The sequence below is a fragment of the Mesorhizobium sp. ESP7-2 genome (assembly GCF_020164715.1).
GTDB lineage: Bacteria > Pseudomonadota > Alphaproteobacteria > Rhizobiales > Rhizobiaceae > Mesorhizobium.
In genome coordinates, this window is record NZ_JAIUGQ010000045.1 from 1 (window position 1) to 50,139 (window position 50,139).

At 63.4% G+C, this 50,139-nt stretch carries 53 protein-coding genes; 31 read left to right on the forward strand and 22 right to left on the reverse strand.

Going from position 1 to position 50,139, the window contains the following annotated elements; all coding sequences use genetic code 11:
- On the reverse strand, window positions 1-531 hold a 531-nt coding region (locus LB543_RS28905; protein WP_224616583.1), incomplete at its 3' end, for a winged helix-turn-helix domain-containing protein.
- 156 nt (window positions 532-687) lie between these two features.
- Between LB543_RS28905 and LB543_RS28910 the strand changes: the two genes are divergently transcribed.
- The gene (locus LB543_RS28910) at window positions 688-1,482 is read left to right on the forward strand and encodes a GNAT family N-acetyltransferase (protein ID WP_224616584.1); all 795 of its coding nucleotides are present in this window, start codon (window positions 688-690) and stop codon (window positions 1,480-1,482) included.
- Between the two features lie 70 nt (window positions 1,483-1,552).
- On the opposite strand, the gene LB543_RS28915 is transcribed toward LB543_RS28910, so the two are convergent.
- Entirely contained in the window at window positions 1,553-2,536 is a 984-nt protein-coding gene (locus LB543_RS28915) for a murein L,D-transpeptidase catalytic domain family protein (protein ID WP_224596196.1), read from the reverse strand.
- A gap of 216 nt (window positions 2,537-2,752) precedes the next feature.
- Here LB543_RS28915 and LB543_RS28920 point away from each other — a divergent pair, with 216 nt between their 5' ends.
- The gene (locus tag LB543_RS28920; RefSeq protein WP_224616585.1) at window positions 2,753-3,310 is read left to right on the forward strand and encodes a GNAT family N-acetyltransferase; all 558 of its coding nucleotides are present in this window, start codon (window positions 2,753-2,755) and stop codon (window positions 3,308-3,310) included.
- Between the two features lie 2 nt (window positions 3,311-3,312).
- Here the strand turns inward: LB543_RS28920 and LB543_RS28925 are convergent, their stop codons facing one another.
- The 4 genes from LB543_RS28925 to LB543_RS28940 all read right to left on the reverse strand — a co-directional run bounded on the left by LB543_RS28925 (window position 3,313) and on the right by LB543_RS28940 (window position 7,659).
- Window positions 3,313-4,350, reverse strand: a complete 1,038-nt coding sequence (locus LB543_RS28925) for a P1 family peptidase (protein WP_224616586.1) — start codon at window positions 4,348-4,350, stop codon at window positions 3,313-3,315.
- Window position 4,351: 1 nt separating this feature from the next.
- The gene (locus tag LB543_RS28930; RefSeq protein ID WP_224616587.1) at window positions 4,352-5,536 is read right to left on the reverse strand and encodes an MFS transporter; all 1,185 of its coding nucleotides are present in this window, start codon (window positions 5,534-5,536) and stop codon (window positions 4,352-4,354) included.
- A gap of 116 nt (window positions 5,537-5,652) precedes the next feature.
- Window positions 5,653-5,862, reverse strand: coding sequence for a DUF2061 domain-containing protein (locus LB543_RS28935; RefSeq protein ID WP_140761175.1), 210 nt, complete (start codon window positions 5,860-5,862; stop codon window positions 5,653-5,655).
- A gap of 132 nt (window positions 5,863-5,994) precedes the next feature.
- Entirely contained in the window at window positions 5,995-7,659 is a 1,665-nt protein-coding gene (locus LB543_RS28940; RefSeq protein WP_224616588.1) for a Na/Pi cotransporter family protein, read from the reverse strand.
- Between the two features lie 379 nt (window positions 7,660-8,038).
- Here LB543_RS28940 and LB543_RS28945 point away from each other — a divergent pair, with 379 nt between their 5' ends.
- The 5 genes from LB543_RS28945 to rpoD all read left to right on the forward strand — a co-directional run bounded on the left by LB543_RS28945 (window position 8,039) and on the right by rpoD (window position 13,663).
- Window positions 8,039-8,401, forward strand: a complete 363-nt coding sequence (locus LB543_RS28945; protein WP_224616589.1) for an RcnB family protein — start codon at window positions 8,039-8,041, stop codon at window positions 8,399-8,401.
- Window positions 8,402-8,537: 136 nt separating this feature from the next.
- Complete coding sequence (locus tag LB543_RS28950) at window positions 8,538-8,786, forward strand: type II toxin-antitoxin system RelE family toxin (RefSeq protein ID WP_224596190.1); 249 nt, start codon at window positions 8,538-8,540, stop codon at window positions 8,784-8,786.
- A 12-nt stretch (window positions 8,787-8,798) separates the two neighbouring features.
- Window positions 8,799-9,164, forward strand: coding sequence for a helix-turn-helix transcriptional regulator (locus LB543_RS28955; RefSeq protein ID WP_224616590.1), 366 nt, complete (start codon window positions 8,799-8,801; stop codon window positions 9,162-9,164).
- A 108-nt stretch (window positions 9,165-9,272) separates the two neighbouring features.
- Window positions 9,273-11,213: a DNA primase gene (dnaG, locus tag LB543_RS28960; RefSeq protein WP_224616591.1), complete on the forward strand. Its 1,941-nt coding sequence runs from the start codon at window positions 9,273-9,275 to the stop codon at window positions 11,211-11,213.
- A 425-nt stretch (window positions 11,214-11,638) separates the two neighbouring features.
- Complete coding sequence (gene rpoD, locus LB543_RS28965; protein ID WP_027145766.1) at window positions 11,639-13,663, forward strand: RNA polymerase sigma factor RpoD; 2,025 nt, start codon at window positions 11,639-11,641, stop codon at window positions 13,661-13,663.
- A 62-nt stretch (window positions 13,664-13,725) separates the two neighbouring features.
- On the opposite strand, the gene LB543_RS28970 is transcribed toward rpoD, so the two are convergent.
- The gene (locus tag LB543_RS28970; RefSeq protein ID WP_224616592.1) at window positions 13,726-14,784 is read right to left on the reverse strand and encodes a TauD/TfdA family dioxygenase; all 1,059 of its coding nucleotides are present in this window, start codon (window positions 14,782-14,784) and stop codon (window positions 13,726-13,728) included.
- A 277-nt stretch (window positions 14,785-15,061) separates the two neighbouring features.
- On the opposite strand from LB543_RS28970, the gene LB543_RS28975 reads away from it, so the two are divergent.
- The 7 genes from LB543_RS28975 to LB543_RS29005 all read left to right on the forward strand — a co-directional run bounded on the left by LB543_RS28975 (window position 15,062) and on the right by LB543_RS29005 (window position 20,079).
- Window positions 15,062-15,355 (forward strand): GYD domain-containing protein, encoded by a 294-nt coding sequence (locus LB543_RS28975; protein ID WP_140761191.1) that lies wholly within the window; start codon window positions 15,062-15,064, stop codon window positions 15,353-15,355.
- A 133-nt stretch (window positions 15,356-15,488) separates the two neighbouring features.
- Window positions 15,489-15,758 (forward strand): DUF333 domain-containing protein, encoded by a 270-nt coding sequence (locus LB543_RS28980; protein WP_140761194.1) that lies wholly within the window; start codon window positions 15,489-15,491, stop codon window positions 15,756-15,758.
- A 20-nt stretch (window positions 15,759-15,778) separates the two neighbouring features.
- A complete protein-coding gene (locus LB543_RS28985) occupies window positions 15,779-16,147 on the forward strand; it encodes a thiol-disulfide oxidoreductase DCC family protein (protein ID WP_224616593.1) in 369 nt (122 codons plus the stop codon).
- A gap of 200 nt (window positions 16,148-16,347) precedes the next feature.
- Window positions 16,348-17,439 carry a sugar ABC transporter substrate-binding protein gene (locus tag LB543_RS28990; protein ID WP_140761201.1) on the forward strand — a complete coding sequence of 364 codons (1,092 nt, stop codon included), beginning with the start codon at window positions 16,348-16,350 and terminating at the stop codon, window positions 17,437-17,439.
- 10 nt (window positions 17,440-17,449) lie between these two features.
- The gene (locus LB543_RS28995; RefSeq protein WP_224616594.1) at window positions 17,450-18,499 is read left to right on the forward strand and encodes an ABC transporter permease; all 1,050 of its coding nucleotides are present in this window, start codon (window positions 17,450-17,452) and stop codon (window positions 18,497-18,499) included.
- Window positions 18,499-19,284: an ATP-binding cassette domain-containing protein gene (locus tag LB543_RS29000; protein WP_140810265.1), complete on the forward strand. Its 786-nt coding sequence runs from the start codon at window positions 18,499-18,501 to the stop codon at window positions 19,282-19,284. Before LB543_RS28995 ends, LB543_RS29000 begins: the two co-directional genes overlap by 1 nt.
- Window positions 19,285-19,392: 108 nt before the next feature.
- The gene (locus LB543_RS29005; protein WP_140761210.1) at window positions 19,393-20,079 is read left to right on the forward strand and encodes a PadR family transcriptional regulator; all 687 of its coding nucleotides are present in this window, start codon (window positions 19,393-19,395) and stop codon (window positions 20,077-20,079) included.
- Between the two features lie 76 nt (window positions 20,080-20,155).
- Here LB543_RS29005 and LB543_RS29010 read toward each other — a convergent pair whose 3' ends face one another.
- Window positions 20,156-20,416 (reverse strand): YiaA/YiaB family inner membrane protein, encoded by a 261-nt coding sequence (locus LB543_RS29010; protein WP_027145771.1) that lies wholly within the window; start codon window positions 20,414-20,416, stop codon window positions 20,156-20,158.
- 55 nt (window positions 20,417-20,471) lie between these two features.
- On the reverse strand, window positions 20,472-21,149 hold the full coding sequence (locus tag LB543_RS29015) for a PspA/IM30 family protein (protein ID WP_140810263.1): 678 nt from the start codon (window positions 21,147-21,149) through the stop codon (window positions 20,472-20,474).
- A 178-nt stretch (window positions 21,150-21,327) separates the two neighbouring features.
- Here LB543_RS29015 and LB543_RS29020 point away from each other — a divergent pair, with 178 nt between their 5' ends.
- A complete protein-coding gene (locus tag LB543_RS29020) occupies window positions 21,328-21,969 on the forward strand; it encodes a TetR/AcrR family transcriptional regulator (protein WP_140761216.1) in 642 nt (213 codons plus the stop codon).
- Between the two features lie 44 nt (window positions 21,970-22,013).
- Window positions 22,014-22,304 (forward strand): HlyU family transcriptional regulator, encoded by a 291-nt coding sequence (locus LB543_RS29025; protein WP_224616595.1) that lies wholly within the window; start codon window positions 22,014-22,016, stop codon window positions 22,302-22,304.
- A 20-nt stretch (window positions 22,305-22,324) separates the two neighbouring features.
- Here the strand turns inward: LB543_RS29025 and LB543_RS29030 are convergent, their stop codons facing one another.
- Entirely contained in the window at window positions 22,325-23,230 is a 906-nt protein-coding gene (locus tag LB543_RS29030) for a hypothetical protein (RefSeq protein WP_224616596.1), read from the reverse strand.
- Between LB543_RS29030 and LB543_RS29035 the strand changes: the two genes are divergently transcribed.
- Window positions 23,229-23,549, forward strand: a complete 321-nt coding sequence (locus LB543_RS29035) for an HlyU family transcriptional regulator (protein ID WP_224616597.1) — start codon at window positions 23,229-23,231, stop codon at window positions 23,547-23,549. The two genes, LB543_RS29030 and LB543_RS29035, sit on opposite strands and share 2 nt — an antisense overlap.
- A gap of 88 nt (window positions 23,550-23,637) precedes the next feature.
- Here LB543_RS29035 and LB543_RS29040 read toward each other — a convergent pair whose 3' ends face one another.
- Window positions 23,638-24,672, reverse strand: coding sequence for a class I SAM-dependent methyltransferase (locus LB543_RS29040; protein ID WP_224616598.1), 1,035 nt, complete (start codon window positions 24,670-24,672; stop codon window positions 23,638-23,640).
- 199 nt (window positions 24,673-24,871) lie between these two features.
- On the opposite strand from LB543_RS29040, the gene LB543_RS29045 reads away from it, so the two are divergent.
- Window positions 24,872-26,965 carry a putative bifunctional diguanylate cyclase/phosphodiesterase gene (locus tag LB543_RS29045; protein WP_224616599.1) on the forward strand — a complete coding sequence of 698 codons (2,094 nt, stop codon included), beginning with the start codon at window positions 24,872-24,874 and terminating at the stop codon, window positions 26,963-26,965.
- Window positions 26,966-27,152: 187 nt separating this feature from the next.
- Here the strand turns inward: LB543_RS29045 and LB543_RS29050 are convergent, their stop codons facing one another.
- Both LB543_RS29050 and LB543_RS29055 read right to left on the reverse strand, forming a co-directional pair.
- A complete protein-coding gene (locus LB543_RS29050) occupies window positions 27,153-28,355 on the reverse strand; it encodes an MFS transporter (RefSeq protein ID WP_224616600.1) in 1,203 nt (400 codons plus the stop codon).
- A gap of 185 nt (window positions 28,356-28,540) precedes the next feature.
- Window positions 28,541-28,999: an Lrp/AsnC family transcriptional regulator gene (locus LB543_RS29055; RefSeq protein WP_224596232.1), complete on the reverse strand. Its 459-nt coding sequence runs from the start codon at window positions 28,997-28,999 to the stop codon at window positions 28,541-28,543.
- 169 nt (window positions 29,000-29,168) lie between these two features.
- Between LB543_RS29055 and LB543_RS29060 the strand changes: the two genes are divergently transcribed.
- Window positions 29,169-29,903, forward strand: coding sequence for an AzlC family ABC transporter permease (locus LB543_RS29060; protein ID WP_224616601.1), 735 nt, complete (start codon window positions 29,169-29,171; stop codon window positions 29,901-29,903).
- A complete protein-coding gene (locus tag LB543_RS29065) occupies window positions 29,900-30,199 on the forward strand; it encodes an AzlD family protein (protein ID WP_224596178.1) in 300 nt (99 codons plus the stop codon). Before LB543_RS29060 ends, LB543_RS29065 begins: the two co-directional genes overlap by 4 nt.
- Before the next feature lie 54 nt (window positions 30,200-30,253).
- Here the strand turns inward: LB543_RS29065 and LB543_RS29070 are convergent, their stop codons facing one another.
- Window positions 30,254-30,889, reverse strand: coding sequence for an FMN-dependent NADH-azoreductase (locus LB543_RS29070; RefSeq protein WP_140761240.1), 636 nt, complete (start codon window positions 30,887-30,889; stop codon window positions 30,254-30,256).
- Window positions 30,890-30,997: 108 nt separating this feature from the next.
- Between LB543_RS29070 and LB543_RS29075 the strand changes: the two genes are divergently transcribed.
- Entirely contained in the window at window positions 30,998-31,960 is a 963-nt protein-coding gene (locus LB543_RS29075) for a LysR family transcriptional regulator (protein ID WP_224616602.1), read from the forward strand.
- Between the two features lie 54 nt (window positions 31,961-32,014).
- On the opposite strand, the gene LB543_RS29080 is transcribed toward LB543_RS29075, so the two are convergent.
- The 4 genes from LB543_RS29080 to LB543_RS29095 form a co-directional block, all read right to left on the reverse strand.
- Window positions 32,015-32,113 (reverse strand): putative RiPP precursor, encoded by a 99-nt coding sequence (locus LB543_RS29080; protein WP_210241180.1) that lies wholly within the window; start codon window positions 32,111-32,113, stop codon window positions 32,015-32,017.
- Window positions 32,114-32,365: 252 nt separating this feature from the next.
- Window positions 32,366-32,980, reverse strand: coding sequence for a TetR/AcrR family transcriptional regulator (locus tag LB543_RS29085; RefSeq protein ID WP_224616603.1), 615 nt, complete (start codon window positions 32,978-32,980; stop codon window positions 32,366-32,368).
- 145 nt (window positions 32,981-33,125) lie between these two features.
- Window positions 33,126-36,239: an efflux RND transporter permease subunit gene (locus tag LB543_RS29090; protein ID WP_224616604.1), complete on the reverse strand. Its 3,114-nt coding sequence runs from the start codon at window positions 36,237-36,239 to the stop codon at window positions 33,126-33,128.
- The gene (locus LB543_RS29095; protein WP_224616605.1) at window positions 36,239-37,351 is read right to left on the reverse strand and encodes an efflux RND transporter periplasmic adaptor subunit; all 1,113 of its coding nucleotides are present in this window, start codon (window positions 37,349-37,351) and stop codon (window positions 36,239-36,241) included. The genes LB543_RS29090 and LB543_RS29095 overlap by 1 nt, the downstream gene beginning before the upstream one ends.
- An 85-nt stretch (window positions 37,352-37,436) precedes the next feature.
- Between LB543_RS29095 and LB543_RS29100 the strand changes: the two genes are divergently transcribed.
- From LB543_RS29100 to LB543_RS29115, 4 genes are all read left to right on the forward strand, one after another.
- Entirely contained in the window at window positions 37,437-38,018 is a 582-nt protein-coding gene (locus tag LB543_RS29100; RefSeq protein WP_140761313.1) for a TetR family transcriptional regulator, read from the forward strand.
- Between the two features lie 71 nt (window positions 38,019-38,089).
- Window positions 38,090-39,394: a beta-ketoacyl-ACP synthase II gene (gene fabF, locus LB543_RS29105; protein WP_224616613.1), complete on the forward strand. Its 1,305-nt coding sequence runs from the start codon at window positions 38,090-38,092 to the stop codon at window positions 39,392-39,394.
- 74 nt (window positions 39,395-39,468) lie between these two features.
- Window positions 39,469-40,284 (forward strand): oxidoreductase, encoded by an 816-nt coding sequence (locus LB543_RS29110; protein ID WP_224616606.1) that lies wholly within the window; start codon window positions 39,469-39,471, stop codon window positions 40,282-40,284.
- Window positions 40,285-40,317: 33 nt separating this feature from the next.
- Complete coding sequence (locus LB543_RS29115) at window positions 40,318-41,052, forward strand: NADPH-dependent F420 reductase (RefSeq protein WP_224616607.1); 735 nt, start codon at window positions 40,318-40,320, stop codon at window positions 41,050-41,052.
- Between the two features lie 31 nt (window positions 41,053-41,083).
- On the opposite strand, the gene LB543_RS29120 is transcribed toward LB543_RS29115, so the two are convergent.
- Window positions 41,084-41,677, reverse strand: coding sequence for a TetR/AcrR family transcriptional regulator (locus LB543_RS29120; protein WP_224616608.1), 594 nt, complete (start codon window positions 41,675-41,677; stop codon window positions 41,084-41,086).
- A gap of 66 nt (window positions 41,678-41,743) precedes the next feature.
- Here LB543_RS29120 and LB543_RS29125 point away from each other — a divergent pair, with 66 nt between their 5' ends.
- On the forward strand, window positions 41,744-42,169 hold the full coding sequence (locus tag LB543_RS29125; protein WP_224596155.1) for a VOC family protein: 426 nt from the start codon (window positions 41,744-41,746) through the stop codon (window positions 42,167-42,169).
- A 9-nt stretch (window positions 42,170-42,178) separates the two neighbouring features.
- On the opposite strand, the gene LB543_RS29130 is transcribed toward LB543_RS29125, so the two are convergent.
- The gene (locus tag LB543_RS29130; protein ID WP_224616609.1) at window positions 42,179-43,144 is read right to left on the reverse strand and encodes a S1C family serine protease; all 966 of its coding nucleotides are present in this window, start codon (window positions 43,142-43,144) and stop codon (window positions 42,179-42,181) included.
- 226 nt (window positions 43,145-43,370) lie between these two features.
- Here LB543_RS29130 and LB543_RS29135 point away from each other — a divergent pair, with 226 nt between their 5' ends.
- Together LB543_RS29135 and LB543_RS29140 are read left to right on the forward strand one after the other, a co-directional pair.
- On the forward strand, window positions 43,371-44,243 hold the full coding sequence (locus LB543_RS29135; RefSeq protein ID WP_224616610.1) for a S1C family serine protease: 873 nt from the start codon (window positions 43,371-43,373) through the stop codon (window positions 44,241-44,243).
- An 8-nt stretch (window positions 44,244-44,251) separates the two neighbouring features.
- Entirely contained in the window at window positions 44,252-44,893 is a 642-nt protein-coding gene (locus LB543_RS29140) for a helix-turn-helix transcriptional regulator (RefSeq protein ID WP_224616614.1), read from the forward strand.
- Window positions 44,894-44,994: 101 nt separating this feature from the next.
- Here the strand turns inward: LB543_RS29140 and LB543_RS29145 are convergent, their stop codons facing one another.
- Window positions 44,995-45,210, reverse strand: a complete 216-nt coding sequence (locus tag LB543_RS29145; protein ID WP_224616611.1) for a type II toxin-antitoxin system VapB family antitoxin — start codon at window positions 45,208-45,210, stop codon at window positions 44,995-44,997.
- Between the two features lie 180 nt (window positions 45,211-45,390).
- Between LB543_RS29145 and LB543_RS29150 the strand changes: the two genes are divergently transcribed.
- A complete protein-coding gene (locus LB543_RS29150) occupies window positions 45,391-46,257 on the forward strand; it encodes an SDR family oxidoreductase (RefSeq protein ID WP_224616612.1) in 867 nt (288 codons plus the stop codon).
- A 264-nt stretch (window positions 46,258-46,521) separates the two neighbouring features.
- Here the strand turns inward: LB543_RS29150 and LB543_RS29155 are convergent, their stop codons facing one another.
- The gene (locus LB543_RS29155) at window positions 46,522-48,756 is read right to left on the reverse strand and encodes an OmpA family protein (protein WP_224616615.1); all 2,235 of its coding nucleotides are present in this window, start codon (window positions 48,754-48,756) and stop codon (window positions 46,522-46,524) included.
- 197 nt (window positions 48,757-48,953) lie between these two features.
- Between LB543_RS29155 and LB543_RS29160 the strand changes: the two genes are divergently transcribed.
- Both LB543_RS29160 and LB543_RS29165 read left to right on the forward strand, forming a co-directional pair.
- Window positions 48,954-49,400: a YcgN family cysteine cluster protein gene (locus tag LB543_RS29160; protein WP_224616616.1), complete on the forward strand. Its 447-nt coding sequence runs from the start codon at window positions 48,954-48,956 to the stop codon at window positions 49,398-49,400.
- A gap of 269 nt (window positions 49,401-49,669) precedes the next feature.
- Window positions 49,670-50,026 carry a hypothetical protein gene (locus tag LB543_RS29165; protein ID WP_140761277.1) on the forward strand — a complete coding sequence of 119 codons (357 nt, stop codon included), beginning with the start codon at window positions 49,670-49,672 and terminating at the stop codon, window positions 50,024-50,026.
- Window positions 50,027-50,139 lie beyond the last annotated feature (113 nt).

The following is a 50,139-nucleotide window of genomic DNA, read 5'->3' on the forward strand; positions in this document are numbered from 1 at the left end:
AAAAGGCCGGATGGAGCCCCGACTACCTCGCCTCAATCCTCGGTCAACTTCCCCGTTAACCTGGATTCGCAGCCCTGGGGCCGCGATGATGTCTTCGGCGATGCCGTCCGCGAAGTAGGCGTCTTCGTCGTCGCCGAGGTTCTCGAAGGGCAGCACCGCGATGGATGGCCGTTGATCCGTGGCGGTTGGCCGCCCATGGTCGGCGGCGGGTGCAAGGAGGCACCTGCCGCCAGCATCGCCGATCCATCCGCACAGCATATAGCCGCGACCGGAAACGGTCCGCAGCGTTCGACGCAGTTCCGGCCCGAGGGCGGAACGGATGTCGGACACACAGCGCGCCAGCGAATCGTCGGTCACGGCGAGGCCGGGCCAGTTCGCGTCTGCCAATTCCTGCTTGGAGACGACATGACCGGCATTCCTGGCGAGGTGAATCAACAGGCCGAGCGAGCGGCGGCGCAGGACAACTTGCCGACCGGAGCGGTCGACAAGCTCGTTGCAGTCCAGATCGATCGATAGCTGGTCGGTTGCCAAGCCTGCGCCCCCTGCCGTGAAGACATGGAAGGCAAGCTCATTTCCACCCACCGCGCAAGACCTGCGAATTCAGGAAAATTTCAGCTTCGTTTCCTGACGGGGCGCTCGGCACGACCTATCGTACCACCCGGATAGGCACCCCTGGGCGAGCCCGACATGGCCGGTTACTTCGGAACAGATCATCAGCAGGCGCTGCAACGGCGCACGCACGAGAAGCGCCATTGGATCGCCGCGACGCCCGGCATCTACAACGCCGGACGCTTCATGGGGGTCGATGATCCCGACAGGCTGCCATGGAGCGCGCTGGAGACGATGCTCGGCCGCGATGGCCTGCTCGGGTTGCGGATGATTTCGCCGCAGCAGGCGGTCCGCTGCTTCCCCAGGCTCGAGGCGATGGGATGCCGGATCGACACCTGGGACATTCTCACGGGCGAGCCGCACGATGCCGGCGGGCAGGCGCAAGCCATCATCGCGCGGGGAATGCCGAGCGGCATCGCGATGCGATTGCCGCTGACAAATGCGAAAAGCGCCGACACCCGCTCGGTCCAGCAGTTCCTTGCCGCGCACGGCCTCGCACCATTTCCTGGAACGATGCTGGCGGACCGGCCGCCGCGCGCGATGACAATCGTGCTTGGCGATGACCGCGGCCGCATCGCCGCGACAGGGCACACTTATTTCCCGCACAACACGCACAGCCTTTTTTGCGACCACGCCTGGCTGGGCCTGGTTGCCGTCGCCGAGCCATGGCGAGGCAAGGGGCTTGGCCGTCTCATCAACGCGCTGCTCGTCGATTGCGCCTTCAGCGAACTTGGAGCGCGGTACGTCTACGAGATGGTCGCACCCTCGAACCAGGTGTCGCGGCGCATGGCCGAGGGCTGCGGACTGCGGCACGCTGCCGATCTCCGCTGCGGTGTCGCCATGCCAGCCGGCACGGCGATGTTCACACGCTGAGGTCAGCCGAGGGATCAGTCGCGGCGTTCATCCAGGTGGGGATCAAGCTCGGCGCCCGCCAGGGTGGGTCTCACGGCTCCTTGCAGATCGGCAGTGGCTGCGCGGGTGGTGCCGGATGATCCTTCTTGTACTGGGCGATGACAGGCTCGAGGGTTTTTCGCGGCCAGAATTTCGGCGTCCCGATTTCCTTGAGGCAGGATGCGTTCCAGTAGGTGCCTGAAGCGGCATGGCCGCTCGCAACGGCGGCGATGTCGCGCGATTCCGGATAGATGTAGAGGGTCGTCGGGTTGTCTTTCACCATCGAGATGAGCTGCTTGGCATCGGCTGGGGACCAGCTGGTGCAGCCATTGCTGCGGCCGCCGGCATAGTCCACCAGCTTGCCGAACGGCACCATGCCATCGTGGTCGGCATAGGCGCTGTTCGGGGTCTTGCGCATGCACATGGTGCGCAGCACTTGCGCCGCATGGCCGCCGATCACGCGCTGCCTTGCGTTGGCGGCTTCGCCTTCACCGTCGAACTGGATGAAGGTGCGCTGGAAAGCCACGTCCTGTTTCGCGCCGGTGCGATAAAAGCCCTTGAACGAGGTTTTCGCTTCCTGGGTCATGTAGGCACCGCCGGCGGTCAGTTCCGAATCCATGGCATTGCCGAAGTTCTTGGCGCAGCGCCTGCCATTCGAAAAGTCCACGGTGCCTTTCAGGTTCCGGCCGCCGCCGTGACCCGACGAAATCGCACTGAACGACTGGCTGGCTTCGCACACGACATAATAGCGGCGCCCGAGCACGCCATTGCCCAAATCGCCGGGACGGGTGGCGTCCATGGCGAAGTAGCAGGGGTTCCGGACGGCGCCCTGCGCCACCTTCTTCAGGTAAAGCGCGCGCGCCCGCTCCAGCACCACTTGTGAGATCTGGCCATCGCCATTGCCGACATGGGCCTCAAGCCAGGCCGGAATGGCCGATGGCGCGGCAAAGGACCGGGCCGATGCCATCAAGGCCATGACGATGACGAGGAGGCCGAGGAGCGCAACGACACCCAAGGGGACAGATCTCAACCGCACCAGACCCATTCTCCTGTCGAAGCCGTTTGTGATCCCCGCGGAATCACCCGAGGACGATCATAAAACGCTACGCGCCATCAGGCGAAACACATCTTGTTTAGCGCGCCGGCAAGTCTGCGCGAGAAGCCCGGGCCGAAGCGCAACCGTCCAGGCGGCGAGCCCTTGAGGCGGATGCTTGCCTCGGTTATGCCGCCGTGGTGGCAAGGAGCGCGGATCATGATCGAAATCGTCAAACCGGCGCTTGAACATCTGCCGTCCTACAAGGCGGCGCTCGAACGCGGGTGGTCGCCGGACAATGTGCGGCTCCTGGAGGCGACGCGCGAACAGCTCGCGGCCATAGAAGAAAATCCCACGGCGTTCCTCGCCGACCTCGATGATCCCGAGGCCAAGGGCGCGCCCATCACCTTGCCAGACGGCACACAAGTACCACGCCTGCCGGGCTTCCGTCGCTGGATCTGGGACGGCGAAGCGTCGGGCTCGATCGGCTTCCGCTGGCAAAAGGGCACGGCGGAACTGCCGCCGCACGTGCTTGGCCATATCGGCTACGCGGTGGTGCCATGGAAGCGGCGGCGCGGCTATGCCACGCAGGCCTTGCGGCTGATGCTGGACGAGGCGAGGGCGGTGGGCTTGCCCTATGTCGAGATTACCGCCAAGCCGGGCAATCCGGCCTCGCACAAGGTGATCCTGGCCAATGGCGGCAAACTCGTCGAGCGCTTCTTCGAGGACGCCGCCTATGGCGGGGTGGAAAGCCTGCGGTTCCGGATTGAGCTGTAGCCCTATCGCCTTTTTGCCTGGTCGCGCAGCCAGTCGGCGAGCGATGCGCGATGCGCGCCGGACCTGCCGGTGAAAGCCTCGGCGGACAGCATGGAGTTCAGCACCGCCTCCTGCGTCGCTTCCGCCGCCGCCCTGAAAAGAATGTCGATGCGTGCTTCGTTGAGCGCGAGCAGCGGCACCAGGTCGCGGGTTTCATCGTGATCGATAGGATTGCCGGTGCTGAAGGCGATGGCGATGTCGCCGCTGCCATTGCACCAGAAGGAGCCAAGCCTGGCGATGCCGGCGCCCGCGCGGCGCGCCACGCGCTCGAGCTGCCGGTGTTCAAGCGGCACGTCCGTCGCCAGAACGATCATGATCGAACCGCGTTCGGCCTCGGCCTGCCGCCTGGGGTCGGGCCGGCGCCCATCGGGCAGGACGAGGTCGCCGGGCCTGCCGAAATTCGACAGGACGAGGACGCCAAGATGATGTCCGCCGCCAAGCGCGATCGTCCTGGACGCGGAGCCGATGCCGCCCTTGAAGCCGAAGCAGCTCATTCCCGTTCCGGCGCCGACATTGCCCTGTTCGACCGCGCCTTCATGGGCTTCAGCCAGCGCGGCAACCGCATGCTCCTCCGATATCGCCAGGGCCTGGATGTCGTTCAGCGGACCGTCATTGCACTCACCGACCACCGGATTGACGGTTCCGGTGGTGCGGCCGATACCGGGGTTCTGGCGGATGGCGTCACGGATCAGCGCCGTGGCGCAGGTGCCGACTGAGAGCGTGTTGGTCAAAAGGATAGGCGTCTCGATGGTGCCGAGTTCCCGCACCTGCATCAGCCCGACGGTCTTGCCGAAGCCGTTGATGACATGGCTTGCCGCCATCACCTTCTTGCGGAAAAGGTTTCCGCCATGCGGCAGGATCGCGGTCACGCCGGTGTTGATGTCGCCGTCGCGCAGCGTGCAGTGACCGACGCTCACGCCGGGCACATCGGTGATCGCGTTGTGCGTGCCCGCGGGCAAGGTGCCGCAGGTCAGCCCGAAATCAGCGACAGTCCCTGCCATGTTATTCGGCGGCCGCCGGTACCGGCGGGCTGATGTCGCTGCGCCGTTCCCAGAGATGGGAGATGACAGCCACGATGACGGCAACCGCCATCGCGAAGGCGCCAACAACCGGCAGGCTGCGATAGCCGTAGCCGGCATTGAGCATGGCGGCGCCCAGCGACGCGGCCAATGCGATGCCGATATTGAAGCCGGACGGGATAAGCGAGGCGGCGAGACCGGAGGCGTCGGCCGTCCAGGACAGGATGCGGGTCTGGATCGGGGTGCCGATGGCGAAGTTGAGGCCGCCCCAGACGATGACCGCAATAACCATCGGCACGGGGTAGGGGCTGACGGCATAGATGATGGCCAGCGTTACCGCCTGCAGGGCGAGCATGGTGATCAGCGACGGCATCAGTTTCCAGTCCGACAGTTTGCCGCCGAGAAAGACGCCAAGCGTGGCGCCGACGCCGTTGAGCAGCAGCACCCAGGGCACCAGATTTTCGTCGAGCCCTGTCACTTCCAGCAGCGTCGGGGTGATGTAGGTGAACAGGCAGAACTGGCCGAGCATCAGCATCAGCATCAGGATCAGCGAGGTCCAGACCTGCTGGCGCGCCAGCACGCGGACTTCGCTGGCAAGGCTCGCCGCCTTGGCCTGATATCCGGTGGTGCGCGGCAACAGGGCCGCCATGGCCAGAGTTGCCGCCACGCCCAGTGCGCCCATCACCCAGAAGGTCGCGCGCCAGCCCCAGATGTTGCCTATGGCAGTGCCGGCCGGCACGCCGATGACGTTGGAGACGGTGAGGCCCGACAGGATGACGGCGACCGCCATGCCGCGCTGGTCCTCGCGCACCAGGCCGACCGCGACCACCATGGCGACGCCGAAATAGGCGCCATGCGCGACAGCCACGGCAATGCGCAGCAACAGCATGGAAGTGAAATCGGGCGCCAGCGCGCAGGCCGCCTGGCCGATGGTGAAAGCGACGGCGAGTCCGAGCAGCAAGATCTTGCGCGGCAAGGACTTGGTGGCGAGCGCCAGCAGCGGCCCGCCGATGGCGATGCCGCAGGCATAGCCGGAGACAAGGTAGCCGGCGGAGGGAACCGAGACGCTAAGCCCTTGCGCCACCTGCGGCAGCACGCCGGCGATGACGAATTCGGTGGTGCCGAAAGCGAAGGCGGCGATGAACAGGGCGACGAGCGGCAGCGACATGAAAAAGAAACCCTCGAAATACAGGGCTCAAACCATGGATAGCCGTGGCAGGCAATCCAGAAATTGTCGACGTCGCTTTAGCTTTTCTTGACCAGGTCCGTTGGTCACCGGTCCCGTCAGGTCGCGGACTTACGTCCGTAAGGAATCTTCAGCCACGCCCGCTCATGAAAATAATAGAGCAGCGACTTGGTGACGACTTCGGTCATGCCGATGGCTGCCGCCAGCTTGATGCTTCCGGTCACCACCAGCGAGATGATCATCGTATCGATAGTGCCGGTCACACGCCAGGAAAGCGCCTTGGCGAAACTGCGCGAATGGGTGTCCATCGATTTCCTCCGGGTGGCATTAGATGCTTAGCCGACGGACGTGAGGATGAGCAAAGACTAATTTTGCCGTTGAAGCCGGAATACCGGAATCGTGTTCCCAAGTTGATGTCGATGCGGCAAATCCTTGCCGCCTCAGCTCGCCTTCAGCCTCGATCCCGTGAGCAGGCCGCGCTCTTCGAGCACGGGGTAGGCCATCGACGCCAGCAGCGAGTTGATCTGCTTCAGGTCGCGGATGGTGTCGAGGTGGATCGAGCTGGTTTCGATGCTTTTGGCGGTGCCTTCGCGCAGGCGCTGGAAATGGCTGGCGCTGGTTTCCTTCTCGCGGTCGCGCAACTGGTCCTTCTCCAGCACCAGCTGGCGGGCGGTCTCGGCATCGCGCGAGACCAGCACGTTGAAGGCGAGCCGGGCATTGGCCAGCACCGAGCCATGGAAGGCGCACAGTTCGCTCCAGCCTTCGTCGGTGAATTCCAGCCCGCGGGCGAATTTCTTCTTCACATGCACCAGCATGTTGCGCACGACGATGTCGCCGACCTGCTCGAGCTTGACGCAGGCGCCGATCAGTTCCTGGCATCGCAACGCCTCGTCTTGGGTCATCGGGTTCCTGGTGACCTTGGCGAGGTAGAGCTTTATGGCCGCGTGCCTGCGGTCGACACGGTCGTCGAGGGCCGCCAGCGCCTTGATCTTGTCCGAGTCGGCGTCCTCGTAGAGTTCGATGATGCGCTTGAGCATGATCTCGACCGTCTCGCAGACCCGCACCACTTCGCGCGTGGCGTTGGCCAGAGCCTGGCTCGGCACATCGAGCGCGCCTTCGTTGAGCGCCGACAGTTCGACGACGTCGAGCGTCGCGGCCGGCGCCGGCTTGGCGCCGAGCGCCACGATTCTCTCGGAGGCTCGGTAGACCAACCCGGCCAGCGGCAGGCCGGCAAGCAGGATGATCACGTTGAACAGAATATGAGCGTTGACGATCTGATCGGCCGCCGTCGTGCCGAGCAAGGCGACATGCGGCCGGAAGATCATGAACAGGATCAGTATGACCAGCGAGCCCAGTCCGCGCATCAGGAGGTTGCCGACCGGCACGACACGCACTTCGGGACTCGCCGAGCGTGTCAGCATCGGCGCGATCAGCGACGAACCGAGATTGACCCCGAGGATGAGGACGAGGCCGAGTTCGGGACTGATCAGGCCGCGGCCGGCCAGCGTCGCCATCAACAGCACCGCCGCGATGCTCGACTGGAACAGCCAGGTGATCATTGCCGCCAGCAGATAGGCGGTGATGGAATCGCTGGAGAAATAATTGAGGATGACCGGCAGCAGCTGGCTGTTGCGCAGCGGCTCGGACGCCTGCCCGATCATTTCCAGTGACGAGATCAGGAGGCCGATGCCGACCAGGATGCGGCCGGTCTGTCGCCAGTCGCGCCGCTCGGTGGCCATGAACATCACCGTGCCTGATATCAGGCAGAGCGGCACCAGCAACGTGAGATCGAAGGTCAGCAGCTTGACCACCAGAGCCGAGCCGATCTCGGCGCCACGCACGGCCAACTGGCCGGCGGCGCCCGAGACGATGCCGGAACCGGCGAAGGAGCCGACCAGCAAGGTGACCGCGGTCGAGCTTTGCAGCGCGATCGCAAGGCCGGTGCCGGCCAGCACCGCCATGATCGGGTTGCGCATGGTGGCGCGCAGACGATGGCGCAGCACGTCGCCATAGGCGCGCTCGACGCCGGTCTTGACCATGCGCGTGGCAAACAGCATCAGCGCCACGGCGCCGGCCAGATGCAGAAGGACGACCGAGCCGCTCATCGCGGCGCCTGGATGCGGGCGTGGCGCGCGCCGCGGGCAGCATGGCGGCCGGTGGCGAAGGCGAGGGTAAGAATCATGGTCATGACAGCCCTGGAATATAGCCCGGAACATTTTAGCCGGATAATAAAAATTTGTCGATTTCAAGGGCCGCCGCGAGGCGACGGCCGGTGTCGGAAAATGGACGGACCCGCAAATGGTTGCACGGGCTGGAGCGGTGGATCGGCGGGATCTGCGGCACTGTTGGCGCCGGTCTTTGCGACGATGTTCAAATCTTTGGAATAAGCGGCGGAATTTATTACACAATTGTAATGGTGGCGTTCAGTTTCGGTTCATCCCCTGGCCGTTATTCCTCTGGCATCGACAACCAAGGAGACTTCCGATGAAACGCATTGTCCTTTCCGCTCTCGCTTTCTCGATGCTGGCCGCCACCTCGCTCACCGGCCAGGCAGCGCCGATGAACGCGCTGGTGGCGCCGCAGTCGAACTACACGAAAGTCGATTGGCAGAAGCCCGGCAGGCATGTCGAGAAGCGCGTGGTGAAGAAGAAGGTCGTCGTGAAGCGCAATCACTGGCGCAATGGCCAGAAATATTCCGGCTGGAGGCAGCACCAGCCGATCCGCGACTATGGCCGCTATGGCCTGCACCGTCCCGGCCGCGGCCAGGAATGGATCCGCGTCGGCAATGACTATGTGCTGGTCGGCATCGTCTCCGGCGTCATCTTCGGCGCGCTTGCCGCGCAGTAATCGTTGGCGAAAGCCGGCATCTCGCCGGCCTTTCGATGCGAGGCGGCCTCGCGAGAGTCGCCTTCTTTGGTTCGCCCTGCCCAGTCTCATGCCGACCCGCCTTGCCGGAAATATCACAATATGCGATATTTAAACGGTGAAGCGGGTCGTACTTCTGCCTTTGGCGGCAAAAGCATTGCGAAAGCATCGGGTCGATGCCGAGAGGATTTTATCGAAGATCGAAACCTATGCCAGGGACGCGAGTACGCTTGCAAACAGCGTCAAGGCCTTGCAGGGATCTTCGGCCCTGCGCCTGAGGGTCGGCGACTATCGCGTGATCTTCGAAGAGACGGATCAAGAGATCATCGTGACCAAGATCGGACCGCGTGGATCGGTATATGACTGAAGGAATGCCGGGATGAACAACATCGCCTATGTCACGACGCCAGGCGGCGAGGAACTGGCCATCCTGCCTCGCAGCGAACTGGAAGCCCTTCGTGAATCGCTGGAGCATGCGCAGGCGCTTGGCGGGTTTCGTGCCGGGCAGATTCCCGGCCTTACGCCCGATGAAGCACGAGCACTTGTCGGCGCGGTCTCTCCACTCGCTTTTTGGCGCAGATACCGCAAGCAGACCCAGGCCGTTCTCGCTGCCTCCGTGGGCGTGACCCAGAACTATCTTTCGGGTATCGAGAACGGAAAGCGCGGTGGGGACGTCACGCTTTGGCTGCGGATTGCCCGCGCTCTCGAATTGCCCATCGAGAGTTTGGTCGACGACGGCGCCTGATCGGCGGCACCGGAGGGTCGCGTTGCCCTGTGGAAACCGGGCATCGTCCGCATTAGGGGTCGTCTGAAATCGCGGGCATGATTATATGGTGGCGAAACGAGTTCCCCGATGCGCTTTCCGCCCGCCTTCCTCGACGAGATACGCGACCGCGTGCCGATTTCCTCTGTTATCGGCCAGCGCGTGGCGTGGGATCGCAAGAAGACCAACCCGTCGCGCGGCGACTATTGGGCGTGCTGTCCGTTCCATGGCGAGAAGAGCCCGTCCTTCCACTGCGAGGACAAGAAGGGCCGCTATCACTGTTTCGGCTGCTCGGTCTCGGGTGACCATTTCAAGTTCCTGACCGAACTCGAAGGACTGAGTTTTCCCGAGGCGGTCGAGAAGATCGCCGACATGGCCGGCGTGCCGATGCCCGTCCGCGACGAGCAGGAGGAGCGGCGCGAGAAGGAACGCGCCAGCCTGACCGACGTCATGGAGATGGCGACGGCCTTCTTCCAGGAGCGCCTGCAAGGACCTGAAGGCGCCAAGGCCCGCGCCTACCTGCGCGACCGTGGGCTGACACCGGCGACGCAGCAGTCGTTCCGGCTCGGCTTCGCGCCCGACAGCCGCAATGCGCTGAAGGAGCATCTGGCCGCCAAGGGTGTGCCGAAGGCCGATATCGAGGCCTGCGGGCTGGTGCGCCATGGCGACGACATTCCCGTCTCCTACGACTGGTTCCGCGACCGCATCATGTTCCCGATCCCGGATTCGCGCGGCAAGATTATCGCCTTTGGCGGCCGCGCACTGGCGCCCGACGCGCTCGCCAAATACATGAATTCGCCAGACACCGAGCTCTTCCACAAGGGCAATGTGCTCTATAATTTCGCCCGCGCCCGAAAAGCCTTGGCCAAGGGCGGGACGGTCATCGCGGTCGAAGGCTACATGGATGTGATCGCGCTGGCGCAGGCCGGCTTCGAGAATGTCGTGGCGCCGCTCGGCACCGCGCTCACCGAAAACCAGCTCGAACTGCTATGGCGCATGGCGCCGGAGCCGATGCTGTGCTTCGACGGCGACAAGGCCGGGCTGAAGGCGGCATGGCGGGCAGCCGACATGGCGCTGCCGTCAGTGCAGGCCGGGCGCTCGGCGCGCTTTGCGCTGCTGCCGGAAGGCAAGGATCCCGACGATCTGGTCAAGGCCGAGGGGCCAGACGCCTTCCGTGCCGTGCTGGCCGATGCGCGGCCGCTGGTCGACCTGTTGTGGATGCGCGAGACAGCGGGCGGCGTCTTCGACACGCCGGAGCGGCGGGCGGAATTGGGACAGACGCTGCGGGAACTCAGCAGCCGCATCCGCGACGAAAGCACGCGCTACCACTACCAGCAGGAAATGCGCGAGCGGGTGCTGAGCTTCTTCGGCTCCCAGCGCAATGCGCGGCAAGGTCGTCAGGATAACGGCCGGCCCGGCGAGCGCGGCCAGGGCAAGCCTGCGCCGGGCGGGCAATTCGCCAAGCCTGGTGGCGGCCGCATCGCGATCACCGAAAGCCTCGGCCAGTCGGCGCTGGTCAAGCGCGGCGAGGGAATGTCGGTGCGCGAGGCAACGATCATCGTCGCATTGATCAACCATCCCGCGCTGATCGACGAGAACTTCGCCCATGTCGAATTCCTCGATCTCGCCAATTCCGATCTGACCCGTCTGCATGCCGCCATCCTCGACGCGATGGCGCATGATATGGCCAATGACCGCAACGCCGTGGTGGCGACGGTCGAGCGCGCCGGCTGCGCCGAGATCTGGGAGCGCGCCGTCGGCCTGATCAGGCGGGCGCGGCAATGGCCGGCACTGGAGACGGCGGCGCTCGAGGATGCCCGCGACGCTCTGAACCAGGCGTTGCACTTGCAGCGCAGCGCGCGGACCTTACATAAGGAGCTGAAACAGGCGGAAGCGGCGCTCGAAGCTGATCCTTCGGATGAAAACTTCCGCCATCTGATCGAAATTCAGGCGCAATTTCAGGATGTACAAGCAACGGAAGCGCTGATCGAAGGGTTCGGCGTTTCGTCGGGCAGGGCTGGACGAGCCTAAGTGCAGCTGAGTGCGGAATGAAGGCGTTGCCATGCCTCCTTTTGGGGCGGGGCGCGCTAAGTCGGGTAATTGATTCGCTTTTTTCATGCGAATCATGCCAGAGCCGCTTGACCTTCGGACAGAATGGCGGAATCAGGACGATTCGAAACGTTAACCCGCACCCGCGTCGACGGGAAACAAGCGATGTGAGGTACTGGTCACTGGACAGGCAGCCCGCCTGCCACAGATATCAGGGTTAATCTGGACTTAATGCATGCCGCCCAAGAGTGGAACCCGGTTTTGGGGCGACGGCATGCACCAAACAAAAAGAGTGGATGCAGCTCATGGGCCGGGTGAAGCGCGTTTAGAAAAACGGGCGTATCCGATTTGACTGGTCCGAAAGCTGACGCGGCCCGATGGCCGGCCGCTAGGAGAAGATAAAGACTATGGCGACAAAGGAAAAGGAAGAGGTCGAGACCGAACGCGAAGGCGCCACCGATGGGCCCTTGCTCGACCTTTCCGATGATGCTGTCAAGAAGATGATCAAGGCCGCCAAGAAGCGCGGCTATGTCACCATGGACGAGCTGAATTCGGTGCTGCCTTCCGAGGAAGTGACCTCCGAGCAGATCGAGGACACGATGGCGATGCTGTCCGACATGGGCATCAACGTCGTCGAGGATGACGAACAGGGCGAAGAGGCCGAGGCCGGCGACACGGCCGCCGACGCCGAGGAGGACGCCAACGAGCTGGCCGAGCAGACCGGCACCGCGGTCGCCGCCACCACCACCAAGAAAGAGCCGACCGACCGCACCGACGACCCCGTGCGCATGTATCTGCGCGAAATGGGCTCGGTCGAGCTTCTGTCGCGCGAGGGCGAAATCGCGATCGCCAAGCGCATCGAGGCCGGTCGCGAAACGATGATCGCGGGGCTGTGCGAAAGCCCGCTGACCTTCCAGGCCATCATCATCTGGCGCGACGAGCTCAACGAATCCAAGATCCTGCTGCGCGAGATCATCGATCTCGAAGCCACCTATGCCGGGCCCGAGGCCAAGCAGGCGCCGGTGGTCGAGCGCGTCGAGGAGGCGCCCAAGGCCGAGGAAAAGCCGCGTCGCGGACGCGACGATGAAGACGACATCACCAATGTCGGCGCCGACACGCGCGGCATCGGGGATGACGACGAGGAAGACGAGGACGAGGCGAGCCTGTCGCTGGCGGCGATGGAAGCGGAACTCCGCCCGCAGGTGATGGAGACGCTCGACGTCATCGCCGACACCTACAAGAAGCTGCGCAAGCTGCAGGACCAGCAGGTCGAGAACCGTCTGGCCGCCGCCGGCACGCTATCGCCCAGTCAGGACCGCCGGCTGAAGGAGCTGAAGGACCAGCTGATCAAGGCGGTGAAGTCGCTGTCGCTCAACACGGCGCGCATCGAGGCGCTGGTCGAGCAGCTCTACGACATCAACAAGCGCCTGGTGCAGAACGAGGGCAAGCTTCTGCGCCTCGCCGAAAGCTATGGCGTGCGCCGCGAGGAGTTCCTGAAGGAATATCAGGGGTCCGAGCTCGATCCGAACTGGACGCGCTCGATCGCCAATCTGACCTCGCGCGGTTGGAAGGAATTCACCAAGAACGAGAAGGATGCGATCAAGGACCTGCGCGCCGAGATCCAGCACCTAGCCACCGAAACGGCGATCTCGATCCTGGAATTCCGCAAGATCGTCAATCAGGTGCAGAAGGGCGAGCGCGAAGCAGCGATCGCCAAGAAGGAAATGGTCGAGGCCAATCTGCGGCTCGTCATCTCGATCGCCAAGAAGTACACCAATCGCGGCCTGCAGTTCCTCGACTTGATCCAGGAAGGCAATATTGGCCTGATGAAGGCGGTCGACAAATTCGAATACCGCCGTGGTTACAAGTTCTCGACCTACGCGACATGGTGGATCCGGCAGGCGATCACGCGTTCGATCGCCGACCAGGCGCGCACCATCCGCATCCCGGTGCACATGATCGAGACGATCAACAAGATCGTGCGCACCTCGCGCCAGATGCTGCACGAGATCGGCCGCGAGCCGACGCCGGAGGAACTGGCCGAAAAGCTCGCAATGCCGCTCGAAAAAGTGCGCAAGGTGTTGAAGATCGCCAAGGAGCCGATCTCGCTCGAAACGCCGGTCGGCGACGAGGAGGACTCGCATCTCGGTGATTTCATCGAGGACAAGATGGCGATCCTGCCGATCGATGCGGCGATCCAGGCCAATCTGCGCGAGACCACCACGCGCGTGTTGGCTTCACTCACTCCGCGCGAGGAGCGTGTGCTACGCATGCGCTTCGGCATCGGCATGAACACCGACCACACGCTGGAAGAAGTCGGCCAGCAGTTCTCGGTCACCCGCGAGCGTATCCGCCAGATCGAAGCCAAGGCGCTGCGCAAGCTCAAGCACCCGAGCCGGAGCCGCAAGCTGCGCAGCTTCCTGGATAGCTGAGTTCATTTCTATCTATCACGACGAGTTAAGGGCGCCGGTTGGCGCCCTTTTTGTTTCAGGCGTCAGGGCAACGGCACGTTCAGCCGTGCGCCCTTGACGATGATTCCGCCCCGGTCGCCGATCTCGATCGAGCCATAACGCTGCCTGAAGCTCTCGGGCAGCGGACGGTCGCCGGGGACCGACAGCCACAGGCGCAGCATATGGCGCCGCCTGTCGGGATCCGGCCAATCGCGAAAGCCCATGCGATCGTGAAGCAGCGAATGATTGTAGACGAACTGCATGTCGCCCGGTCGAAGCCGCATCGACAGGTTTAGCTTCGGGTCATTGGCGAGGCTGTCGAAGAGATCCAGCGCTTCGACATGGGCGGCGGTGAGCCGCATGGCATCGGGAAAGCGTTGCGCGCTGTCGATGTACTGGCGCTGATAGATGCCGGTCAGCAGTCCGGCATGCCAGTTGAGTACGGGGATTTCGAAATAGGGCTTTTCGCCTTCCGGGATCTCGCCGCGCCGGTCGGTGGCAATCGGATCAAACAGCAGGGGAACCAGATCGGGACGTCTTTTGCGCATCTCGTTGTAGATCGTCACCGTGCTGACCAGCAGGGACTCGCCGCCTTGCATGGCATCGCGCAGGCAGAGCAGACCGACGACGTCGGCGGAGTCGGTGTGAAATGTCTGGCGTTCCGACGTCTGGTAAATGCGCGTCGTGACGTCCCTGGCGTCGGCGCCGATGTCGCGGACATGGCCGAGAATATGGCCCTGGGCATTCTGGGACCGCGTGCTACCCAGATGGGCGCCAACTCCGCAGAAGATCGTTGCCGCCATCTCGGCGGAATAGCTTTCGACCGGGAGACCGCGCAGCACCTCGAATCCAATGCCTGCAATCAGTTTTTCGCGAAGGGCCGCAAGACGGCCGGCCAGACGAGGCAAAGGGAAATCCGCCTTGGTAAGGCCGCTGATATCGTGCGAGCCAGCAAGAAAGCCGGTCGCGGCGACTTCCAGTTCCACGACATCCTGCGGGCCCAGTTCGACCAGCCACCTTTCAGGATGCTTCGCCATGTACTCGCCGGTCCAGGCGGCGGGAGTTTCGATCTGTTCCGGCGGCAGGTCTGTCGTCTCGCGCATGAAGCTCTCCTGCGGCTGGGTCGGTCACGGACGTTTTGCCGGGCTCACGCCACGACGGAGATTGCCGCAATCAAGCGGGTTTTTAAACCGGCTTCAACTGGCCGCGCTCACTCTGCAATGGGTGCCGGCGCGGTAGTGCTTGCGGGACGTGGGCAGCGGGAGGATAATCGGACGTCGGATGCATTTTTCGGGCGACAATCCCGGAAGCCCGCCCCGGTCGAGGCCGTGTCGATACGGCCTGAGTGCCGTGCTCCGTGGCCCCGGAGGGAGGTGTGCCATGACAAGCTACATCGTGCTGATGAACTGGACGGAGCAGGGCGCCAGAAACGTGCGCGATTCACCGAAGCGGCTCGATGCCGCCAGGAAGCAGCTGGGCGAAATGGGCGGATCGTTCAAGGCGTTCTACCTGACCATGGGCGAGTACGACATGGTGGCGGTGGTCGAGGCGCCCGACGACGCGGTCCTGGCGCGTTTCTCGCTGATGCTGGCGGCGGCCGGCAACATCAGGACGCGGACGATGAAGGCCTTCCCCGAATTCGCCTATCGCGAGATCATCACCTCGCTTGGATGATGATGTTTTCGCGGACAGCCCGGTCAGGTGCCGCCTCAACGGCACTCGACCCGGCGCGCGTTCCGACAAATCTGACAGTTGCCTCGGGACAGGACGCCTCGCCGTGGTAGACATGCGGCCGAGGAGAGATCGCATGAAGAAAGTCTCGATATTGGCTGCCAGCCTCGCTTTGTTGTCCTTGATGCCGATCGACGCCGGCGCCGCCGCGCAAAAACCGGTCGGCATGGCAAATCCCGCATCGCTCCATTGCGGTGCGGTCGGCGGCCGCTTCGTGGTCAGGAAGGACAAGGCCGGCAACGAATACGGCTTTTGCCGCCTGCCCAACGGTCGCCTGTGCGAGGAGTGGGCGCTGTTTCGCGACAACAAGTGCGTCGGGCCGAAGGCGGCGATGCGCGGCAAGTGACTGGTAGCGGAACCACGCCTTTGCTGACCGTCTGGTACAACACGCGCTGCCCGGTCTGCGATGCCGGTATCGGCAGACAGAAGCGGCGGCTGGTCGAGGCCGTGAAGGCCGGACGGGTCGAATTTCGCGACATCAACCTGGAGCCGCATGCGCTGTCGTCGCATGGCGTCTCGCTGGAGGACATCCGCCGCCGGCTGCATGCCATCGATGCCAAGGGTAGGCTGGTGGTCGGCGCGGACGTGGCGATCGCGGTCTGGCTGTTAACGCCGGGCGAGGGCTGGCTGGCGAGCCTGTTCGGCAATCGGCTCATGCTGCCGCGGACCCGCCATGCCTATGATCGCTTCGCCGATCTGCTCTACGGCTGGAATCGGCGCAAGGGCCGCTGGTAGCGGTCTCGCCGGCCGGACATTCGTTGACCCGGAACTCTCAGCGTTCAAAAAAAAGTCATCGCGGCGTATCCATCTAGCGGACCTTGCGCCGGACCCTAGTTCTGCATGCAAGGGCCTCGTGGCCCCCGTCCATGGCTTTGCCGGCCGTCCGGCAAGAAGGATGCATAAAAAAAGAAAATCGGAACTTAGGGAGATCGACCATGATCGCTGATCATGAATACACCAATCGTGGGCAGGGCTTCGCGGCCACGCGACGCACCCTGCTGCAAATCGCGCTGGGCGCGGGTGGCGCGGCCTCGCTGGCGGCGCTGGCCGCCTTGCCGGCCTCCGCGGCGGCAGACGCTACGCAGGGCGACTTTCCCCAACACAAACCGTGGAAGTTCGTCTTCGTCAACCATGTCACCACGAACCCATTCTTCGTGCCCACCCAATACGGGATCGCGGATGCCTGCGCGCTGCTCGGCTGCTCCTATCAGTGGACGGGCTCACAGCAATCCATCGCCTCCGAGATGGTCAACGCCATGAACACGGCCATCGCCGCGGGGGTCGACGGCATTGCCGTCTGCCTCGTCGACGAGCACGCTTTCAACGAGCCGGTGAGCAAGGCGCTCGCGGCCGGGATTCCTGTCTTCGCATACAACGCCGATGCCAAGGGCAATGCCCGGCTCGCCTATGTCGGCCAGGATCTGTACCTTGCCGGCAAGGCGCTTGGAGAGCGTATCGTAAGCCTGGTCGACGAGGGCGAGGTGGTGGGTTTCATCGCCACGCCCGGCCAGCTCAACATCCAGCCGCGTCTCGATGGCGCCGCCGACGCGATCAAGGCTTCAGGCAAGAAGATCACTTTCACCCAGATCGCCACCGGACCGACGGTCAACGAGGAGGTGTCGCGCGTCGATGCCTATTATGTCGGCCACAAGGACGTGAAGGGTATATTCGCCGTCGATGCCGGCAGCACCATGGCGGTCGGCAAGACCATGGAGAAATACGGTCTGCACGCCAATGGCGTCAGGGCCGGTGGCTTCGATCTCCTGCCCGCGACGCTGGACGCCATCGCCAAGGACCATCTCGACTTCACCATCGACCAGCAGCCCTATCTGCAGGGCTTCTACGCGGTGATGGAGATGTTCCTGTTCCAGATGTCGGGCGGGCTTACGGGCCCGGCCGACATAAACACAGGCCTCAAATTCGTCACCAAGGACAGCGTCCAGCCCTATCTGAAGACGCAAAGCCGCTACGAGGGCAATGCGAGCAAGCAGATGCTGATCGAGCGCTCGGGCGCCATCGGCGGTTGAGGGCGAGCCCATGGCCGACGATGCCCGGCATTCTCCGGCCGGCGAAGGCCGGCTCCCCGACGACGCCGTGAAGGGAGCCGACGCCGCACCGCCCCGCAGCGCCTGGAACCTGGCCGCGACGGCTGTCTTTCGGTACCGCGAAGCCAGCATCGTCATCGCCGGCCTGCTGCTGGTGATCTATTTTCAGTATTCCAGCGCGGCCTTTCTGTCGCCGGCCAACCTCGAAAACCTCGTCCAGTTCACCGCCACCACCGCCATCATCGCCGCTGGCGAGGTGATGGTGCTGGTGTGCGGGGAACTGGACCTGTCTGTGGGCATGGTCTATGCGCTGGCACCCTTCGTCATGTACTTCGCCATGGCTGGCGGCGCACCGCCATGGCTCGCGGTGGTCGCGGGGCTCGCGGCGGCGGCATTGGTGGGCGCGATCAACGGTTTCCTCACCACGCTGTTGCGCCTGCCTTCCTTTGTCACGACCCTCGGCATGCTGTTCTTGATCAACGGTTTCACCTTGACCATTTCCGGCGGCTTTCCGGTGCAGCCGCTGGCGGGCGAGCTCTTCACCCGGATTTTCGGCGGCAACCCCTGGGCGGAATTGGCCTGGGCGCTGGCGATCGCGATCGGCCTGCAATTCGTGCTGATGAAGACGCGCTGGGGCCTGCACACCGTCGCCACCGGCGGCAACCCGACTGGCGCCGCCGAGGTCGGCATCAAGGTCCGGCGCATCAAGACCGGCAATTTCATCCTGTGCAGCATGCTCGGCGGCTTTGCCGGGATGCTCGATGCCTTCCGTATCGGCTCGATCGACCCGCTGGCCGGCGGCAGCGAGATCATGTTCGCGGCGATCGCTTCAGCCGTCATCGGCGGCACATTGCTGACCGGTGGACTCGGCACCACGGTCGGCGCCTTCCTCGGCGCGCTCGCGCTGGCCATTCTGAAGGACGGCTTCACCTTGCTGGGCGTCAGCGCCTTCACCTTCGACATGATCCTGGGCGCGGCTATCCTGGCGACAATGACGGTGAATATCCATCTCAGCCGGCTGCGCGACCAGGGAGGCGGATAATGGAACAAGAGGCGGTTTCGGGCGAATTGATGCGGGCCGAGCACATCGCAAAGCGTTTCGGCCAGGTCACGGCGCTGCGCGACGTCAATCTGCGGCTGAAACGCGGCGAGGTGCTGGGATTGCTCGGCGACAATGGCGCCGGCAAGTCCACGCTGATGAAGATCCTTACCGGTTTCCTCAAGCCCACGAGTGGACAGCTCTATCTCGACGGCGTGCCCGTAACGCTGAGTTCGGTCGCGCATGCACGCAGCCTCGGCGTGGAGGCGGTGTACCAGGACCTGGCCCTGATCAATGAGCTGAATGTCTACCGCAACATGTTCCTGCAGCGCGAGGCCGTGTTCGGCGGCCCGCTTGGAATCCTTGACGACAAGGCCATGCGCCGCGCGGCGCTGGCGCAACTGGAGCGCATGGGTGTCAACATCCCTTCGGTGGATGCCGAGGTGTCCCGGCTGTCGGGCGGCCAACGCCAGGCGATCGCCGTCGCCCGCTCGGTCTACCAGAAAGCCAGGATCCTGCTGCTCGACGAGCCGACAGCGGCGATGGGCGCAAAGGAATCGGCACTGATCCTCGATCTGATCCAGCAGCTGAAGGAGGGGGGCGATGTGGGCATCATGATCATAGCGCACAACTACGCCCAGATCTTCGACGTCTGCGACAGGATCAATCTCATCGAGGGTGGGATCATCGTCTTCGACAAGCCCACCTCCGAGACCTCCGTCCAGGAACTGACGGATCTCGTGGTCCGCGAATACCGCAACGCGCGCAAGGGCGTGAGGGGTCGATAGCGTCCTCCACTGGCGCCACTCTCAGATACATCGTAAGATATATCTTGACTCGATCGACCCGCGCGCCTAATTAAGATATATCGTAAGATAGAACTTTAGGAGCGATCAATGCACAATCATTCCGACCACCATCATTTCGGCGAGCGCATGTTCATGCACATGGCCGGCAAGTTCGGCGGCAAATTTGGTGGCAGAGGAGGCGGCGGCTTCGGTCCTTTCGGGGGGAGGGGCGGCGGGCGCGGCCCAGGCGACATGTTCCGCGCCGGACGGATGCTCGCCGATGGTGACCTCAAGCTGATCACGCTGTCGCTGCTGGCGGAGGCGCCGCGCCACGGCTACGACATCATCAAGGCGCTGGAAGAGCGTACTAGTGGCATCTACAGCCCGAGCCCGGGCGTCGTCTACCCGACGCTGACCTTCCTGGAAGAGGCCGGCTACGCTGTCTCGTCGAGCGAAGGCAACAAGAAGGTGTTCTCGATCACCGAGGCCGGGCAGGCGCATCTGGCCGAGAACCGCGAGATGATCGACGGCGTGCTCGAGCATCTCGAACGCTTCGGCCGCAAGATGGCCAAGGCGCGCGAATGGTTCGGCTGGAACGACGATGGCGAGGATCGTCGCGGCGGCCGGGGTGGCCGTGGCGAGCGCTCGGAAACGCGCGACGAATTCCGTGCCATCCGCCACCGGCTGCGCGCCGCACTCGGTGACATCGTCGATGCCCCGGCCGAAAAGCAGGCCGAGGCGATGAGCATCCTCGAAGCCGCGGCAGACGCGCTGGAAGCGCTGACGCACCGCTGATCTCGTGATGCCGCGACTCTTGAAAGCTCAATAGCCCGGGGAGACCCGGGCTTTTCTCGTCAGGCCATTGTCGGCATCATTCCTTGCCGACATATTCGCTGATCAGCTTTTCATTGCGCGCTTTCTCGATCTTGGCGGTGGTCTCGGCGGAGATGCGCTCGTCGGTGCGGTACTTGACCAGGTTCACCAGGCTGCCGGTCAGCAGCAGGATGCCCATGGCCCAGTAGCCCTTGGTCGACAAGTCGACCGGCGCCAGCCAAAGCGACAGGCCGAGCATGAAGTAGGCGGCGCCCACCGAGACGGTGTTGAACATGATGTAGGTCTGATTGCTGTTCATTGTCGTATTCCTTTGATTGGATCGAAGTTGGGTTTGATGTGCAGGTCCAAAATATTCAGTTGATGGTTTTCAGGCGCTCGAGCACGTCCTTGGCGCGCACCTTCACCGCCGGGCCGTGTCCGGCGTCGGCAAGGCGGTCGCGGATCGCCTCGTGACGCAACTCGCCGTCGATCTCATCGAGAATGCCGGCCTCCTCGAACGGATCGCTGCCGGCCTTGATGCGGGCCAAAAGCTCTTCGGCGTCGTTGAGGCTTGCCGAATGGCCGATCGACCTGACGAGGCGTGACTGCGCCTTGCGCTCGGCATCGATGGCCCGGGCCGAGATCATGCCCTGGTTGAGGTCGATGATGCGGCGGTGCGCCCGCTCCACCGAAACGCGCATCCGCAAGGTCTTTTCGCCAAGGCTCTGCACCGTGGCGCGGCGGACCTCGCGTTCATTCTCCAGTTCGGCGATGGCCGCGGCACCGCTCTCGGCCAGTCCGCTGTTGCCGGCGGCCAGTGCGCTGATGGTGCGTGCCTCCAGGTCGACGTGGCGGCGATCGAGATGCTCGAGGCCGGCCTGCTCGGCACGCTGGCGCACGATCAATGAGGCGAGTGTCTGCTTGGCGGCGGCAAGACCCGCCTCGGCATCGCGGATGCGCTGCGCCAGAAGGTCGATGGCGAAGCGATCCTTGAGGCCGTCCTCGGCCCGTGCGCCGGCGCCGTCGAGCAATGTTCTGATCAGGCTAAGCATGGTTCTTCTCCCTTCGAAGTTTTGGTGAACGATGTTCACAAACTCAACATAGCAGGAAATGAACTGTGTTCAAGACGATTTTGAACACTGTTCACGACATCCGGGATATGGTAAACGAAGGGAAATCGGGGGTTCGAAAAAGCGTGCCATCAAAAGCACGCGCATCCAAAGGACTTATATGGCGCTGGACAAGGAAGAGACGGGCGAGCGGGTGCTGGCCATTGCCGAGACGCTGCTCGACGAAGGCGGCATGGACAATCTGAAGGCGAGGACCATCGCCGAACAGGCGGGCATCTCGGTCGGCTCGGTCTACAATCTGTTTTCCGATCTCGACGGCGTGCACCGCGCCGTCAACATGCGGCTGCTCGACCGGCTGGGGGTCGCGGGCGCGGCGGCGATGGCCGATCTTGGCAGGCGCGGCATTACCGACGTGCGCCAACGGCTGATGGCGCTGGCCGGCGCCTATGTTCGCTTCGTCGAGGCGCATCCCGGCAGCTGGCCGGCGCTGCTGGCCTTCAACCGGAGGCGTCCGGTGCTGACCGAGCCCGATGTCTATGAGGCAAGGCTCGACCAGTTGTTCGAGATCATCGCCAGCGTCCTTGCCGATGGCGGCTTCGATCTCGACGAGGACACGCGCCGGATCGCCGCGCGAACCCTCTGGTCAAGCGTGCATGGCATCGTCACCAGCGGGTATGCGGGGAGGTCCGAGCGCCGGCAGGCCGACGAGATCGACCGGCAGATCGAGCTCCTGGTCGCCGTCTTCATCAGGGGGCTGGAACGCGGCGGCACATTCGCGCATGCTGGGAAGACAACGTCGTGAATCGCATACCGACGGCGATCGCAGGCGACAAGGAGATCTGAGCGATGTCTTTTTTGAAACGTCTTTTCGGCGGCGGCGGCGAAGCGGCCGAGCCTGGAAGTGCCGCGCCCGCCAAGCAGGTCGAGCACAAGGGTTTTACGATCAGCGCCACGCCCTACAAGACAGAAGGTCAGTACCAGACGTGCGGCGTCGTCTCCAAGGAGATCGACGGCGTGGTAAAGGAGCACAAATTCATCCGCGCCGACCGCTTCGCCGGGCTGGACGACGCCGTCGACATCTCGATCAAGAAAGGCATCCAACTCGTCGACGAACAGGGCGATCGGATTTTCGGGTAGAGCAGAAGACGCGCCATACCTTACTGACGCAGATGCACCAGTTCGTCCGGGATTGGAGTGACCGCCGGCGCGGGAGCAACCGTTGGCGTCGGTGCGGCCGTCGCCGGGGGAGTGACCGTAGCGTCAGATCCACCAATGACATAGCCCGGCTCTTCCGAGTACGAATAGACCTTCGTTACGATGCCTGATTTAAGCGCTTCAGCGTCCCAGACGTTATATAGGCCCTGCGGTGTTGCCAGCCCCATCATGGCGAACACATCGGCGCTGTTGAGGCCCATTTCGTCGAAATAATCGGACATCATCTGCTTCAGCGCCGGATCAACCACCGTCGAAATTTCATCGAGATTTCTTCTGCCGTTGTGCATTCGGGGTTTGTTCCGGCCGTTCGTTATCTGATGGACGGCGATACGGGCAGTGGCAGCCGCGGCGCGAACCCGGCCTCCGGCCAAGGCCCATGGGCAAGCCGAGAAACAGTACGCCCCGCCAGAATGAACTTCCCCTTCCGACCAGCCGTCCTTCACGATCTTTTCCGGACAGCGCGGAACCAGCATCGGGCAGCCGTTCAACTGCGTCCTGCCTATCGCGGTTTCGAGGCTGGCGTCCCGGATCATGTGCCCGATCGCAAGCGCCGCATCCACGTTCCCGCCGCCGGACTGAAACACGATCGGAAGTCTCTGACCCTTCAGACTCCGCAGAAACTTCTCAAATTGTCTGTCTGTATCAGGTTTAATGATACCTTCTGCGGATATCCATTGGATGCAGCTTACATTGCAATCGCCGTTCCGAACCAAAATGAAATTCATAGGCCATTCTTCGGGCGCTTTCTGCTTTGCGGCGCCCGACGAGGTGCCAACCAAGGTCAGGGACGCAAAGAAACCTGCAACAATCAAGCGAAAGACTGCCCGCAAGTTCAGGCGAGTTGCCATGATGGAAAACCCCCACAAAAAAATTAGGAGAATAAAGTCTACGGTTTGGGCCTTTGTGGCACAATCTTTTTTAGAAAGCTGCAGACGAGAGTATAGCTTTAAGAAGAAGCAAGTCCGCTTTGTGTTGAAGACAGCAATCGGATTTCTCGAAATATGCTCCTGTTCGGCAGCTCGTGCACCAGCAGCAAAGCCGCCGCGTCGCGTAGATGGCCAATCCATCCGCGCCGACCGCTTCGCACCGCTGTACGACGCCGTCGATATCTCGATCAAGAAGGGCATCCAGCTGGTGGATGAACAGGGCAAGCGGATTTTTGGGTAGGGCAGGCCATCCCCGAAAGACTCCCTCAAGCACTCCGGCTGAAGCGCTTCGAGGTCCTTACGTCAGCCGGTGTGCCGTCAGGCGGGTATTATCCGCGCTTTTGGATAACGCCGTAGAGCACGTTGCGGTTCTCGCCGAAATACACCTGCGCCTCGACTGTGTTGCGGTCGACGCTGGCATTGATGATGTTCCACATGTCGACTTCCGACCGCAGCAGCAGCACCCAGTCCATGAACGTCTCCCGGTAGCCGGCGTCAGGAGTGCCCTCGGCGTAGTTGGCGAACAGGAATGTCCCGTTCGGCTTCAACATCTGCAGACAGGTCTTGGTGAGTTTCACGGCGACATTGTGCTGGAGGTAGTCGTAAAGGCCGGAGGCATAGATGAGATCGAACTTGCCAAGCTTGTGGCCCCTGGTGAGCACGGTCCGTACCGAGCCGTCGATGGCTTCGACCGCGGTGCCCTGGAAATCGCGCGCGATCAGTCCGACGCTCTGGGGATCCTGGTCGAGCGCGACCCAGCGCTTGAGGCCGCCCTCGGCCAACGCGGCCGAACGGTTCGCCTCGCGCAGATGGCCTGCTGCGATAGCCAGGACTTCGGTATCCGATCCATTCCTGGCCGCGGTCTCATCGACATAGCGGGTCAGAAGATCGCGCCGCTCGCGGGCCGCCACGCATGACGGAACGTTCTGGGTATGGCTGTAAAGCGCCTTGCCGATCTCCGAGGCGCTTGCCACGCTCTCGGCCACGTGCGGGTCACAATAGATGTAATCGAGCAACTGCGCGTCGCCGGAATAACCCCTGGGCTTGGTGAAGGACCAATGCGTCAGCGGATCCTCGAGAAAGTACTTCTGGAGCGGGTGGTTCTGCGCCAGCGGTATCAGGGCTCGCCACACGTCGGGAGGGACCTTGGCACGCAGCGCGTTGAGAAGCGACAGCAGGCGGCGAACGATCTCGGCGGGAAATTTTTGCTGCTCGACCTGTTGCTGTGTCGTCAGGAGGATGAGCGCCAGCTCTGCGCGAGCGGTTTCGAACGCTTCGCTGTGATGCTCGATTTTTCCTCGCGGTAGCCCGCCGGCGATCGCCTCCGCAGTGATCAGACTCTGGCCATCAAAGACAGTTTGCACACCAAGACTCCATAGTTAACAGTCAGTTAACTTATTGCTTAGAATATTCGATTTGCCAATGTCGGCTCACCGGCATTTTATCGGTATGATTAATTTCCCGCTAACCATGTCAATTCTTTGGGGTTTTTAGGGAGGGGATTCCGGGTTCGAGTTAACGGAAACTTGTCCTGCGTCGTTGCATTTGATCGCGCGGCAAGACATGTCGCGCCCAAGGAGTCGGTCTGCGTTGGGGGCAGAAGCTGCAAAAGAATTCGGAACGCGAAATCCCCCTCAGCCGGGATTTGTCGTGAACGAGCGCGCGTCATCCCGAGCGGCCGAAGCGGTGGCTTCGGAACCGCACGATCCGCGCCAGGAGCTGGGGGCGGCCGAACTTCGCATCCTTTACCGCACGGAAGCCCAGGCGAAGCGAAGGAAGGAAGCCAGGCCAGGCCTTTGGATCGCCGTCGTCATCTATGTCTTGTTTTCGGTATCGGATCTGCTGCTGATACCGGATGTGGCCGCCCTTACGATCACGGCCCGCTTCGCTGTCGGATTGACCGCACTGCTGGTGCTAGAAACGCAGCTTCGCCGGGGAGCCGCCACGGACTGGCTTGACGTAACCTGTGCCGGGGCCATCATTTTCGGTTATCTCGGCTGGCTTTACCCTGCCTCCATGGGAGCGAACAAGGAAAGCGTTGCCTATTATATGGTCTTTGGCACCATTTTCATGATGAGTGCCAATCTTTTCTTCACGTTCCGGTTCAAAGTGTCGATCATAACGTCGACCATAATTTTGTGCATCTTGTATGTGGTGAACTACTTTCTACCCGCATCGCTGACATACAAGATGGTATTCGGCACCTTCTACGTTTCGTGCTTCACGTTCACATCCTATGTTAACTGGAAGCTGAACGAAGAACGCTACAACGTCTTCCTGAACGCGCTGGAAGCCAAGATCCAGCACAATGAGGCCACCGAGCGCGGCAAGGCCCTGCTCAGGCTGTCGCGGACGGATCCGCTGACAGGTCTGGAGAACCGGCGCGCCATCGACGAGAAACTGCGCGACTACTGGAATGACTGGCAAAAGCTTGGCCATGGTTTTGCGGCGATCCTCATCGACGTCGACTTCTTCAAGAAATTCAACGACTGCTATGGCCATCAGGAAGGCGACCGCTGCCTGATCCAGGTCGCCGATGCGCTCAGTGAGCTGATCAAGCAATATGATGGTTCCATCGGCCGCTATGGCGGTGAGGAATTCATCGTCCTGGCCCGCATGGACAGGAAAGACCAGGTCGCGGATCTGGCGGAAGCCATTTGCCGCACGATCGAGAACCTGGCGATCGCGCACGAGTTGCGGCGGGATGGCGTCGCGATCGTGACGGCGAGCGTGGGCGCGGCGTTCACCAGGAAGCAGACCGCCGCCAAGCTGGAGAAGATCATCCACGAGGCCGATCGAGCGCTCTATCTGGCAAAAGCCAGCGGCCGAAACTGTGTCCGGCTGTTCGATCCGACCGACCCCCAAAGCAGCGACGAGAGCGAGAACCTCGCGGCTTTGCTGAAGATCGCGATCGGCCAGGATCTCGTTTCGCTCGTCTATCAGCCCATCCAGGACGTCGCGTCGGGCAGGGTCGATGCCGTGGAGGCGCTGATGCGCCTCAAGATGCTGGACGGCTCCCTGGTTCCGCCGAGCCTGTTCATTCCCGTCGCGGAGCGGACCGGCGCCATCCTCGAGCTCGGGCGTTGGGCAATAAGGACCGTCTGCGCCGAGCTCCTGGCGCAGGATCACGTGCGCGTCGTCAGCGTCAACGTCTCGCCGATCCAGCTCAAGACGCCCGGCTTCGCGACATCGGTCGCGACCATTCTGGGCGAGACTGGCGTAACCGGAAACAGGCTGGCCTTCGAGATCACCGAGGGGCTGGAGATGGAGATGCACTCCGACATCCTGCGCTGCATTAGCGACCTTAAGCTGCTCGGCATCAGGATATGGCTCGATGATTTCGGGACGGGCTTCGCCGGCCTTTCGTGGCTTCGCCTCATCGATTTCGATACGGTCAAGATCGACCGCTCGTTTCTCCACGACTGCGGCACCCCCAAGGGCATGGCGATGCTGCAGGACATCATCGCGCTGGTCAGAAATCGCGGCCACAAAATCCTGGTCGAAGGGGTGGAGACCGAAGAGCAGATGCTCCTCATGCGCCAGTTCGGCATAGACAAGGTCCAGGGCTTTCATGTCGGCCGCCCGGCTCCGGCCGCGAATTTCCAGGCCAAGCGGGCCATTCAAAAGCGGCCGTTCACGGTTCTCAAGTCGGCGTGACGGCTAAGCAGGCGGTGGCTTGACCGGCCATCGGCCCATCAAGCGCCCGTTTGTTACCTGGCCACGATTGCCGTCCGGCCGTGCCTACAGCATGTCGCGGCGAACAGGATTCGCCCGACCTGCTGTAAGCTTCTGATTTTATGCATGTCGTTATCCCGGAACCGAGGGCACTTGCGGGCGACATGCATTATGCCGGCTGCAACGCCCTGCGTGGCAGCGGCGGGAAGGCGATGGCTATGCCCGCGGCGCCCAGACCGATGAGAGCCGAGCCGATGAACAGCCAATGGTAGCTGGCATAGGCGTCGAAAATCATGCCGCCGGCAAGCGGCCCCAGCGCCATGCCGAGGCTGGAGAGCATGGTGGCGGCGCCGAACACGGTGCCGAGGATACGCTGGCCGAAATATTCGCGCGCCAGCACCGCGTAGAGCGGCATGACGCCGCCATAGGTGGCGCCGAAGATGACGGCCAGCATGTAGAACTGGTCGAGCCGGCTGATCGAGAGATAGGCGGCAATGACGATCGCCTGGATCGCCAGCCCCGCGATCAGCACCGGCTTGACGCCCAGCCTGTCGGCCAGCACGCCGTAGAGCAGCCGGCCGCCCAGGCCAGCCAGACCCTCGACACTGTAGATCGAGACAGCGGCCATCGGGGCGACACCGCACAGCATGGCGTAGCTGACCATGTGGAAGATCGGGCCGGAATGGGCCGCGCAGCAGGCAAAGAAGGTCAGCCCCAGCACGATGAATTGCGGCGAGCGCAGCGCCTGCCCGACCGTTAGGCCGGCACCTTCGGCTATCGGCGCCGCGGCCGCATCGGAGGCGGCGGGCTTCGGTGGCTGTCGCACCAGAAGGACGGCGGGCAGCAGGAGCACCCAGGCCATGAGGCCGATGTCGAACATGGCCGTGCGCCATTCATAGGTGGAGATCAGCCAGCGGGCCAAGGGCGAGATCGTCATCGGCGCCACGCCCATGCCGGCCGAGACCAGGGATACCGCCAGCCCGCGATTGGTGTCGAACCAGCCTGATGTCAGCGCGATCATCGGCGCGAAGAAGGCGCTGGCCGCGAGCCCGACGAGCACGCCATAGGTGATCTGGAAGGTGAGAAGCGAACCGACGCGGCTTGCCAGCACCAGCGCCAGCCCGAGCAGCACGGCACCGATCGTGACGACGATGCGGGCGCCGAACCGGTCGGACAGGGCGCCCCAGGCGAAGCCGCCGAGGCCCATCACCAGGAAATTGAGCGTCATGGCGCTCGAAATGCCCGCGCGCGACCATTGCGTGTCGATCGCCATCGGCTCGAGGAAAATCGCCAGCGAAAACATCGTGCCGATGGCGACACAGGACATCAATGCGCCAGCCGCGACGATGACCCAACGATAGGAAAGGTTCATGTTTCTTCTCCCAGCCGGGTGCAGGATCGATCTTTCGACGCCGCCCGGCAATTCCGGCTGCGTCCGAAGGACGTTCGAGGCGTGCTCGGATCGACATTCCAGATGGAAATTTTTATAGGGCCAGGCGATGGCATGCGCCTCGTCAAATGCGCTGACGATCCACCGGCGCGAGACATTTCAAAGGCTCAGATCGGCAGTTCCGATGTATACTTGATCGTCCAGCTGGGAACGTCGGTCTTGACGTTCTGCACGCCCTTGATGCGGCTCAGATGCTCCGACTGGAAACGGCGATAGTCGTTGATGTCAGCCGCTACCACGCGCACCAGGGCGTCGCAGTCGCCGAGCATGAGATAGCATTCCATCACTTGCGGCAGCTTGGCCACCTCGGTGGCGAAATGTTCGATCGTGTCCTCGTCCTGCGTCTTCAGCCAGATGCGGGTGAAGAAGGTGAGACCCTTGCCGATGCTGGCCGGATTGAGCACGGCGACATAGCGGTCGATGACGCCGGCTTCCTCCAGAAGCCTGACGCGCCGCAGGCAAGGCGAGGGCGACAGGCCGACCTCATTGGCCAGATCATTGTTGGCCATGCGGCCGTCGCGCTGCAACGCCCGCAGGATGCGTTTGTCGATCTCGTCGAGCGTCATGGCGTTGAATTCCATTTTCCTGCCGATATCTGACACTGAATGCCAAAATTTGGCGAAAGACAACAATCTTCGCAACCAAATTGCCGAGAGGTGTAGGTATGTTTTGCCTCTGACATCACAGACTTCAAACGCAGGGCAGGGCGGCTGTGAGGCCGGCCTATGGCAGACCATGAGCATTTCACAGGCAGTCGAAACAGCCGGCAATGGTTCGGAATCCGAGTTCCGCCGGGGCGTGGCGTCCTGCGCGCCGGTGCTGCTCGGCACCATCCCCTATGCGCTGGTGCTCGGCGCCCAGGCCACACAGAAAGGGCTGAGCACGGTCGAGTTGTCTGTCATGACGGGGCTGAACTTCGCCGGCGGCTCGGAATTCGCGGCGATCCAGCTGTGGACGTCGCCGCCGCATATCCTGCTCATTGTCGCCATCACCTTCCTGGTCAACAGCCGGCATCTGCTGATGGGTGCGGCGCTCGCGCCGTTCCTGCGCGCGAAGCCGCGGCGCAAGGTTTTCCCGGCGCTGTTCTTCATGTGCGACGAAAGCTGGGCGCTCGGCCTGACCGACGCCAAACAGCGCGCCGCCGTCGGTATCGCGCCCGCCTTCAGCCCGCGCTATTACATGGGCGCGGCGCTGGCGATGTATCTGGCGTGGGTATCCTTCACCACGCTCGGTGCCTTGCTCGGCCCGATGCTGGGCGATGTCGGGACCTTTGGTTTCGACATGGCGTTTCCGGCCGTCTTTCTGGTGCTGATGCGCGGCATGTGGAAGAGCGTGGCGGCGGCACGGCCCTGGCTGGTCAGTCTGGTCGTCGCGGCCCTTGTCTATCTCTTCATTCCCGGCGCCTGGTATGTCGCGGCGGGTGCGGTGTCGGGGCTGCTTGCTGCCTGGTTGATGGCAGGTGATGGATGATCGACGCGACGACCCTTCTCACCATCGTGCTGATGGCCGGCGTCACCTATCTGACGCGGATCGGCGGCTATGTCGTCCTGCGCAACCGCGTGCTCGGTGCTCGCGCCACAGCGGTGATGGAGGCCGCGCCCGGCTGCGTGCTGATCTCTGTTATCGCGCCGGCCTTCGTGTCGCGCAATCCGGCTGATCTTGCGGCATTGGCCATCACGCTGGCGGCGGCAACGCGGCTTTCCATGCTGCCGACCGTGCTGATCGGGGTCGCTTCGGCCGGCCTCTTGCGGCATCTGATTGGCTGAAACGAAAAGGCAGGCGCGAACGCCTGCCTTTGATAAGCCATACGGATCAGTGGCTTACGCGGCAGCCGCTACATCACGGCTGGCGGCAACCAACGCATCGACCTTGGCGGTCGCCTTGGCAAGCGCTGCTGTCACCGCGTCAGGGCCCTTGGAGATACCTTCGATGCGGACGACTTCGACATCGGTCATGCCGTTGAAGCCGAGCGCAGTGCGCAGGTAAGGGATGGCGTGGTCCATCTGCACGGCAGCGCCTTCCGAATAGATGCCGCCGGAAGCCAGCACGACGTAGACCTTCTTGCCGGTGACGAAGCCCTTGGGGCCGTTCTCGCCGTAGGCGAAGCTCTTGCCGGCACGAGTTACGTGGTCGACCCAGGACTTCAGCGTCGAAGAGACGCTGAAGTTGATGAAGCCAGTGGCCAGGATCACGGTGTCGGCGGCGAACAGTTCGTCGAGCACGTCATCGGAAACGCCGACCACCTCGGCCTGGCGAGGGGTGCGCGCTTCAACCGGCGTGAAGATGCCTGCCGCATAGTCGGCATCGATATGCGGCAGCGGGTTGGCGACGAGATCGCGCACGACGAGCGTGTTCGACGGGTCGGCGGCGAGAAGCTTCTGAGCGAATTCGGTGGCGATGCGGGTCGAATGCGAGTCAGCGCCGCGCGGGCTTGAGGTAACAAGAAGAATGGACATAGCGGGTCTCTCCAGTGGAATGAATTGTCCCGCTACATATGTGGCTATCGATCCATCCGATAAACTGGTATATTTTCTATACGATCCATCTATAAAGTAGATAGAGATATGCAACCCAATCCAACCCTCGACCAGCTCCAGATCCTTGTCGCCGTTGCCGACACCGGCAGTTTCTCGGCCGCCGGCCGCAAGCTCAACCGGGCGCAATCCGTCATCAGTTACGGCATCGCCAATCTCGAGGCGCAGCTGGGGCTGAAGCTGTTCGAGCGCGAGGGCACGCGCGAGCCGCAACTGACCGAGATCGGCCGGGCGATGCTGGAGGATGCGCGGCGCATGGTGAGTGTGCTGCAGCGCATCCGCTCGCGCGCCGACGGCCACCATCACGGGCTGGAAGCCGAGGTGGCGCTGTCGGTCGATGCGACGTTGCCGTCCCCGGTGCTGGTGCGGGTGCTCAAGGCGTTCGAGACGAAATTCCCGACCGTGATGCTGCGCCTGCATATCGGCACGCTCGGCGTCATTCCCGATCTCGTCGTCAACGGACAGGCCGATCTCGGCATTGGCGGCTTGCTGGGCGATGTCGACGTGCACCTCGTTCGCATCGGCTTCATGTCGCTGGTGCCGGCCGCCGCACCCAACCATCCGCTGGCACTGCTGCCGAAGCCGGTGGCGCTCGAGGATGTGCGCGAGCATACGCAGCTTGTCGTCACCGACCAGTCGGAGCGCACCAAGGGGCGTGACTACGGCGTCTTCGCCTACCGCACCTGGCGCCTGACCGACGTGCGCACCAAGCACATACTGATGCGCGAGGGGCTGGGCTGGGGTGGGCTGCCGCGCTGGCTGATCGCCGACGATCTAGCCAGCGGCCGCCTGGTGGAACTTGATCTCGATCCCTACAAGGAGGTGAGTTCGCCGTTGTTCGCCATGCACCGCAACGATCGCAGCCCGAAGCCGGCCGCCGCCTGGCTGATCGACCGGTTCAAGCGCGGGCTAGGCTGCTTCAACGAATTCGAGCCGGGCGAGGTGCCCGAAGAGGAGCCGGAGACCCATGGCGTGTCCGGCTCCGGCATCTGACCTGGCGGTGCCCGGGTCGCCTGCCCGGGCCCTGGAACCGGCGCGTCCGAGAAATCATCGGATGATCGTCACCCCGGAAACCACGATCTGCGCGGTGCGGGCGGTCAATTTCCCGTGCTTGCGTAGCGTCGGTTTTTCATAGGTCTTTTTCATCTGTCGGTCCCGAATGTGAGCCTCGAGGGATGCCCTGACACAACGAGATTGGAGGGTTCCGGTTGCGTCGCCAGTCCATTCCCTACCGCGGATTGGGCACGATCACCTCCTTTCGGAGACCGTTAGAGAACTCCACGCTTCACAGCTGGTCGCGATAATGTGCCGCTTTGTTGGCCGTCGCAAAACCGACGTGTCGACCTCGATCTTCTGGTCGCACCCCGTCGCGAGGCTCTGCCGAAGCGGCGGCACGCCTCAGTGAGACTTTCCCAGTGCTTTCAGGATAAAGCGAATCTGCTCGCACAGGCCAGCTTCGTTATCTTCGCCGTGTCGAAGGCAGTGCTCGATCAGAATCGGGTGGAAAAACGGCGTGAACGCGGTCTTGACCGCGCGCGCCGCTTTCGCGGAATCTTCGACCTTGAATTCCCCCGCTTCGATGCCCTCGCGGATGATCGCCTCGAAGATCGTTACCACCCGCTCCGTATGCGCCTTGATGATCGCCCAGTTCTCTTGCATGGCGGCGACAATCATGTCGTGTATGCGCTTTTCCTTGACCAGTGTGGTCTTGCTGTGGTGGTGAACCGCGGTCAGGAGTTGATCGAGTTTCTCCGAGGCCGGCGCGCTCGTGCGTGCGATCGCAAAGGCGATCTCGGCGACCTCGTTCACGACCCGCCCGCAGATGGACTCGATGATTGCACCCTTGGAGGGGAAGAAACGATAGACGTTTGCCGTGCTCATGCCGAGTTCGGAGGCGATATCGGCCACCGACGTCTTGTGGGTGCCGATGCGGCGAAATTGCTCGTCCGCCACGGCCAGGATGCGCGCGCGCATCTCGTCGGGATCAGTTTGTGTTCGAACCGGACGATTCATGCATGTCTCCAGAATTGATGAAGCGAAACTGCCGGACTCGAATGAAGGATCATCTGTAAGCGGTAAGTTCGTGCCGTTGGCCCTGCATGTGTCCAGGCAAAGCCAACGGGCAAGAACTTGAACCGTCTCCTGCGACAACAGACTCTTATTCGGCCGCCATTGCTGCTGGCACTTCCGGTTGTTGCTCCGTCGAATCCTCACGGAGCTCATCCGTGGTCGGTTTGATCCGGAACCACGCGACATAGAGCGCAGGGAGGAACAGCAGGATCAGCACCGTGCCGGCCGCCGTGCCGCCGATCAGCGTGTAGGCCATCGATCCCCAGAAGACCGAGTGCGTCAGCGGGATGAAGGCCAGCACGGCGGCAAGTGCGGTCAGGATCACCGGCCTCGTGCGTTGCACCGTGGCCTCGATGACCGCGTGATAGTCGTCAAGACCGGCGGCACGGTTCTCCTTGATCTGTTCGGTCAGGATCAACGTGTTGCGCATCAGGATGCCCGCCAGTCCTATCAGGCCCAGAATGGCGTTGAACCCGAAGGGCTGGTTGAAGACCAGCAACATCGGCACGACGCCAACGAGGCCGAGCGGTGCCGTCAGCATGACCATCGCCATCGTCGAGAAGGATCGCACCTGCAGTATGATGACGATCAGCATGGCGGCGATCATGACGGGGAAGACCTTGCCCAGCGCTGTGTTGGCCTTGGTTGCCTCCTCGATCGATCCACCCATTTCGATGCGATAGCCGGCAGGCAGGGATTTAATCAGCGGCTGAAGGGCCTCCATGATCTCCTTGGACACTTCTGGAGGCTGGGTCGCCTCGTTGATGTCCGAGCGGATCGTGATGACCGGCGTGCGATCACGCCGCTTCAGGATCGGCTCTTCCAGACGGATTTCCGAGTGGCCGATCTGGTCGAGCGGGATCTGGCGGCCGTCCCGGCTCATCAGCGAGAAATCCGCCAGACGCGATGGATCCAGTCGCTCGCCGCCGGCGCTGCGTGCCACGATGGGGACATTGCGGATGTCTTCGCGGACCTGCGTGACCGGGATGCCAGTGAGGAGGAACTGGAGTTGCTGGGCCACCTCCGCCGGCGACAGGCCGATGAGGTTCAGTCTATCCTGATCGGGTATGAAGCGCAGCACCGGCGTGCGATTGCCCCAGTCGCGACTGGCCTGCCGCACGTCCGGCACGCCGCGCATGACGTCGAGGGCTTTCTCAGAGATGGCGTACAATTGCGCGGGATCAGGTCCCATGACCCGGAACTCGACCGGGAATGGCGTGTAGGGTCCGAACACGAGTTGCGTGACGCGGACGTTCGCTTCGGGGGCAAGCCCTGTCGCAACCGCTTCACGGAGCCGGCGCTTCAAGGCCTCGCGCGCCGCCGCGTCCGGTGTCAGCACGACGATTTTGGCGAAGGCGGGATCCGGCAGTTCCGGCGCCATGGCAAAGAAGAAGCGGGGAGCGCCCTGACCGACATAGCTCGTCACGATCTTGGCCTCCGGCTGGCCGCCAAGCCAGTGTTCCAGCTTCTCGACCGTGGCGGTCGTCGTCTCGATGCTGGTGCCTTCCGGCAGGCGAACCTCGACCAGCACTTCAGGGCGGTCGGACGTGGGGAAGAACTGCTGCTTGAGACCGCTCATGCCGACAACCGAAAGCGCGAAGACGATGCCGACGGCAGCGCAGGTCACAAACTTGTGGCGCACGGCAAAGGTGATGAGCCGGCGAAGGCGCCGATAGTTCGGTGTATCGTATATGGCGTGGACGCCGCCTTCGACCGGTTTGATCGCGGGCAGCATCTTGACGCCCATATACGGGGTGAAGACCACAGCGACGACCCAGGAGACGATGAGGGCGAAGCCCACGACCCAGAAGATATTTCCGGCATATTCGCCGGCCGTCGAGCGCGCGAAGCCCACCGGTAGGAACCCGGCGATCGTCACCAGCGTGCCCGACAGCATCGGCGCCGCGGTATGGCTCCAGGCATAGGCCGCCGCCTTGATGCGGTCCATGCCCTCTTCCATTTTCACCACCATCACCTCGATGGCGATGATGGCGTCGTCCACGAGAAGGCCGAGCGCCAGGATGAGGGCGCCGAGCGTGATGCGGTCGAAGAACCGGCCGGTTTCCAGCATGATCAGGAACACGACTGCAAGCGTCAGAGGAACGGCGGCCGCCACGACGATGCCGACGCGCCAACCCATGCTGATCAGGGCGATCAGCAGCACCACGCCGAGCGCCATCGCGAATTTGAGCATGAACTCGTTCACCGACGAGCCGATGTTCACGGCCTGATCGCTGACCTTGGCCAGCGTCATCCCGAGAGGCAGCGTCTGTGCAATCGCCGCCGATCTCTCCTCCAGCGCCTTGCCGAGCTCGAGACCATTCCAGCCCTCCTGCATCACCGCCGCGAGCATGATGGTCGGCTCGCCCTGGTGACGGATGACGTAGGTGGCAGGATCCTCGTAGCCGCGCCGGACCTCGGCGATGTCGGAGAGCTTCAACGTCCGTCCCGCAGCGACGATCGGCGTGTCGGCGATCGTCTGGACACTGTCATAAGCGCCATTGACCCTGATGAAGACCTGCGGCCCTTGGGTATCGATCGAGCCCGCCGGTGTGACGGTATTCTGGCGCTGCAAGGCGGCAACGATATCCTGCGCCGACACGCCGAGGGTTGCCAGCTTGGCATAGGAAAACTCGACGAATATCTGCTCGGGACGTTCGCCGAGGATGTTGATCTTCTTGACGCCAGGCACATGCAGAAGGTCCTGGCGAATGGTCTCGGCTTGCCTGGCGAGTTCCCGCATCGGCAAGCCCTTCGCCTCGAGGGCGTAAAGAGCGAAACTCACATCGGAATATTCGTCGTTGACGAAGGGGCCGAGCACGCCGGGCGGCAGATTGCGGGCTTCATCGCCGAGTTTCTTACGGGCCTGGTAGAACTCCTCCTGCACGCTGGATGGCGGTGTGCTGTCCTTCAGCGTGACCGTCAAATACGCATAGCCTGGCCGTGTTGTCGTTTCGACCCGGTCGTACCAGGTCAGTTCCTGAAGTCGCTTCTCCAACGGTTCGGCGACGAGGTCCTGCATCTCGCGCGCCGTCGCGCCCGGCCATACCGTCGTGACCGTCAGCGTCTTGATGGTGAAGTTGGGATCCTCTGCCCGTCCAAGCATGAGGAAGGCGTAGGCGCCGGCGGCGACGAGCAGAATAATGAAGAAAAGGGTGACGGCTCGCTCGCGAACGGCGATCGCGGAAAAATTGAGGGTCATCAGTTGCTCCTGCCTTCAGAGACAGTCCTGACGCGAGCGCCTTCCTGCAGGAGATGAGCGCCGAGCGAAACAATCGAATCACCAGAGCTCAGCCCGGAGATCACGGCGGTTTCACTGGTTACACGAACAAGCTTGACGGGCCGAAAGTGTACGGTCGAGGTTGCGCCGTCCAAGCTCCAAACGCCGGTCTTCTGGCCATCATCCAGCACGGCTCCGAGCGGCACCTGGACTTCCGTTTGACTTGCCTGGCTTGCAAGCCGGATGGTCACCGTCGCGCCAAGCGGTGCCGCAGCCGCCTCACCGTCGAGCACATAACGGGCCTCATAGGTGCGAGTCTGGGGATCGGCGGCGTCCGACAACTGCCGAAGATGCGCCGTAAAATGCCGCCCATCGGTTCCATACAAGCCTGCCTCGGCTACCGATCCGATCGCCGGCCGGATCGTTTCGGGAAGCGCGACCACCGCCTCGCGTGGGCCGGCGTTCGCGATCCGAACCACGGTCTGTCCCGCAGTGACAACCTGTCCCGGCTCGCCAAGCGTTTCGACGACCGTCCCATCCGCGTTCGCGTCCAAGACGGAATAGGCCGCCTCGTTCTCCGCGACCTTCGCTTCCGCTTCCGCGGCGGCAAGCTGTGCGGTCGCGGTATCAAGTGCTGCCTTCGCCTGCTCGTAACGCTGCGGGGTTGCTGCCAACTCCTTCTTGACCAGAACGGCATAGCGCTTTTCGTCCGCACTGGTCTGAACCAGGACAGCGCGTGCCGCGGCGACAGCGTTGCGCTTGGCGGCGAGCGCAAGGGCCAAATCGGTATCATCGATCCGCAGCAGCGGTTGGCCCGCCTTGACCTGTTCGCCGACATTTACAAGGCGCTCGATGATCTTGCCGGGTACACGAAAACCAAGATTGCTCTGCACCCGCGCGGCAATTGTACCCGTGAAGCCGCGTTCGGATCCCGTCACCCCCACTGGCGTCACCAGTCTGACGATCGGTGGTTCCAGCCTCGGGTCGCCCGCTGCGGAAGCTGCCTGCGTGCGAATGGAAAGTGTGACGAATGCCGCCATTCCTAATCCCGCGACCAAAATGCTCCCCAGCCCAATAACGTGTTTCTTTTTCATGCCCGTCGCCTCCTGTTAAAATAGATTGCATTCACACTCTATACCTGATATAGATTTCGAACGCAATCTAAAAAAGGAGATGACGATGCGCGTAAGTCGCAGTCAGGCCGAGCAGAACCGGCAAACCGTGATCGATGTGGCAAGCCGGCTTTTTCGAGAGCACGGCTTCGATGGCATTGGGCTGAAGGATCTGATGAAGGGTGCCGGGCTGACCCAAGGCGCCTTCTACAAGCAGTTCGAATCCAAGGACGACTTGGCAGCGCAGGCATCGAGACGAGCGATGGAACACGCGACCCGCAGATGGTCGGCTGTTGCTGCCGGAAGCCCTGATCCCCTTGAAGCCGTTATCGGCCTCTACCTTTCGCTGGGACATCGCGAAGAGAAGAGCGACGGTTGTCCATTGGTTGCGCTTGGTTCGGACGCGGCGCGTCAAAGCGAGGAAGTGAGGAGCCCCTTCCAGGATGGGATCGCAGCTCACCTCGAGGTTCTCGACGAATTGATGCCGGCGGCGGAAGGTCCAAAAACTCATCGCAAGGCCATGGCGATGCTATCGCTCATGGTGGGGGCCGTGACGCTCTCCCGTATCCTTGGGGATGAAGAGATGTCGCAGCGTTTTCTCGATGTCGCCGCCGGCGAAGTCAGGCGAATAGCGGCCGCGCAGGAATAGAGGCGGTGATCGCGATCGAGCGTCAGCACGGCGCCGTCGCGCGAACGGATCAAACAGAAGCCGGAGTAGACATGCGTCGTATCGTCATTACAGGCATGGGAGCAATCAGCCCCCTCGGGGCCAACGTGGCGACCTCCTGGTCGCGGCTCCTGGCAGGTCGTTCGGGCATTCGGAGCCTGCCGGGTGAAATGGTGGGAGACCTGCCGGCGAAGGTCGGCGGAATGGTCCCCACCCTGCGGGACGACCCCGAAGCCGGCTTCGATCCAGACACCGTCCTGGTTCCGAAGGAACAGCGCAGGGTGGACCGCTTCATTCTCTTCGCACTGGCGGCGGCGGAAGAGGCGCTGGCCCAGGCGAGGTGGAAGCCGGTCTCGGACGATGACAGGGCCCGCACCGCGACGATCATCGCTTCGGGTATCGGAGGATTTCCCGCGATAACCGAGGCCGTGCGAACCGTCGACCAGCGCGGTGTTCGGCGTCTCTCGCCGTTCACTGTGCCATCTTTCCTGGTGAACATGGCGGCGGGACAAATTTCGATCCGATACGGGTTCAAGGGCCCGCTCGGCGCTCCGGTGACGGCGTGCGCGGCCGGCATCCAGGCGATAGGCGATGCGGCGCGTCTCATCCGCGCCAATGAGGCCGACATCGCGGTCTGCGGCGGAACGGAAGCCTGCATGAATACGGTCAGCCTCGGCGGCTTTGCCGCGGCACGCTCTCTTTCGACCTCTTTCAATCACCGCCCCGATCAGGCGTCCCGCCCCTTCGACATGCTGCGTGACGGCTTCGTCATGGGCGAAGGAGCCGGCATCCTGGTCATCGAGGCCTTGAGCCACGCGCTTGCGCGGGGCGCCAAACCGCTGGCCGAACTCGTCGGCTACGGCACGACGGCGGACGCTTATCACATCACGTCCGGTCCCGAGGATGGCGACGGGGCTCGCCGGGCGATGGAGATCGCGATTGCCCAAGCCGGTATTTCGGCACGGGAGGTCAGCCACCTCAATGCGCACGCCACGTCAACGCCAGTCGGCGACCTGGGGGAAATCGCGGCGATCAAGAGGGTTTTCGGGACAGATTTCGCCATAGCCGTCAGCGGAACGAAGTCGGCGACCGGACACCTGCTCGGCGCCGCCGGCGGGCTTGGGGCCATCTTCACGGTGCTGGCTCTCCGGGACCAGGTCGCACCGCCGACGCTCAATCTGAGCGCCCCCGATCCTGCCGGCGACGGGATCGACTTCGTCGCAAACCACACGCGGCCAATGGAGATGGACTACGCGATCTCCAATGGCTTCGGCTTTGGCGGCGTGAACGCCAGTGCGTTGTTCCGGCGCTGGATGGACAGACCCGCCGGCGCGGGCGCCGGAGGGGCCGGTTATTGAGCCGCTGACCGGTCCTGAGCCGACCAGCGGGCCATATTTTCGAAACGCAAACCCAGCTTGAAGAAGGAGCTTCCATGAACAAGACCAATCCCGGCGTCGCCCTGGTGACCGGGGCATCCTCCGGCATCGGGCACGCAACGGCCAAAGCCCTGCTGGACGCGGGCTTTCGCGTGTTCGGAACCAGCCGTCGCGCGGCGGGCGAGAGATCCGACGGCGTCACCATGCTGACCTGCGACGTGACCGATGAGGCGTCCGTGGCGAAGCTGGTCGACGACGTGCTGGCCAAGGCCGGACGTATCGACCTGCTCGTCAACAATGCCGGAATGGGCCTGTTCGGCGGCGCGGAGGAGTCCTCGATCGCCCAGGCCAAGGCGTTGTTCGATGTGAACGTCTTCGGCGTGTTGCGCGTGACCAATGCGGTGTTGCCGGCAATGCGACGCCAGGGCAAAGGCAGGATCGTCAATTTGAGTTCCGTACAAGGGTTCATCCCGGCTCCCTATTTCGCGCTTTATGCGTCGACCAAACATGCCATCGAGGGCTATTCCGAATCACTCGACCACGAACTGCGTCCGTTCGGCATTCGCGTTGCGCTGGTCGAGCCTGCCTATACCCGCACGGGGTTCGAGGAGAATCTCGCCGCTCCCGATCAGGTGCTGGATCTCTATGATTCCGCGCGGGCCGGCATGACCGTGGCCGTGCGGAAATCGATGGAAAAAGGTGATGAGCCCGAAGTGATAGCCAAGGTCGTTTTGGCGGCTGCGATCGACGCCACTCCGAAGAGGCGCTATGCGGCGGGAAAAGTGGCGCGCCAGGTCAGTTTCCTGCGCCGTTTCGTTCCCGCATCCGCATTCGACAAGAGCTTGAGAAAGCAGCTCGGGCTACCGGTCTGACGGGTGTTGGTTTTACTCGCGAAAGGACATCGAATGAAGATCGCAATCATCGGGGCTGGAAACATCGGCGCCACATTGGCGCGAAAGCTCGCCGCCTGTGGACACGAGGTCAAGCTCGCCAATTCGAAGGGACCGGACACCATCCGCGATCTTGCCCAGGACGTTGGCGCTGCCGCTGCGACGAAGGAGGAAGCGGTGCGAAACGTCGCGGTGATCGTTCTTTCGATCCCGTTCGCGAACTATCCGGATCTCGCCAACCTGTTCGACGGGGTGCCGACCGATGTCGTCGTGATCGACACCTCCAACTACTATCCGTTGCGCGACGGTGCGATCGCCGAGGTCGATGGCGGCAAACCTGAGACCGTCTGGGTCAGTGAGCAGATCGCTCGTCCCGTCGTCAAAGCCTGGAACGCCGTTTTGGCGGCGACGCTGTCCGACAAAGGACTGCCGGCCGGAGCATCCGGACGTATCGCCATTCCGGTCGCCGGTGACGATTATGAGGCTAAGGCCACGGCCATGGAATTGGTAGAGGCCACGGGCTTTGAGGCGCTGGACTCAGGGAGCCTTGTCGATTCCTGGCGTCAGCAGCCCGGCACTCCCGCCTATTGTACCGAGCTGACGAGGGACCAACTGACGGCGGCACTGCAATCGGCCGACAAATCCCGCGCTCCCGGCAATCGTGATGCGTTGATCAAGGAGTTCATGGCAGCCGGCGACAAGCTGACACACGACGAAATCGTCGCCCGCAACAGGGCAGCGACTGCGTGATCAACTTTGCTTTGTGAACCGATGAAGCACTTCAGGCGCGCGACAGTCCGTCTATCAGTGCCATGAGAACGGCGCGGTAGTCCTCGGCTGATGCACCGGCCTCGATGGCGAGCGCCGCGCGGTCGAAGGCCGAGCCAAGCAGGGCGGTCAGCGCTTCCGGCGGCAGCCTTTTCATCGACTGCGTCCGCATCGACACGACCAGGCCCTCGCGCAATGAGCGGTTGCCGTGGCGGTTGTCGATCGCATCCATGGCGGCGCGGCCGAGCACGGCCGGGCCATCGAGCAGCAACAGCCGCGTGCGGCCGGGCACGCGCATGGCGGCGAGATAGGCATCCGAACCGGCAATCAGCGCATCGCGGGCACCGCGCGAAGGCGGGGAGGCGCGGTCGATCTCCCGGGCCACCGTCGCCGCTTCCTGTTCGACGACAGCGGCGAAAAGCGCCTGCTTGTCGGCAAAGTGGTGGTAGAGCGCGCCACGCGTGACGCCGGCGGCGGCGACGATCTCCGGCGTGCCGGTCTCGGCATAGGACTTCTCCGTAAACAGTTTCCGCGCCGCCGCGATCAGGTCGGCGCGTGTCGCCTCGGTGCGGTCGCGGTTCGATCGGCGGCCGGTTTCCTGTTGCATACATGCAGCCTGTATGTTAATTCAATTTACATGCAGACTGTATGTTAACTGGCGAGAGAAGGAAAGATGAAGACGACGAGCTACTACCCGGTGCTGATGACCGGCGATGTCGCCGGCACGGCGGCATTTTACGTCAGGCATTTCGGCTTCCAGCCGCTGTTTACGAGCGACTGGTACGTGCATCTGCAATCGGTGGACAATCGCAGGGTCAATCTCGGCATCGTCCAGGGCGACCACGAGACGATCCCCGAGGAGGGGCGGGGGCGGACCTCGGGCCTGCTGATCAATTTCGAGGTCCGCGATCCCGATGCGGTCTATGAGCGGATACTTGCTGCCGGCCTGCCGATCCTGCGCACGCTGCGCGACGAGCCCTTCGGCCAGCGCCACTTCATCACCAGGGACCCCAACGGAGTGCTGATCGACGTCATCAAGCCGATCTCGCCCAGCGAGGAGTTTTTGGCGCAGTATGCGGAAGGCGCGGCGGGGGTGTGAGGGTGATGCTCAACCAGCCCTAGCCACCGGCGTTACCACCACCTGGCTGACGCCCGTGCGGCGCACCACCGTGCACAGCGTCTCGCGGCCGATGCGCCCGGCGTCGAGCATGCGCACGAGATCGTCGACGCCGGTCACCGGGCGCCCGTCAATGGCGGCGATGATGTCGCCTTCCTTGAGACCGGCCTTAGCCGCCGGTCCATCCTTCTCGACGCTGCGCAGCCGCACGGCCGTGCTGGTCGACACCTGCGACAACAGCGCTGCGCGGCGCGGCAGGTTTACGGCGTCGGCGGAGATGCCTATGAAGGCGCGGCGCACGCGGCCGAAGCGGATGATCTCCGAAATGACGAAGTTCGCCGTGTTGGAAGCGACGGCGAAGGCGATGCCTTGCGCGCCGTGGATCATGGCCGTGTTGACGCCGATCACTTCGCCCGCCGACGACACCAGCGGCCCACCGGAATTGCCGGGGTTGAGCGCGGCGTCGGTCTGGATGACGTCGTCGATCAGCCTGCCGGTGGAAGCGCGCATCGACCGGCCGAGTGCCGAGACGACGCCTGAGGTGACGGTCCATTCGAAGCCCAGAGGATTGCCGATGGCAATCGCGATCTGGCCGCGCCGCAGCCGCTTGGAATCGCCGAGCGGCGCCACATCGGCGAAGCTGCCGTCGGCGCGCACCAGGGCGATGTCGGTGTCGGGGTCGCTGCCGAGCACGCGGCCCTCGCTGGAGGCGCCGTCGGGCATCGACACGCGCACCGTCCTGGCGTCACCCACGACATGGAAATTGGTGACGACCAGCCCGTCCGGCGTGATGACGAAGCCCGAGCCATGGCCGCCCGGGCCGCCGATGCGCTCGATGCGGCAGACAGCCGGGCCGATGCGGTCGACCGCATCCGCGACAGTCGTCGAATAAGCGTCGAGCAGCGTGCCGTCGAGAAGTGTGTCGTCAGTTTCGAATTTCTGGGCGGCGAGGGCCATGAGCGGGGCTCCGTGTTTCAGGCACAACGATGCGTTTCCTTTATGCGTGTCGTTGTCCCAAAACCGGTGAGCACTTTTGCGCGACACGCACTATATGTGCGGAGCGGTCCGAACCGCCGCGACCTGACCAGATGGCCAGTCGAACCCGTAACTAGCCGTCAGGCGAGTACCTGCAGGCGCGCCGTCGAGCGATATCTGGGACATGCAAGAAACCCAGGAGACCCTTATGAGCGACTTCAATCTGAGCGCGTTTTCAGACGCCATCGCCGATCTGGCCGCGAAAGCGGCCCCCGCGACGGCGAGCTTCGCCACCCATCACCACCGCACGGCCAGTGCCTTCCATTGGCGCGACGGCTATTTCGTCACCGCCGAGGAGGCTGTCGAGGCCGGCGAGGAGATCGAACTGACGCTGGCCTCCGGCGACACTGTGAAGGCCGAACTCACCGGCCGCGATCCTTCGACGGGCGTCGCCCTGCTGAAGCCGGCCGATGCGGCCACCGCGCCTGTCCTTGCCAAGGCCGATGCCGTTCGGCCGGGCAACATCGCCATTGCCATCGGCAACAGCCAGGGGTCAGCACTGGCTGTGTCCGGCTCGGTCGGCGAAGTCGGGCCGGCCTGGCGCTCGATGCGCGGCGGCACCATAGACCGGCGCATCAACCTTGCCGTCGGCGCCGGTGGCCGCTTCGAGGGCGGCCCGGTGCTCGACGCCAAGGGCGCGCTGATCGGCATGCTGTTGTTCGGGCCGCGCGGCCGCGCGCTGGTCATGCCCCACGAGACGATCGAACGCGCGGTGGCGACGCTGCGTGAAAAGGGCCATGTCGCGCGCGGCTATCTCGGCGCCGGCCTGCATCCGGTGCGCGACCGCGACGCGCATGGCGCAATGGTGATGAGCCTCGACGACAATGGCCCGGCCAAGGCCGCCGGCCTCTCGCTCGGCGACATCATCGTGGCGTGGAACGGCGAGGCCGTGCATGGTCCGCGCGACCTTATCCGCCGGCTCGGGCCTGACAGTGCCGGTGCTTCGGTGACGTTGGGTGTCGTTCGTGGCGGCGAACAGCGCGACGTCGTGCTGACCATCGGCGAAAAGCCACTGAGCTGAGAGGAATGATGGAAACACTCGCCAGCGACCGGATCGGGACCGACAGTGCGGCTTCGCGGCGGCTGGTGGTGCTGATTGCGCTTGGCGATGCCGGGCGCGCCGAGCGCCTGGCCGCCTCGCTTGCCGCCAGCGACGACCTGCTGCCGGTGGTGGTTGGCGCCGGCAGGGCCGACGTGGCGATCGTCGACGACAGGAGCGGTGACGCCGTGCCGGCCTCGGTGCCACGGGTGCTGCTCTCGGCGCGCGCCAGCGGCGAGCGGCCTGCCGGCGAGGTGTCTGCTGCCGTCATGCCCGCCGGCGCGGACGACCTGCTGATCGCCGCGGCGGCGCGGTTGGCCGCCGCTGGCTACAGCATATCGGGCAATGGCCGCGCGCCTGGACATCGTGAGGATTTCCACGCCGGCGATGGCGCGCCGTTCGAGGATGAAGCTTTGGACGAGCACGCCGCCCGGCCAGCGCTGTCCCCGCGCGAGGCGGAAGTGCTGGCGCTGCTCGCCGAAGGGGCTCCCAACAAGGTCATTGCGCGACGGCTCAACATCTCCGTGCATACGGCGAAATTCCACGTCGCCGCGATCCTGATCAAGCTCGGCGCCGCCAATCGTACGGATGCCATCGCTATTGCGATGCGACAGGGGCTGGTGCTGGTCTAGCAATCCAAGTTCTGAGAGGTTAGCGGCGCGACGCTGTGGGCGAAGTATGCATTATCTGGTCGGGATTCCGAACTCGTCGTAACCGAGTATCTCGTCTTCCGTCATTGGATTGTCGCGCTCTGGTATCCGACCTGCGCGATCTGAAATTTCCGTGGCTTTATGATCAGATCGGATTCGTTCGGCCAAGAGGTCACACTGTAGAGAGCAATGTCGCTTTCGAGACTTTGCCGAATCGCTTCGGTCACCGATATGCCGCGGCCGCGGGCAAGCTCACGCGCCAGCTCTTCCACTTTCCTGTTTTTGATCGACAAAGCCATTTGATCGTCTGCCCTTATGCTCTGAATATATGCCAAATCTGTTGTAGTGGCACATCCCTGCCATTGGCGTGACACGGAACCCTCCGTAGCGTCACCATGGCTTGGAGTTGCAAGCCCTTGTATCCGGGTTCGCCACGAGCAAGGATCGCGCCGACAAAACGGTAGGCAGGCGGAGGAAAAATGTCGCTCAAGGGTAAGACGCTGTTCATCTCCGGCGGGTCGCGCGGCATCGGGCTGGCGATCGCGCTGCGCGCCGCGCGCGACGGCGCCAATGTGACGATTGCGGCCAAGACCGCCGAGCCGCATCCGAAGCTGCCGGGCACGATCTACAGCGCGGCGCAAGAGATCGAGCAGGCGGGCGGCAAGGCGCTGCCGGTGCTGTGCGACATCCGTGAGGAAGCGCAGGTGGCCGAGGCGGTCGCCAGAACCGTCGAAAAATTCGGCGGCATCGATATCTGCATCAACAATGCCAGCGCCATCCAGCTCACCGGCACGCTGGAAACCGACATGAAGCGCTACGACCTGATGCATCAGATCAACACGCGCGGCACCTTTCTCGTGTCCAAAATGTGCATTCCGCACCTGAAGTTGGCTAAGAACCCTCACATTCTGAATCTGGCGCCGCCGCTCGACATGAAGGCCAAATGGTTCAAGAACCACGTCGCCTACACCATGGCCAAGTTCGGCATGTCGATGTGCACTCTGGGCATGAGCGCGGAATTCACGAAGGATGGCATTGCGGTCAATTCGCTGTGGCCGATCTCGACCATCGACACGGCGGCGGTGCGCAATCTGCCGGGCGGCGCCACCGTGGCGGCGATGAGCCGGTCGCCCGACATCATGGCCGATGCCGCGCATGCGATCTTCATGCGGCCGTCGCGCGAGGCGACGGGGAATTTCTACATCGACGAGGAGGTGCTGCGCGCCGAGGGCGTCAGCGATTTCTCGGTCTATGCGCCTGACGCGACCGAACCGCTGGCGGGAGATTTCTTTGTGCCGGATGAGGTGTTTGCGAATTCCGACACGAACGTCAAAAGCATCTATTAGCGGACGTCACCCCGAAGCAAAAAACCCCGCCGGAGAGGGCCGGCGGGGCTCAATGCGTCCCGCTGGAGTCGGGACGGGGCAGGGAACGCCCAGACAGGAATCTGGGGTGCGAAGCCTGTCGATTCAATGAGCCGGCCCTTGGGCTGTACGAATCTTATTGGCCCAGGCCGTACTGTTCGTAGTCCATCCCACCCCGGTTGACCGGGATGGGACCTTGTTGCCGACCTGATTCCAGAAATCACTGTAAGTCGCTGGAAACGCGGGTCAGTCGTTGCTCGCCACCGGTGCCACCAGCGGGGTGATGCGGCGGATGGCGACGCGCCGGTTCTCGCGGTTTGGCGCCGAGGTGTCGACCTTCAGGTACTCCTCGCCATAGCCCTGTGTCGTCAGGTTCTCCGGAGGGATGCCGAAGGCATTGGTCAGCGCCTCCGCAACCGCTTCGGCACGGCGGTCCGACAAAGCAAGGTTCGCCTCCGGAGTGCCGACGGCGTCTGTATGGCCCTCGATCAGGAAGGTCTCCGCCGGGTTCTTCTTCAACAGCTTCTCCATGGCGTCGGCGACACCCTGGAGCTTCTGCACCTCGGTGTCGGAGATCGAAGAGGAGCCGAATTCGAAGTTCAGCGTATCGAGGTCGATGCGCCGTGCAATGTCACGCACGCGGGCCGAACGTTTGACCTCGTTGATCGAATAGAGGCGCTGCACCTTCTCCACCGGCGGCTGTTCGAGGAAGGTATAGTAGTCGTCGGGGCTTTCGACATTCTCGGAATCGAGGATGTAATCACGGCGCGGAATGGTCAGCCGCATCGGCGGCAGGTCATCGCCGGGATCGCGCCAGTCATTTTCGTCCTGGTAGCTGCGCTCGTTGACATAGCTCAGCACATATTCGCGACCGTCGGGCGCGATGCGCGACCGCTGCAGGATGTCGCCGTAGCGGTTGCGGATGGTGACGATCCGGAACCCATTGTCGCGCTCGACCGTCTCGCGTGTGCGGCCCTGCGGCAGGTCCTCGTAGTAGACATCCTTGGCGCCGCGGGTCAGGCGCGGGCGGTCATTGCTCTGGACGAACGTCTGGTCGTTGAGCTGGATGATGACGCGGTCGCCGATCTCCTTGAGCACGTCGACGCCCTTGGGCCGGCGGCGGTCACGGATATTCTCGTCGGGGGCGCGATCAAGGCGCTTACCCTTTTCTTCCGTCACCGGAACGACTTTTTCCGGCTTGATCGCCTCCTGGGCGGCCTTGTCGTTGGTTGGAGGCGGCCCCTGATCCACCGGCGCCACCGCCGGCTTCCGGCCCTGGTCACCGCCCTGCTGGGCATTCTGCCCACCGTTTTGCTGCCCGCCATTCTGGTTGGCAGGCTTGCCCTGGCCGTTCTCGCCGCGACCCTTGCGCCTGGCGTCCTTCTGACTGTCTAGAATGGGTGCGGCGTTCTTGTCGGCGGGTGCTTCGCCCTGAACCGGGTTTTCGCCTTGGACAGGCGCGGCTTTCCCATTGGTAGCGGGCTGCTGTCCGGTCGCCGGCTGTTCGCCGGTGGCGGGCTGTCTGCCGGTCTGCGGCTGTTCGCCGTTAGCGGGCTGCTCACCGGTCGTAGGCTGTTCGCCAGCCGGTTTCCTGCCGTGCTTCTTCGTCTTATCCTGCTCGCCCTGGGCGGGAGGCTGCTCGCCGGCCGGGGCCGGTTCAACCTTCGGCGTCGCTTCGCCGGCAGGAGCCTGCTTCGGCGTTGGGGTGGTCTCCGGCACGGCGGCAGGCGCCTCTTTCTGCTGATCCTGCTTGGGTTTCCTGCCGGGCTTGCTCGGCTGGTTGTCATTGGCAGGAGCCGCCTCGCCGGCCGGGGCCTGCCCGGTCTGCTGCTGCTGGTCGCGTTTCTTCTTGCGCGGCTGCTGCTCGCCGGTGGCGGGCGCGGCCTCGGCGGCCGGGGCCTGCTCGGTCTGCTGCTGCTGCTGGTCACGCTTCTTCTTGCGCGGCTGCTGCTGGTCTGTGGCGGGCGCGGCCTCGGCGGCCGGAGCCTGCTGGGTCTGCTGCTGCTGGTCGCGTTTCTTCTTGCGCGGCTGCTGCTGGTCGGTGGCGGGCGCGGCCTCGGCGGCCGGAGCCTGCTGGGTCTGCTGCTGCTGGTCGCGCTTCTTCCTGCGCGGCTGCTGTTCGTCGACCGCAGGGGCTGGCTGCTGGGCGGCCGGGGCGGACTCCGTCTGCTGTTGCTGGTCGCGCTTCTTCTTGCGCGGCTGTTGGTCCTCGGCTGCGGGAGCGGCCTGCGCCGCCGGTGCCTGCTCGGTCTGCTGCTGCTCACGCTTCTTGCGCTCGGGCTTCTGCTCGCCCTGCTTCTGTGCGCAGGCTTCGGCTGATTCGCCCTCGGCGCAGGCCGCCTGGGCCAGGATCAAAGGCACAGCGCCGCGTTGCATGGGGCCGAACGCGGCTGTCCCCTGAAGCGGGGACGCGCCTAACGGCGCGGATGCCATCAACAGGCCAAGGGCTGTGCCTGCCAGAATCCGTGGTTGGCGTTTCATCGAAATTCTCCTTGTGGGGTCCCATCCTTGCCGAAACCGCTTTTTACGAAATTGGTTCCAGCGGCCCATCGTTAGGGGCCGTACGGGGCTATTGGCCGGCCTTTTGAAGGCAAATTCGTGTCATTCGGCCGAGTTATCGCGCCATTCTGGCTGACGCCACGCTTGACCTTGGCGGCGGCTGGGGCCACATGCCGGAAATGGAAACGCCGTTCTGGAAAACCAAGACGCTGGAAGCGATGACCCCCACGGAGTGGGAATCGCTCTGCGACGGCTGCGGCAAGTGCTGCCTGTCGAAGCTCGAGGACGAGGACACCGGTGAAATCTACTGGACCAGTGTCGGCTGCCGGTTGTTCGACGCCGAGAGCTGCCGCTGTGCCGACTATGCCAACCGGCTGGCGCGCGTTCCCGATTGCGTCGGCCTGACGCCGCAGAATGTGCGCACCATCAGCTGGCTGCCCAGCACCTGCGCCTACCGGCTGGTGGCCGAGGGCCGCGACCTTTACTGGTGGCACCGGTTGGTCTCGGGCAGCGCGGAGACCGTGCACGAGGCCGGCATCTCGATGCGCGGCCGGGTCAAGGCGAGCGAGACCGAGCTGGCCGAGCCGGAAGACTATTTTGACTATATGCTCGACGACGAGCCTTGACCCGCGCAGATGTCGAGATCCCGGCGAGGGGGCAGGGCGTTTGGCGCGAATATCGTTCAATGCGGCAAGGGATTTGGGCCGGCAAGAGATCTGGGCCGGCAAGGAATTTGGGCCGGCAAGGGATTTGCAAACGGCCAGCGCCTCGCCCGCCGGCGCCACATGAACCGCAGATGAACGGCGAGTTCGTAAATAGTTCAGACAGGCCAGTGCATTCTCCCGCCATCGGTTTCACGAGGACGGGCGCAAGCCCGCAACAAGGAGAGAGAACCATGTACACCACCATCAAGACGGCAGCGCTTTCTGCTCTGGTCGGCCTCGGCACGCTGGCGGCCATTCCCGCCCATGCCGACAGCCTCTATCTTGGTTTCGGCAACAACAACGATCCGCGCTTCGGCGTCTATGCCGGCGACGACGGCTATCGCCACCGCCGGGATGAGCGCCGCGACGACTGGCGCCGCGGCTGCTCGCCGGACCGCGCCCTCGACAAGGCCGAGCGCATGGGGCTGCACCGTGCCCGCATCGTCGATGCCAACCGCCGCGTGGTCAAGGTGATGGGCCGTCAGTACGGCGACCGTGTCGTCATCGTGTTCGCCAACGAGCGTGGTTGCCCGATCATCAACCGCTGAACGGGCGCAGCTCGAAAGAACCCCGCGGGAGCGATCCTGAACTGACCCCCGAAAGTTGGACGCAACCTTCGGGGGTTTTGCATGTCCAGATTCAGCGAGCTTGAGAAGCGCTC

Bases quoted from the DNA above. Each gene is read 5' to 3' on its own strand.
- LB543_RS28910 (WP_224616584.1), top strand. From the start codon at position 688: ATGGCCGGTTACTTCGGAACAGATCATCAGCAGGCGCTGCAACGGCGC.
- LB543_RS28920 (WP_224616585.1), top strand. From the start codon at position 2,753: ATGATCGAAATCGTCAAACCGGCGCTTGAACATCTGCCGTCCTACAAG.
- LB543_RS28925 (WP_224616586.1), bottom strand. From the start codon at position 4,350: ATGGCAGGGACTGTCGCTGATTTCGGGCTGACCTGCGGCACCTTGCCC.
- LB543_RS28930 (WP_224616587.1), bottom strand. From the start codon at position 5,536: ATGTCGCTGCCGCTCGTCGCCCTGTTCATCGCCGCCTTCGCTTTCGGC.
- LB543_RS28935 (WP_140761175.1), bottom strand. From the start codon at position 5,862: ATGGACACCCATTCGCGCAGTTTCGCCAAGGCGCTTTCCTGGCGTGTG.
- LB543_RS28940 (WP_224616588.1), bottom strand. From the start codon at position 7,659: ATGAGCGGCTCGGTCGTCCTTCTGCATCTGGCCGGCGCCGTGGCGCTG.
- LB543_RS28945 (WP_224616589.1), top strand. From the start codon at position 8,039: ATGAAACGCATTGTCCTTTCCGCTCTCGCTTTCTCGATGCTGGCCGCC.
- LB543_RS28955 (WP_224616590.1), top strand. From the start codon at position 8,799: ATGAACAACATCGCCTATGTCACGACGCCAGGCGGCGAGGAACTGGCC.
- dnaG (WP_224616591.1), top strand. From the start codon at position 9,273: ATGCGCTTTCCGCCCGCCTTCCTCGACGAGATACGCGACCGCGTGCCG.
- rpoD (WP_027145766.1), top strand. From the start codon at position 11,639: ATGGCGACAAAGGAAAAGGAAGAGGTCGAGACCGAACGCGAAGGCGCC.
- LB543_RS28970 (WP_224616592.1), bottom strand. From the start codon at position 14,784: ATGCGCGAGACGACAGACCTGCCGCCGGAACAGATCGAAACTCCCGCC.
- LB543_RS28975 (WP_140761191.1), top strand. From the start codon at position 15,062: ATGACAAGCTACATCGTGCTGATGAACTGGACGGAGCAGGGCGCCAGA.
- LB543_RS28980 (WP_140761194.1), top strand. From the start codon at position 15,489: ATGAAGAAAGTCTCGATATTGGCTGCCAGCCTCGCTTTGTTGTCCTTG.
- LB543_RS28990 (WP_140761201.1), top strand. From the start codon at position 16,348: ATGATCGCTGATCATGAATACACCAATCGTGGGCAGGGCTTCGCGGCC.
- LB543_RS28995 (WP_224616594.1), top strand. From the start codon at position 17,450: ATGGCCGACGATGCCCGGCATTCTCCGGCCGGCGAAGGCCGGCTCCCC.
- LB543_RS29000 (WP_140810265.1), top strand. From the start codon at position 18,499: ATGGAACAAGAGGCGGTTTCGGGCGAATTGATGCGGGCCGAGCACATC.
- LB543_RS29005 (WP_140761210.1), top strand. From the start codon at position 19,393: ATGCACAATCATTCCGACCACCATCATTTCGGCGAGCGCATGTTCATG.
- LB543_RS29010 (WP_027145771.1), bottom strand. From the start codon at position 20,416: ATGAACAGCAATCAGACCTACATCATGTTCAACACCGTCTCGGTGGGC.
- LB543_RS29015 (WP_140810263.1), bottom strand. From the start codon at position 21,149: ATGCTTAGCCTGATCAGAACATTGCTCGACGGCGCCGGCGCACGGGCC.
- LB543_RS29020 (WP_140761216.1), top strand. From the start codon at position 21,328: ATGGCGCTGGACAAGGAAGAGACGGGCGAGCGGGTGCTGGCCATTGCC.
- LB543_RS29025 (WP_224616595.1), top strand. From the start codon at position 22,014: ATGTCTTTTTTGAAACGTCTTTTCGGCGGCGGCGGCGAAGCGGCCGAG.
- LB543_RS29035 (WP_224616597.1), top strand. From the start codon at position 23,229: ATGATGGAAAACCCCCACAAAAAAATTAGGAGAATAAAGTCTACGGTT.
- LB543_RS29030 (WP_224616596.1), bottom strand. From the start codon at position 23,230: ATGGCAACTCGCCTGAACTTGCGGGCAGTCTTTCGCTTGATTGTTGCA.
- LB543_RS29045 (WP_224616599.1), top strand. From the start codon at position 24,872: ATGTCGCGCCCAAGGAGTCGGTCTGCGTTGGGGGCAGAAGCTGCAAAA.
- LB543_RS29050 (WP_224616600.1), bottom strand. From the start codon at position 28,355: ATGAACCTTTCCTATCGTTGGGTCATCGTCGCGGCTGGCGCATTGATG.
- LB543_RS29055 (WP_224596232.1), bottom strand. From the start codon at position 28,999: ATGACGCTCGACGAGATCGACAAACGCATCCTGCGGGCGTTGCAGCGC.
- LB543_RS29060 (WP_224616601.1), top strand. From the start codon at position 29,169: ATGAGCATTTCACAGGCAGTCGAAACAGCCGGCAATGGTTCGGAATCC.
- LB543_RS29065 (WP_224596178.1), top strand. From the start codon at position 29,900: ATGATCGACGCGACGACCCTTCTCACCATCGTGCTGATGGCCGGCGTC.
- LB543_RS29070 (WP_140761240.1), bottom strand. From the start codon at position 30,889: ATGTCCATTCTTCTTGTTACCTCAAGCCCGCGCGGCGCTGACTCGCAT.
- LB543_RS29075 (WP_224616602.1), top strand. From the start codon at position 30,998: ATGCAACCCAATCCAACCCTCGACCAGCTCCAGATCCTTGTCGCCGTT.
- LB543_RS29080 (WP_210241180.1), bottom strand. From the start codon at position 32,113: ATGAAAAAGACCTATGAAAAACCGACGCTACGCAAGCACGGGAAATTG.
- LB543_RS29085 (WP_224616603.1), bottom strand. From the start codon at position 32,980: ATGAATCGTCCGGTTCGAACACAAACTGATCCCGACGAGATGCGCGCG.
- LB543_RS29090 (WP_224616604.1), bottom strand. From the start codon at position 36,239: ATGACCCTCAATTTTTCCGCGATCGCCGTTCGCGAGCGAGCCGTCACC.
- LB543_RS29095 (WP_224616605.1), bottom strand. From the start codon at position 37,351: ATGAAAAAGAAACACGTTATTGGGCTGGGGAGCATTTTGGTCGCGGGA.
- LB543_RS29100 (WP_140761313.1), top strand. From the start codon at position 37,437: ATGCGCGTAAGTCGCAGTCAGGCCGAGCAGAACCGGCAAACCGTGATC.
- fabF (WP_224616613.1), top strand. From the start codon at position 38,090: ATGCGTCGTATCGTCATTACAGGCATGGGAGCAATCAGCCCCCTCGGG.
- LB543_RS29110 (WP_224616606.1), top strand. From the start codon at position 39,469: ATGAACAAGACCAATCCCGGCGTCGCCCTGGTGACCGGGGCATCCTCC.
- LB543_RS29115 (WP_224616607.1), top strand. From the start codon at position 40,318: ATGAAGATCGCAATCATCGGGGCTGGAAACATCGGCGCCACATTGGCG.
- LB543_RS29120 (WP_224616608.1), bottom strand. From the start codon at position 41,677: ATGCAACAGGAAACCGGCCGCCGATCGAACCGCGACCGCACCGAGGCG.
- LB543_RS29125 (WP_224596155.1), top strand. From the start codon at position 41,744: ATGAAGACGACGAGCTACTACCCGGTGCTGATGACCGGCGATGTCGCC.
- LB543_RS29130 (WP_224616609.1), bottom strand. From the start codon at position 43,144: ATGGCCCTCGCCGCCCAGAAATTCGAAACTGACGACACACTTCTCGAC.
- LB543_RS29135 (WP_224616610.1), top strand. From the start codon at position 43,371: ATGAGCGACTTCAATCTGAGCGCGTTTTCAGACGCCATCGCCGATCTG.
- LB543_RS29140 (WP_224616614.1), top strand. From the start codon at position 44,252: ATGGAAACACTCGCCAGCGACCGGATCGGGACCGACAGTGCGGCTTCG.
- LB543_RS29145 (WP_224616611.1), bottom strand. From the start codon at position 45,210: ATGGCTTTGTCGATCAAAAACAGGAAAGTGGAAGAGCTGGCGCGTGAG.
- LB543_RS29150 (WP_224616612.1), top strand. From the start codon at position 45,391: ATGTCGCTCAAGGGTAAGACGCTGTTCATCTCCGGCGGGTCGCGCGGC.
- LB543_RS29155 (WP_224616615.1), bottom strand. From the start codon at position 48,756: ATGAAACGCCAACCACGGATTCTGGCAGGCACAGCCCTTGGCCTGTTG.
- LB543_RS29160 (WP_224616616.1), top strand. From the start codon at position 48,954: ATGGAAACGCCGTTCTGGAAAACCAAGACGCTGGAAGCGATGACCCCC.
- LB543_RS29165 (WP_140761277.1), top strand. From the start codon at position 49,670: ATGTACACCACCATCAAGACGGCAGCGCTTTCTGCTCTGGTCGGCCTC.